General features: G+C 65.5%; 58 protein-coding genes and 2 tRNA genes. 28 read left to right on the forward strand and 32 right to left on the reverse strand.

The window, feature by feature from the left end; translation table 11 throughout:
* Positions 1-162 precede the first annotated feature (162 nt).
* Positions 163-2,040 carry a monovalent cation:proton antiporter-2 (CPA2) family protein gene (locus MK313_RS07705; protein WP_287780726.1) on the reverse strand — a complete coding sequence of 626 codons (1,878 nt, stop codon included), beginning with the start codon at positions 2,038-2,040 and terminating at the stop codon, positions 163-165.
* 139 nt (positions 2,041-2,179) lie between these two features.
* Between MK313_RS07705 and MK313_RS07710 the strand changes: the two genes are divergently transcribed.
* The 8 genes from MK313_RS07710 (at position 2,180) to MK313_RS07745 (ending at position 8,945) form a co-directional block, all read left to right on the forward strand.
* The gene (locus tag MK313_RS07710; RefSeq protein WP_183077889.1) at positions 2,180-2,947 is read left to right on the forward strand and encodes an SDR family oxidoreductase; all 768 of its coding nucleotides are present in this window, start codon (positions 2,180-2,182) and stop codon (positions 2,945-2,947) included.
* A gap of 471 nt (positions 2,948-3,418) precedes the next feature.
* A complete protein-coding gene (gene uvrC / locus MK313_RS07715) occupies positions 3,419-5,350 on the forward strand; it encodes an excinuclease ABC subunit UvrC (protein WP_287780727.1) in 1,932 nt (643 codons plus the stop codon).
* Between the two features lie 42 nt (positions 5,351-5,392).
* Positions 5,393-6,037: a CDP-diacylglycerol--glycerol-3-phosphate 3-phosphatidyltransferase gene (gene pgsA / locus MK313_RS07720; protein WP_287780728.1), complete on the forward strand. Its 645-nt coding sequence runs from the start codon at positions 5,393-5,395 to the stop codon at positions 6,035-6,037.
* 25 nt (positions 6,038-6,062) lie between these two features.
* Positions 6,063-6,566, forward strand: coding sequence for a molybdopterin-guanine dinucleotide biosynthesis protein B (gene mobB, locus MK313_RS07725; protein ID WP_287780729.1), 504 nt, complete (start codon positions 6,063-6,065; stop codon positions 6,564-6,566).
* Between the two features lie 13 nt (positions 6,567-6,579).
* Complete coding sequence (glp, locus tag MK313_RS07730) at positions 6,580-7,851, forward strand: gephyrin-like molybdotransferase Glp (protein ID WP_287780730.1); 1,272 nt, start codon at positions 6,580-6,582, stop codon at positions 7,849-7,851.
* Positions 7,848-8,099 (forward strand): molybdopterin converting factor subunit 1, encoded by a 252-nt coding sequence (moaD, locus tag MK313_RS07735; protein WP_008943473.1) that lies wholly within the window; start codon positions 7,848-7,850, stop codon positions 8,097-8,099. The genes glp and moaD overlap by 4 nt, the downstream gene beginning before the upstream one ends.
* A 4-nt stretch (positions 8,100-8,103) precedes the next feature.
* Positions 8,104-8,592, forward strand: coding sequence for a molybdenum cofactor biosynthesis protein MoaE (locus MK313_RS07740; protein ID WP_287780731.1), 489 nt, complete (start codon positions 8,104-8,106; stop codon positions 8,590-8,592).
* A 167-nt stretch (positions 8,593-8,759) separates the two neighbouring features.
* Positions 8,760-8,945: a Thivi_2564 family membrane protein gene (locus MK313_RS07745; protein ID WP_008943475.1), complete on the forward strand. Its 186-nt coding sequence runs from the start codon at positions 8,760-8,762 to the stop codon at positions 8,943-8,945.
* Between the two features lie 2 nt (positions 8,946-8,947).
* Here MK313_RS07745 and MK313_RS07750 read toward each other — a convergent pair whose 3' ends face one another.
* The 7 genes from MK313_RS07750 to MK313_RS07780 all read right to left on the reverse strand — a co-directional run bounded on the left by MK313_RS07750 (position 8,948) and on the right by MK313_RS07780 (position 15,781).
* On the reverse strand, positions 8,948-9,922 hold the full coding sequence (locus MK313_RS07750; protein ID WP_287780732.1) for an NAD(P)H-dependent flavin oxidoreductase: 975 nt from the start codon (positions 9,920-9,922) through the stop codon (positions 8,948-8,950).
* Positions 9,923-9,934: 12 nt separating this feature from the next.
* Positions 9,935-10,528 (reverse strand): PAS domain-containing protein, encoded by a 594-nt coding sequence (locus MK313_RS07755; RefSeq protein ID WP_287780733.1) that lies wholly within the window; start codon positions 10,526-10,528, stop codon positions 9,935-9,937.
* A gap of 135 nt (positions 10,529-10,663) precedes the next feature.
* Positions 10,664-11,620 carry an MBL fold metallo-hydrolase gene (locus tag MK313_RS07760; protein ID WP_287780734.1) on the reverse strand — a complete coding sequence of 319 codons (957 nt, stop codon included), beginning with the start codon at positions 11,618-11,620 and terminating at the stop codon, positions 10,664-10,666.
* 156 nt (positions 11,621-11,776) lie between these two features.
* Complete coding sequence (locus tag MK313_RS07765; protein ID WP_287780735.1) at positions 11,777-12,631, reverse strand: universal stress protein; 855 nt, start codon at positions 12,629-12,631, stop codon at positions 11,777-11,779.
* Between the two features lie 13 nt (positions 12,632-12,644).
* A complete protein-coding gene (locus MK313_RS07770) occupies positions 12,645-14,150 on the reverse strand; it encodes a SulP family inorganic anion transporter (protein ID WP_287780736.1) in 1,506 nt (501 codons plus the stop codon).
* Between the two features lie 182 nt (positions 14,151-14,332).
* Positions 14,333-15,076 carry an SDR family NAD(P)-dependent oxidoreductase gene (locus MK313_RS07775; RefSeq protein ID WP_287780737.1) on the reverse strand — a complete coding sequence of 248 codons (744 nt, stop codon included), beginning with the start codon at positions 15,074-15,076 and terminating at the stop codon, positions 14,333-14,335.
* A gap of 72 nt (positions 15,077-15,148) precedes the next feature.
* Positions 15,149-15,781, reverse strand: a complete 633-nt coding sequence (locus MK313_RS07780; RefSeq protein WP_121218677.1) for a trimeric intracellular cation channel family protein — start codon at positions 15,779-15,781, stop codon at positions 15,149-15,151.
* A gap of 163 nt (positions 15,782-15,944) precedes the next feature.
* Between MK313_RS07780 and MK313_RS07785 the strand changes: the two genes are divergently transcribed.
* Positions 15,945-16,592, forward strand: coding sequence for a hypothetical protein (locus MK313_RS07785; protein WP_287780738.1), 648 nt, complete (start codon positions 15,945-15,947; stop codon positions 16,590-16,592).
* Between the two features lie 176 nt (positions 16,593-16,768).
* Here MK313_RS07785 and MK313_RS07790 read toward each other — a convergent pair.
* The 9 genes from MK313_RS07790 to hisG all read right to left on the reverse strand — a co-directional run bounded on the left by MK313_RS07790 (position 16,769) and on the right by hisG (position 22,372).
* A tRNA-Phe gene (locus tag MK313_RS07790) sits at positions 16,769-16,844 on the reverse strand.
* Between the two features lie 114 nt (positions 16,845-16,958).
* Positions 16,959-17,180 (reverse strand): DNA gyrase inhibitor YacG, encoded by a 222-nt coding sequence (locus tag MK313_RS07795; RefSeq protein ID WP_287780739.1) that lies wholly within the window; start codon positions 17,178-17,180, stop codon positions 16,959-16,961.
* A 66-nt stretch (positions 17,181-17,246) separates the two neighbouring features.
* A complete protein-coding gene (locus MK313_RS07800; protein WP_287780740.1) occupies positions 17,247-18,455 on the reverse strand; it encodes a ribonuclease E/G in 1,209 nt (402 codons plus the stop codon).
* On the reverse strand, positions 18,437-19,057 hold the full coding sequence (locus tag MK313_RS07805) for a Maf family protein (protein WP_287780741.1): 621 nt from the start codon (positions 19,055-19,057) through the stop codon (positions 18,437-18,439). Before MK313_RS07805 ends, MK313_RS07800 begins: the two co-directional genes overlap by 19 nt.
* 47 nt (positions 19,058-19,104) lie before the next feature.
* Positions 19,105-19,323, reverse strand: a complete 219-nt coding sequence (gene infA / locus MK313_RS07810; protein ID WP_008943488.1) for a translation initiation factor IF-1 — start codon at positions 19,321-19,323, stop codon at positions 19,105-19,107.
* 125 nt (positions 19,324-19,448) lie between these two features.
* Entirely contained in the window at positions 19,449-19,892 is a 444-nt protein-coding gene (locus tag MK313_RS07815) for an arsenate reductase ArsC (RefSeq protein WP_040706562.1), read from the reverse strand.
* A gap of 5 nt (positions 19,893-19,897) precedes the next feature.
* Positions 19,898-20,383 (reverse strand): UPF0262 family protein, encoded by a 486-nt coding sequence (locus MK313_RS07820; RefSeq protein ID WP_121218683.1) that lies wholly within the window; start codon positions 20,381-20,383, stop codon positions 19,898-19,900.
* 5 nt (positions 20,384-20,388) lie between these two features.
* Positions 20,389-21,687: a histidinol dehydrogenase gene (gene hisD / locus MK313_RS07825; RefSeq protein WP_287780767.1), complete on the reverse strand. Its 1,299-nt coding sequence runs from the start codon at positions 21,685-21,687 to the stop codon at positions 20,389-20,391.
* Positions 21,688-21,691: 4 nt separating this feature from the next.
* Positions 21,692-22,372 (reverse strand): ATP phosphoribosyltransferase, encoded by a 681-nt coding sequence (gene hisG, locus MK313_RS07830; RefSeq protein WP_008943492.1) that lies wholly within the window; start codon positions 22,370-22,372, stop codon positions 21,692-21,694.
* Between the two features lie 205 nt (positions 22,373-22,577).
* Here hisG and MK313_RS07835 point away from each other — a divergent pair, with 205 nt between their 5' ends.
* On the forward strand, positions 22,578-24,194 hold the full coding sequence (locus tag MK313_RS07835) for a gamma-glutamyltransferase family protein (RefSeq protein WP_287780742.1): 1,617 nt from the start codon (positions 22,578-22,580) through the stop codon (positions 24,192-24,194).
* Positions 24,195-24,301: 107 nt separating this feature from the next.
* Positions 24,302-25,510, forward strand: coding sequence for a sensor histidine kinase (locus tag MK313_RS07840; RefSeq protein ID WP_287780743.1), 1,209 nt, complete (start codon positions 24,302-24,304; stop codon positions 25,508-25,510).
* Positions 25,511-25,512: 2 nt separating this feature from the next.
* Here MK313_RS07840 and MK313_RS07845 read toward each other — a convergent pair whose 3' ends face one another.
* From MK313_RS07845 to MK313_RS07860, 4 genes are all read right to left on the reverse strand, one after another.
* On the reverse strand, positions 25,513-26,706 hold the full coding sequence (locus MK313_RS07845; RefSeq protein ID WP_287780744.1) for an MFS transporter: 1,194 nt from the start codon (positions 26,704-26,706) through the stop codon (positions 25,513-25,515).
* Positions 26,707-26,722: 16 nt separating this feature from the next.
* Positions 26,723-27,196 carry a DUF2948 family protein gene (locus tag MK313_RS07850; protein ID WP_287780745.1) on the reverse strand — a complete coding sequence of 158 codons (474 nt, stop codon included), beginning with the start codon at positions 27,194-27,196 and terminating at the stop codon, positions 26,723-26,725.
* Between the two features lie 41 nt (positions 27,197-27,237).
* Positions 27,238-28,512, reverse strand: a complete 1,275-nt coding sequence (gene murA, locus MK313_RS07855; RefSeq protein ID WP_287780746.1) for a UDP-N-acetylglucosamine 1-carboxyvinyltransferase — start codon at positions 28,510-28,512, stop codon at positions 27,238-27,240.
* 73 nt (positions 28,513-28,585) lie between these two features.
* Entirely contained in the window at positions 28,586-28,765 is a 180-nt protein-coding gene (locus MK313_RS07860) for a hypothetical protein (RefSeq protein WP_040706506.1), read from the reverse strand.
* 130 nt (positions 28,766-28,895) lie between these two features.
* On the opposite strand from MK313_RS07860, the gene MK313_RS07865 reads away from it, so the two are divergent.
* Both MK313_RS07865 and MK313_RS07870 read left to right on the forward strand, forming a co-directional pair.
* On the forward strand, positions 28,896-29,027 hold the full coding sequence (locus tag MK313_RS07865) for a hypothetical protein (RefSeq protein WP_272943346.1): 132 nt from the start codon (positions 28,896-28,898) through the stop codon (positions 29,025-29,027).
* 179 nt (positions 29,028-29,206) lie between these two features.
* Positions 29,207-29,281: transfer RNA gene (locus MK313_RS07870), tRNA-Thr, on the forward strand.
* A gap of 253 nt (positions 29,282-29,534) precedes the next feature.
* Here the strand turns inward: MK313_RS07870 and MK313_RS07875 are convergent.
* Entirely contained in the window at positions 29,535-30,470 is a 936-nt protein-coding gene (locus MK313_RS07875) for a fumarylacetoacetate hydrolase family protein (protein ID WP_008943498.1), read from the reverse strand.
* A gap of 179 nt (positions 30,471-30,649) precedes the next feature.
* On the opposite strand from MK313_RS07875, the gene MK313_RS07880 reads away from it, so the two are divergent.
* Positions 30,650-32,695, forward strand: coding sequence for a TonB-dependent receptor (locus MK313_RS07880; protein WP_287780747.1), 2,046 nt, complete (start codon positions 30,650-30,652; stop codon positions 32,693-32,695).
* On the opposite strand, the gene MK313_RS07885 is transcribed toward MK313_RS07880, so the two are convergent.
* From MK313_RS07885 to MK313_RS07915, 7 genes are all read right to left on the reverse strand, one after another.
* Positions 32,685-33,386 (reverse strand): DUF6064 family protein, encoded by a 702-nt coding sequence (locus MK313_RS07885; RefSeq protein WP_287780748.1) that lies wholly within the window; start codon positions 33,384-33,386, stop codon positions 32,685-32,687. The two genes, MK313_RS07880 and MK313_RS07885, sit on opposite strands and share 11 nt — an antisense overlap.
* Complete coding sequence (locus tag MK313_RS07890; protein ID WP_287780749.1) at positions 33,386-34,306, reverse strand: aldo/keto reductase; 921 nt, start codon at positions 34,304-34,306, stop codon at positions 33,386-33,388. Before MK313_RS07890 ends, MK313_RS07885 begins: the two co-directional genes overlap by 1 nt.
* 301 nt (positions 34,307-34,607) lie before the next feature.
* Positions 34,608-35,501 carry a helix-turn-helix transcriptional regulator gene (locus MK313_RS07895; protein ID WP_008943503.1) on the reverse strand — a complete coding sequence of 298 codons (894 nt, stop codon included), beginning with the start codon at positions 35,499-35,501 and terminating at the stop codon, positions 34,608-34,610.
* A 40-nt stretch (positions 35,502-35,541) separates the two neighbouring features.
* The gene (locus MK313_RS07900) at positions 35,542-36,456 is read right to left on the reverse strand and encodes a pirin family protein (RefSeq protein ID WP_287780750.1); all 915 of its coding nucleotides are present in this window, start codon (positions 36,454-36,456) and stop codon (positions 35,542-35,544) included.
* Positions 36,457-36,528: 72 nt separating this feature from the next.
* Positions 36,529-37,311 (reverse strand): enoyl-ACP reductase FabI, encoded by a 783-nt coding sequence (gene fabI, locus MK313_RS07905; RefSeq protein WP_287780751.1) that lies wholly within the window; start codon positions 37,309-37,311, stop codon positions 36,529-36,531.
* Between the two features lie 73 nt (positions 37,312-37,384).
* Positions 37,385-38,443 carry an HD domain-containing phosphohydrolase gene (locus MK313_RS07910; protein WP_287780752.1) on the reverse strand — a complete coding sequence of 353 codons (1,059 nt, stop codon included), beginning with the start codon at positions 38,441-38,443 and terminating at the stop codon, positions 37,385-37,387.
* Complete coding sequence (locus tag MK313_RS07915) at positions 38,443-40,437, reverse strand: PAS domain S-box protein (RefSeq protein WP_287780753.1); 1,995 nt, start codon at positions 40,435-40,437, stop codon at positions 38,443-38,445. Before MK313_RS07915 ends, MK313_RS07910 begins: the two co-directional genes overlap by 1 nt.
* 160 nt (positions 40,438-40,597) lie before the next feature.
* Here MK313_RS07915 and MK313_RS07920 point away from each other — a divergent pair, with 160 nt between their 5' ends.
* The 14 genes from MK313_RS07920 to MK313_RS07985 all read left to right on the forward strand — a co-directional run bounded on the left by MK313_RS07920 (position 40,598) and on the right by MK313_RS07985 (position 52,909).
* Positions 40,598-41,014, forward strand: a complete 417-nt coding sequence (locus tag MK313_RS07920; RefSeq protein ID WP_287780754.1) for a DUF2946 family protein — start codon at positions 40,598-40,600, stop codon at positions 41,012-41,014.
* Positions 41,015-41,092: 78 nt separating this feature from the next.
* The gene (locus MK313_RS07925) at positions 41,093-41,641 is read left to right on the forward strand and encodes a YcnI family protein (RefSeq protein WP_287780755.1); all 549 of its coding nucleotides are present in this window, start codon (positions 41,093-41,095) and stop codon (positions 41,639-41,641) included.
* Positions 41,642-41,645: 4 nt separating this feature from the next.
* A complete protein-coding gene (locus MK313_RS07930) occupies positions 41,646-43,712 on the forward strand; it encodes a TonB-dependent receptor family protein (RefSeq protein ID WP_287780756.1) in 2,067 nt (688 codons plus the stop codon).
* 87 nt (positions 43,713-43,799) lie between these two features.
* Positions 43,800-44,558: a sulfite exporter TauE/SafE family protein gene (locus MK313_RS07935; RefSeq protein WP_287780757.1), complete on the forward strand. Its 759-nt coding sequence runs from the start codon at positions 43,800-43,802 to the stop codon at positions 44,556-44,558.
* 53 nt (positions 44,559-44,611) lie between these two features.
* Complete coding sequence (locus MK313_RS07940) at positions 44,612-45,601, forward strand: amidoligase family protein (RefSeq protein WP_287780758.1); 990 nt, start codon at positions 44,612-44,614, stop codon at positions 45,599-45,601.
* A complete protein-coding gene (locus tag MK313_RS07945; RefSeq protein ID WP_287780759.1) occupies positions 45,574-46,302 on the forward strand; it encodes a gamma-glutamyl-gamma-aminobutyrate hydrolase family protein in 729 nt (242 codons plus the stop codon). Before MK313_RS07940 ends, MK313_RS07945 begins: the two co-directional genes overlap by 28 nt.
* A gap of 61 nt (positions 46,303-46,363) precedes the next feature.
* Positions 46,364-47,071, forward strand: coding sequence for an SDR family NAD(P)-dependent oxidoreductase (locus MK313_RS07950; protein WP_287780760.1), 708 nt, complete (start codon positions 46,364-46,366; stop codon positions 47,069-47,071).
* Positions 47,072-47,084: 13 nt separating this feature from the next.
* Positions 47,085-47,234, forward strand: coding sequence for a DUF2256 domain-containing protein (locus MK313_RS07955; RefSeq protein WP_416054115.1), 150 nt, complete (start codon positions 47,085-47,087; stop codon positions 47,232-47,234).
* A complete protein-coding gene (locus MK313_RS07960; protein WP_287780762.1) occupies positions 47,231-48,766 on the forward strand; it encodes a cryptochrome/photolyase family protein in 1,536 nt (511 codons plus the stop codon). Before MK313_RS07955 ends, MK313_RS07960 begins: the two co-directional genes overlap by 4 nt.
* A 56-nt stretch (positions 48,767-48,822) precedes the next feature.
* A complete protein-coding gene (locus MK313_RS07965; protein WP_287780763.1) occupies positions 48,823-49,029 on the forward strand; it encodes a cation transporter in 207 nt (68 codons plus the stop codon).
* Positions 49,030-49,031: 2 nt separating this feature from the next.
* Positions 49,032-49,511, forward strand: a complete 480-nt coding sequence (locus MK313_RS07970; RefSeq protein ID WP_287780768.1) for a c-type cytochrome — start codon at positions 49,032-49,034, stop codon at positions 49,509-49,511.
* 399 nt (positions 49,512-49,910) lie between these two features.
* Positions 49,911-51,530 (forward strand): BCCT family transporter, encoded by a 1,620-nt coding sequence (locus MK313_RS07975; RefSeq protein ID WP_008943519.1) that lies wholly within the window; start codon positions 49,911-49,913, stop codon positions 51,528-51,530.
* A gap of 102 nt (positions 51,531-51,632) precedes the next feature.
* Positions 51,633-52,379 (forward strand): FkbM family methyltransferase, encoded by a 747-nt coding sequence (locus tag MK313_RS07980; RefSeq protein ID WP_287780764.1) that lies wholly within the window; start codon positions 51,633-51,635, stop codon positions 52,377-52,379.
* A 101-nt stretch (positions 52,380-52,480) separates the two neighbouring features.
* Entirely contained in the window at positions 52,481-52,909 is a 429-nt protein-coding gene (locus MK313_RS07985; RefSeq protein WP_008943521.1) for an FKBP-type peptidyl-prolyl cis-trans isomerase, read from the forward strand.
* Positions 52,910-53,116: 207 nt separating this feature from the next.
* Here the strand turns inward: MK313_RS07985 and MK313_RS07990 are convergent, their stop codons facing one another.
* Genes MK313_RS07990 through fsa form a run of 3 tightly spaced genes read right to left on the reverse strand, consistent with a single transcriptional unit; the run spans position 53,117 to position 55,524 of the window.
* On the reverse strand, positions 53,117-54,100 hold the full coding sequence (locus MK313_RS07990; RefSeq protein ID WP_287780765.1) for a tyrosine recombinase XerC: 984 nt from the start codon (positions 54,098-54,100) through the stop codon (positions 53,117-53,119).
* Entirely contained in the window at positions 54,076-54,828 is a 753-nt protein-coding gene (locus MK313_RS07995) for a DUF484 family protein (RefSeq protein WP_008943523.1), read from the reverse strand. The genes MK313_RS07990 and MK313_RS07995 overlap by 25 nt, the downstream gene beginning before the upstream one ends.
* A 39-nt stretch (positions 54,829-54,867) precedes the next feature.
* Entirely contained in the window at positions 54,868-55,524 is a 657-nt protein-coding gene (gene fsa / locus MK313_RS08000) for a fructose-6-phosphate aldolase (protein WP_287780766.1), read from the reverse strand.
* Positions 55,525-55,762 lie beyond the last annotated feature (238 nt).

Here is a 55,762-nt window from a genome sequence, read left to right on the forward strand (position 1 = left end):
AGCAGCAGCAGACAGGTCACCGCCCCGCGCCAGAAGGCAAGCCCCACCGGCGGCTCCATCTCATGCACCAGCCGCGCCGTCAGCATGTTGCTGGCGAACATCGCCGGGGCGATGGCCAGCAGGATATAGGCCAGCCGCTGCTCTTTCATGAAAAAGCGACCATCAGGCGACGGCGCGCTTTTCGTCCTCGGCGGGCGGTTCCGCCTGCCGCAGCTCGTCCACCCGCTCCAGTGCCTCGCAGGCCGCCACGACCGGATCGACCGGGCGTTCGGACTCTGTCTCCATCTCTGACGCGGTATCGGTCTGGCCGTCGGCCTGGGTCGTGCGCCGGCGGCCGCTATCGACATGGCGGAAGGCATCGACCAGCGATTCGATTTCGGTTTCCGGCACGCCGATCTTCGCCAGCACCTCCGCCCCCAGCTGCAGGCTGGCCTCCAGCAGCTCCGGCACCGCGACATAGGCGCCCGCCGCCTCCAGCTCGCGCGTCGTCTGCGCGTCGGGCGAGCGCGCGAAGATCGTCAGGTTGGGGAAATCCTCGCGCAGCTGGCTGACCAGCGCCGGCAGATGCTTGTGGCGGTCCAGGGTAAGCACGATCCCCAATGCCTTTTCCGCCCCGACCAGCCGCAATATATCGCGCCGTCCGGCATCGCCGTAATAGACCGGGCGGCCATTGGCGCGGTTCTCTGCCACATTGGCGGCATCCATGTCGAGCATCGCCACGGTGACGCCCTGCGCCTCCAGCAGCCGCGCGATGATCCGCCCGAACCGCCCGTAGCCGGCGATGATCACATGGTTTTCCAGCTCGCCGCACTCGTCCGGCCCCAGCTCCTCCAGATGGCTGTTGTCCATATGCCGGGTCAGCCGGTCCACCACCAGCATCACCAGCGGGGTCAGCGCCATGCTGACCGACACCACGAGGAACATCATCTGCACGGCAAGAGGCTCAAGCACATTCGCCGCGACCGCAACGCCGAAGATCACGAAGGCGAATTCCCCGCCCTGGCACAGCAGCGCGGAGATGCGCAGCGACGCCAGGAGCCCCTGCCGGAACAGCAGCGCCAGGCCGAACAGCACCAGCATCTTCACCGCGATCAGCCCGCCGATCAGCAGCAGCACCGTGCCCAGATGATCGAAGGCCAGGGACAGATTGACCGACATGCCGACGGTCATGAAGAACAGGCCCAGCAGGATGGCGCGGAACGGCTCGATATCCGCCTCGACCTGATGGCGGAATTCCGATTCGGAGATCAGCAGGCCGGCCAGGAAGGCGCCCAGCGCCATCGACAGCCCGACCATCTGCGTCGCCGAACCGATGCCCAGCACCACCAGCAGGGTGAGCGCGGTGAAAATCTCCCGCGAGCCGACAGACGCCATCAGTCGGTAGAGCGGGCGCAGCAGCAGCCGGCCGATCAGCACGATGACCACAAGGGCAATCGCGGCCTTCACGATGGCAAAGACGAGGCTGAGGGCAATCGCCCCTTCAGAGGGGGCGCTCAGCAGCGGCACGATGACCAGCAGCGGCACCACCGCCAGATCCTGGAACAGCAGCGTGGCGAAGGCGGCGCGGCCATGGTGGGTGGCGAACTCGCCGCGTTCCTGCAGCAACTGCACCACGAAGGCGGTCGAGGACAGCGCCAGCGTGCCGCCGATCACGATGGCAGCCGGCAGGTCCAGCCCCACGGCGACGGCAATTCCGGCCAGCACCGTGCCGGTCACCAGCACCTGCGCCGTGCCCAGCCCGAACACCAGCTTCCGCATGATCCGCAGGCGCTCGAAGCTCAGCTCCAGCCCGATGGCGAACAGCAGGAAGACGACACCGAATTCCGCCAGATGCCGCGTGCCCTCGACATCGCCGACGAGGCCCAGCCCGAACGGCCCTATGAGCGCGCCGGCGGCAAGATATCCCAGCACCTGGCTGAACCGCAGGCGGCGGAACAGCGGGGCGAACATCACCGCGGCAATCAGGAAGACAAGAACATCGGCGGTTCCGGCGCCATGGATCGCGTCAGGATTCCAGATCAGTTTCGCGATATCGTCCAACAGCCCCGTCCCGGCAAAGATGGTGCGCCAACAGTAAGGCCCAACAGTAAGGCCAAGCGGCACCGGCTGTCAGCATCCGTTGCAGCAGCCTGCCGTGAAGCCGCTTGACCTTGCCGGCGGTCCACGTAGCTTGCTGCGCATGGCTGACAGCGATCCCTCCCTGCCCGATACCGTACCCACCTCCCTTCCCCGGGTGGCGCTGGTGACCGGTGCCGCCCGCCGCATCGGCCGCGCCATCGCGCTGGACCTGGCCCGGCAGGGCTGGGATGTGGCCGTGCATGCCAACAATTCCCGGGACGAGGCCGATGCGCTGGTGCGCGAGATCACGGCCTTTGGGCGGCGGGCCACGGTACTCTCGGCCGACCTGATGAATGAGGACGAGGTGGAAACGCTGGTGCCGAGCGCTGCCGCGGCGCTGGGCCCTGTCGGCCTGCTGGTCAACAACGCCTCGATCTTCGAGCAGGACGATATCGAAATCATGGACCGGGCGGGCTGGGACCGCCACATGGAGGCCAATCTGCGCGCGCCGGCGCTGCTGATCCAGCGCTTCGCCACGGCCTTGCCGCCGGAAGCGGAAGGGGTGGTGGTCAACATCATCGACCAGCGCGTGCTGCATCCGGGGCCGGACTTCCTGTCCTACACGCTGAGCAAATCCGGCCTGTGGACGCTGACCCGCACGCTCGCGCTGGCGCTGGCGCCGCGCATCCGGGTGAATGCCATCGGCCCCGGCCCTGTGCTGCAAAGCATCCATCAGTCGCAAGCGGATTTCGCGGCGGAGGTGGAGAGCGTGCCGCTGCGCCGGCAGACGGAGCTGGCGGAAATCTGCCGGGCCATCGCCTTCATCGTGCAGGCGCGCTCCATGACCGGCCAGATGATTGCGCTGGATGGCGGCCAGCATCTTTCCTGACGGGCCGGCGTCCACTGCGAAGGCCAACGGGCAATATCATTGCCAAAAGATGTCTATAATATGAAGGAACGGTTAATTATGGCGTTAAAATGACGCCGTAAGCGCTTCAAAAGCGGCGCTATTCCGGATTCAAAAGACCGCATTAGATGAAAGTTGTGCACAGCAAAAAACCATGGATTGGGAACGGCCGTGACTGTCAACGGGAAAAACTCCAGCCTCCTCATTTTCTCGGATTGACATAAAAAACTATAATGAAATCAAATATATAATTCTTTGCCTATTTTTTGAGCAATAACGGTGGAGTCCTAGGAAGCCCGTAACTGGCGCAATCACACCCCCTGCTTGCCCACAAAGTTATCCACAGGAATCGTGGATAGGCGGAAGAGTTCCCATGTTAACCAAGTGCTACGCCCTACACAGGCGCCGTGCAGAAGGGTAATAAGTCCGCCATACGGGTTAACGAGCAGACAGATGGCCAAGGCAGCACGCGACACCCATCCTTTTGAGCCGACGCCCGGCCGGGTTCCCGAACCCCGGCCGGCGGACACGCCTGCGGTCTCGCTGGAGCGCGGCGTGGCGGTGCTGAAAGCGAAGCTGCGCACTCTGCCCAATGCACCCGGCGTCTATCGCATGCTGGATAAGCGCGGCGACGCGCTCTATGTCGGCAAGGCGCGCAGCCTGAAGAAACGCGTCGTCGCCTATACCCAGCCCGAACGCCTGCCCTACCGGTTGCAGCGCATGGTGGCCGAGACGGTGACGCTGGAGGTGGTGGTCACCCACACCGAGGTCGAGGCGCTGCTGCTGGAGAGCAACTACATCAAGCGCTTCATGCCGCGCTACAATGTGCTGCTGCGCGACGACAAGTCCTTCCCCTACATCCTGATCAGCGGCGACCATGATTTCCCGCAGATCCTGAAGCACCGGGGATCGCGCGGCCGCCCAGGCGACTATTTCGGCCCCTTTGCCTCGGCGGGGGCGGTGAAGCAGACGCTCACATCCCTGCAGCGCGCCTTCCTGTTGCGCAACTGCACCGACAGCATGTTCGCCAGCCGTACCCGGCCCTGCCTGCAGTACCAAATCAAGCGCTGCACCGCGCCTTGCGTCGGTTATGTGACGAAGGAGCAGTACGCCGAGCAGGTGCGCGAGGCGCGCGACTTCTTCAGCGGCAAGAGCCGGCAGATCCAGGAGATGCTGGCAAGGCGCATGCAGGCGGCCAGCGACGCCATGGATTTCGAGGCCGCCGCCCTGTTCCGCGACCGCATCCGCGGCCTGTCGCACATCCAGTCGCACCAGGATGTGAATGTCGCCGGGCTGGAGGATGCCGACGTGATCGCCGCCCATCAGGAAGGCGGGGCGACCTGCATCCAGGTCTTCTTCTTCCGGGGCGGCCGGAACTACGGCAACCGCTCCTACTTCCCGAGCCACGAAAAGAATCTGGAGCTGCCGGCAGTGCTGGCGGCCTTCATCGGCCAGTTCTACGACAATAAGGAGCCGCCGCGCGCCATCCTGCTGAGCCATGTCCCGGACGAGCAGGAGCTGCTGGCCGAGGCGCTGGCGGTCAGCGCCGGCCACAGGGTCGAGCTGGCGGTGCCGCAGCGCGGCGCCAAGCGCAAGGTGATCGACCAGGCGGTGACCAACGCGCGCGAGGCGCTGGGCCGACGGCTGGCGGAAAGCAGCTCGCAGCGCAAGCTGCTGGACGGGGTGGCCGCCGCCTTCGGGCTGGACGGACCGCTGGACCGGGTGGAGGTTTATGACAATTCCCACGTCCAGGGCACCAACGCCATCGGCGCGATGATCGTCGCCGGACCGGACGGGCTGATGAAGAACGCCTACCGCAAGTTCAACATCCGCGCCGCCGAAGTGGCAGGCGACGATTACGGCATGATGCGCGAGGTGCTGACCCGCCGCTTCGCCCGCGCGCTGAAGGAGGACCCGGACCGCGAGACCGGCGCCTGGCCCGACCTGGTGCTGATCGATGGCGGGTTGGGGCAGCTGGGTGTGGCCGTCGAGGTGCTGGCGGAGCTGGGCATCGAGGATGTGCCGCTGGTCGCCATCGCCAAGGGGCCGGAGCGCAATGCCGGGCGCGAGCGCTTCTTCATGCCGGGCCGTGAGCCGTTCAGCATGGAGCTGCGCGACCCGGTGCTGTATTTCCTGCAGCGGCTGCGCGACGAGGCGCACCGCTTCGCCATCGAGACCCACCGCGCCAAGCGGGCGAAGTCGCTGCAGCGGTCCAGCCTGGACGATGTGCCGGGTATCGGCGGCAAGCGCAAGAAGGCGCTGCTGATGCATTTCGGCTCCGCCCGCGCGGTCGAGCGTGCCGGGCTTGCCGATCTGGAGACTGTGGAGGGAATCAGCCGGGCGACGGCAAAAAAAATCTATGACCATTTCCACGACGAAGGGTAGGATCGGCTGACGCCGCCCGAAGCGAAGAGAATCGGGGCTTCTATGCTGACCAGCCTGCCAAATCTGCTCACCCTGTCGCGCATTGCCGCGATACCGGCTCTCGTGGCGCTCCTGTTCTTCGATGCGCCGCTCTACCGCTGGCTGGCCTGCGGCCTGTTCGTGCTGGCCGCCGTCACCGATTATTTCGACGGCTATTTCGCGCGGACCATGGGGCAGATATCCGCCTTCGGCCGGTTCCTCGACCCCATCGCCGACAAGCTGTTCGTCGCCGCCGCCCTGCTGATGCTGGTGCATGCCGAACGGGTCAGCGAACTGAGCGTGCTGGCGGTGCTGGTCATCCTGTGCCGCGAGATACTGGTCTCCGGCCTGCGCGAATTCCTGGCCGGCACCGCGGCCAGCCTGCCCGTCACCTGGCTGGCCAAATGGAAGACCGGCATCCAGATGGTCGCCATCGCCGTGCTGATCGTCGGCGAGGCCGGCAATGGCGTGCTGAACCCGCTGCTGCCCATCGTGCTGCCGATCCAGACGATTGGCGAGGTGCTGCTGTGGCTGGCCGCCCTGCTGACCCTGATCACCGGCTATGATTATCTGCGCGCCGGCATCCGCCACATGCAGGCGGAAGATGCGCGTGACAGCGTGGCTCGGACCGCCATGAAGCCCGCGCAATCGACCCCGCCCGCAGAGTGATGTTCCGCAGCCCCATGGACAAGCGATGAGGATTTTCGGCATTGCCGGCTGGAGTGGCAGCGGCAAGACCACCCTGCTGACCGGCCTGATCCCGCTGATCGTGCGCGCTGGAGTCACGGTTTCCACGGTGAAGCACGCGCATCATGCCTTCGATGTGGACAAGCCTGGCAAGGATTCCTACCGCCACCGCGAGGCCGGCGCCACCGAGGTGATGATCAGTTCCGCCGCGCGCTGGGCGCTGATGCACGAGCATCGCGGCGCGCCGGAGCCGACGCTCTCCGATCTGATCCGCAACATGACGCCGGTGGACCTGCTGCTGGTCGAGGGCTTCAAGCATGAGGGCCACGAAAAGCTGGAAGTCTATCGCCCGTCGGTCGGCAAGCCGCCGCTCTACCGCGAGGATTCGAAGGTGGTGGCGGTCGCCAGCGATGCTGCTCTGGCCGATGCAGCAGTGCCGGTGCTGCCGATCGACGATCTGGATGCCATCGCCCGGTTCATTTTGACCCATTGCGGTCTGGCCGCGCGCTGACCAGTATCTTGCCATGGCACAGCTTACCGACGACTGCTTCGCCTTTGGCGGCCGGCTGGTTCCGGTCGAGGAGGCGCTTGCCGATTTGCGCAGCCGGCTGACACCGCTGACGGATGTCGAGACTGTGCCGTTGCGCAAAGCGCTGGGGCGCTGCCTCGCCGCGCCGCTGACAGCGCGGCTGAATGTGCCGCCGCACGATAATTCTGCCGTCGATGGTTATGCCGTCTATTTCGACGATCTGCCGGCCGAGGGCGAGGTGCGGCTGCCGCTCGCCGGCCGCGTCGCCGCTGGTCACACGCTGGACGGCCCAGCCAGGCGCGGCACCGCCATCCGCATCTTCACCGGCGCACCGATGCCGCCCGGCAATGGCGATGCCGGCCCCGATACGGTAATGATGCAGGAGGATTGCCGGGAGGAGGATGGGCATGTCGTCATTCCCGCCGGCATCAAACGCGGTGCCAACCGCCGCAAGGCCGGCGAAGATGTGCGGCAGGGCGATGCCATCCTGCGCCAGGGGCAGAAACTGCGTCCGCAGGATATCGGCCTGGCCGCCGCGCAGGGGCTGACGGAACTGGCCGTGCATGCGCCGCTGCGCGTTGCGATTTTCTCGACCGGCGACGAGGTGCGCGATCCGCCTGCCCCGCTGCCCGCCGGCGGCATCTACGATTCCAACCGCTTCACCCTGGCGGCCCTGCTGGATGGCATGGGCTGCGCCGTCACCGACCTCGGCATCCTGCCCGACGACCGGCAGGCGATTACCGATGCGCTGGAGAAGGCTGCCGGGTCGCATGACCTGCTGATCACCTCCGGCGGCGTCTCCGGCGGCGAGGAGGATCATGTGAAGGCCGCCGTCGAGGCGCTGGGTTCGCTCCATTTCTGGCGCCTCGCCATCAAGCCGGGGCGCCCGGTGGCTCTGGGCCAGGCCCGGGGCACCGCCTTTATCGGCCTGCCCGGTAATCCGGTCGCGGTCATGGTCACCTTCCTGCGCGTCGCCCGGCCGATTATTGAACGCCTGTCGGGCGCCGAGGAGAGCGATCCGAAGCTGTTCCCGGTGCTCTCCGGTTTCGACTACAAGAAGAAGCAGGACCGGCGCGAATATGTCCGCGTGCGGCTGGAGCGGCGCAGCGATGGCCAGCTTGTCGCCCACCGATTCGAACAGGACGGGGCCGGTGTGCTATCCTCCATGGTCGCCGCCGACGGGCTGGTCGAATTGCCCGAGGAGGCGACGCGGATCGCGGCCGGTTCCGTGGTTCCCTATCTGCCGTTCAGCGAGGTCGGACTGTGAAGCTGCTCTATTTCGCCTGGGTACGCCAGAAGATCGGCACTGCTGAGGAAGAGGTGACGCCCCCCGCCGAGGTCACCGATGTGGCCGGGCTGCTGGACTGGCTGAAGGCGCGTGGCCCCGGCTATGCCGAGGCGCTGAAGGATGCCCGCGTGGTGAAGGTCGCGGTGAACCAGGAATATGTCCGCCCCGACCATCCGCTGAAGCCGGGCGACGAGGTGGCGATCTTCCCGCCGGTGACGGGAGGCTGAGGCAATGATCCGGGTGCAGCGCGAGGATTTCGACATCGGCGCGGAGATTGCGGCGCTGACCGAGGGCAACCATGCCATCGGCGGTGTGGCCAGCTTCACCGGCCTGGTGCGCGACATGGCCGGCAATGCCGGAATCGGCGCGATGACGCTGGAGCATTATCCCGGCATGACTGAGAAGGCACTGGCCCGCATCGAGGCGGAAGCACAGGAGCGCTGGCCGCTGCAGGCCAGCCTGATCATCCACCGCTATGGCAGGCTGGAACCCGGCGACCGCATCGTGCTGGTGGTGACCGCCTCGGCACACCGGCAGGCTGCCTTCGAGTCGGCCATGTTCCTGATGGACTATCTGAAGACCCAAGCCCCCTTCTGGAAGCTGGAAGAAACCGGCGAGGGCGCGCACTGGGTCGATGCCCGCGAGAGCGACGATCAGGCACTGGATCGCTGGGCGCCAAAGGCTGGACCATTGGGCGGTAAGGCCGACGCCGCGGAATAGGCCACCGCACTTTTCTTTATCCCCAAGAGAACCATTCCCGTCCTTCTGCGTTATTTCAGGACAAACCAAGAGATCGCGCCCTATCACAAGGCCATTTCCTTGGTCGTTCGGAATAATTTTAACCCTGCCTCAGATACTTCTTTAGGCGCAGGGTCAGGAGGACAGAAATGTCGGTTCTTTCGTTGATTCTTACTCTTGTGATCATTGGTGTCGTGCTGTGGGCGGTGAACCGCTACATCCCGATGGACCACAAGATCAAATCGATCCTGAACATCGTCGTGGTGATTCTGGTGGTGATCTGGCTGCTGCGCCTGTTCGGCGTGCTGGGCGGCAGCGTCCCGACGATCAACTGAGGCTAGGCAAGCAGGCCGGCGGCGCTCCTCAGCGCCGCCTCGGCCTCCCCCACCATGCGTTCCAGGAGAGTGGCGGCCGGCGCTACATCGGCAATCAAATCGGCCCCCTCTCCGGCGAACACCCCCATGATTTCCAGATCCTGTGCGGCGATGGCCTGGTTGTAGCGCTCCACCGCCGCCTTGCCCTCGGCGGCCAGTGCCGTCTCCCGCCCCTGCCATTCTGCCGTCAGCGCGTTGCGCGCGCCGCGGATGGTGAAGGGCTTCGGCCAGTCCTTTTCCCGCACGATATCGAACACGCTGGTGCGCAACGTATCGTCGCCGCCGATTTCGGTGATGCGGCGCTTTACCGCGTCCGGCGCCAGCGATTCGGTGGCGGCGTAGAAGCGCGTGCCGGCCAGGATGCCATCCGCGCCCAGCATCAGCGCCGCAGCAAGGCCGCGCCCGTCGGCGATGCCGCCCGCCGCCAGCACCAGCGTTTGCGGCGCGTCCCGGCGGACCAGATCGACCACCGCCGGCACCAGTGCGATGGTGCCGCGTGTCGCCCCGTGACCGCCAGCCTCCGTGCCCTGCGCCACCAGAATATCGGCGCCAGCAGCCAGCGCCTCGCGCGCATGGCCCAAACTCTGCACCTGGCAGATCAGCGGGATGCCCGCCGCCTTCACCTTCGGCGCGAAGGGGGCCGGATCGCCAAAGGACAGCATCACCGCCGCCGGCCGGTGCTCTAGCGCCAGATCCAGCAGCTGCGGCTGCTGCGCCAGGGACCAGGTGATGAAACCGCAGCCCACGCGCTGGTTGCCGGCCGCCGCCAGCTCGCGCCGCAGCCAGTCCGCATCGCCATAGCCGCCGCCGATCATGCCAAGGCCACCGGCCCCGGTGACGGCGGATGCCAGCGCCCCGCCGGAAACCAGCGCCATCGGCGCCAGCAATACGGGATGGCGCAGATCGAGGCGCTCGGTCAGGCGGGTGCGGATCGGCATGGAGAAGTCCCGTCAGGAAGGAGTAGCAGAAAGATTGGCAAGCGGGATCAGCAGGCGGTTCGGCTGCTCCAGGATCGCATCCTGGCCCACCGTATCGAAATGGTAGCTGGCCGCCCCCCAGATGAAGCGGGGAACGCCGTCCTCACCCAGCGCCGGAAGCAGCAGCCGCTCGCCGATGCCAAAGCGCTCCAGGCTCTGCAGATAGACCCGGCCAGTCATATAGCCGATGCCCGGCATCGACAGGATGGCCTCGTGATGCGCCATGACGTCCGGCGCGTTCTGCACCCGGATCAGCTTGGCGAGGGAGCAGCCGACAATCGGGCGGTCATACATGCTGCGCACATCGTCGCCCGCCAGACGGCAGATGAACTCGTCCTTCGCCAGCCGCTCATAGATCCAAACCTTGGGCAGGGCGCGGTGAAAGGCCAGCGGATCGATCTCCGCCTTGCGGATCACCCGTCCGCCTTCCCGGTAATGACCCAGAAAGTAATCCAGTATCTGCCGCAGCAAGGGGTCGATGTTCTCCGGCAACCGGTCGTCCAGCCGATAGGCGCCGCCTCTGGCACCCTGAACCGTTACCCGCCGATTGCGCTTGTCATAGACCATGGAACTGGCCGCGTTCTGTTAGGCAGCATCCCCTGCGGCCAGCCTAGAGACTTTCGCCCGGCCGTGAAAGCATCCGAGCACAAAAACGGGCGCTCCTGTCAGGAGCGCCCGTTTCCATTTGGCCTCAAGAGCCGATCAGCAGCCCGATACACATTTCGCAGCACCGTCGAACACCATGGTGCGGCCGGACAGCGGCAGGTGCACCGGCGCCGACACCGCCTTGGCGAAGATGTCGGTGCGGCTGCCGGCGATCAGCTTGCCGCCCTCGGTGGAGGGCTGGTTGGCATGCGACGGGATGACCGCCGCCGGCTTGATCAGCTCGTTCACCACATAGGCCGCCTCGGTCGGGCCGGTAGTGAAGGTGTCGCCGATATTCATGACGACCAGCTTCGCCTTGTACTGGTCACCCACCACCACCTGCTGCTCGGCGGTGACGCCGGTATCGCCGGACAGGTAGGTGACGAGGCCGTTGCTGAAGGTCAGCACATAACCGGTCGGCGGGCCGGCATAGGCAGTCAGTCCCGCCTTAGAGAGCATCTCGGCGAACGGGCCGCCGATCATGCCCGGCGCGATGCCGTTGGAATGCGCCGCCGGCACGGTGGTGATGGTGACACCGCCGACCTTTCGCGAGGCGCCGAAGCGCACCAGCTGCGAATTCTGCGGATCGGCACCCACCTCCTTCAGCTTGGCGGCGAAGAAGGACGGCATCTCGCTGCCGGTCACGATCTTGGCGTTCTTGGCGGCGGCGATCTTCACCGACAGCGTGTCGGGCAGCGCCACGGTGGCGATGTCCGGCCGGCCGCAGGCCCCTGCCCCGGCTGCCGGAATGTGCCGGTCGCCGACATGGTCGCCATGCATGTGGCTGACCAGCACGGCGTCGATCTTGCCGAGGCGCGGATCCTCCGCACCGGCGACCGTACGCCCGGCATCGTACAGGATGCGCGTGCCGTCCGGGTCCTCGAAGACCATCGCCCGGTCGAAGCTGCAGAACTCACCCTCATGGCTTCCCAGCGGCGTGATCTTCACCGTCGCGGCATGTGCCGCGCCCGCAACCATGACGCCCAGCACCGCGGCGGCCGCCGCGGCGGGCACGCAAAAGCCCCTCATTTTCATCTCGGTCTCTCCCTGACAGGCGTACTCATGGCCTGACGGCCATCGTCGCTATTGATCTAGGGCACTACGGAAACGCGTCCAGCCGCCCCTTCAATCTCAAGCTACCACGGTGCGGGCGGGTGGATAATGGCCATATTAGCGAAACAGCATGACCGGAACGAGACAGGAGCGGATCATCTCCGTCGTGGTGCTGCCGATGATCAGGGTGCGGATGCGGGAATGGCCGTAGGCGCCCATCACCAGCAGGCCGATACCCTCCTGCTCGATGGTGCGGGCGATCACCGCATCCGGCTGGCCGGCCTCGACACCGGCGGTCACGCCATAGCCGGCGGCCCGCAGCTTCGCCGCCGCTGCCTCCAGCTTCGCCGTCATCGCACTATCCGGCTGGCCGGCCATCAGCAGCCGGCAGGCGAGGCCGGGGAACAGATGGCCCTGCGCGATATGGTCCACTGCCTTGTCGGCGCTCGCCCCGCCATCATAGGCGATGAGGAAGCTGCCGACTGGCCTGAAGGCGCGCGAGGCGACCAGCACCGGCTTGTGCGAGGCGCGCACCACGCGCTCCAGGTTGGAGCCCAGATGCAGGCTGGCGAAATCCGCCGCCTCGCCGCGCTTGCCGATCAGGATCAGGTCGGCCTGCGGCTCGAACTCCTGCACCGTCTCCAGCAGGTCGCCATTGCGCAGTTTGGTCGTCACGTCGGCGATGCCGGCCTGCGCCAGGCGGGCCTTCGCTTCCTCCAGGATCAGCCGGCCGCGCTTCTGCGCCAGCTTCGCCTGCTGTTCGTCGAGGCTGGCGAGCTCGGCGAGCAGCGTGTCGCGCGCATCGGCATTCAGATTGCCGCTGAAATCCGCCGGCACGCTGGACACGGTGCGCCGGCCCAGCACATGCAGCAGATCGACCGAGGCTTTCGTGCGCTCCGCCACCCAGGCGGCGTGGTCGCACACGCTTTGCGTATAGATCGAGCCGTCGATCAGCACGAGCAGCTTGGTCATGGCGGTTCCTTCCTCAGTGCCCCATCAGGCGTTCGAGCGCGCCGGGCTTGTCGTGGATGCCGAGCCTGTCGACGATGGTCTCGCTGGCCTTGTTGAGGCCGATCAGTTCGACCTCTGCCCCTTCGCGGCGGAATTTAAGCACGACGGTATCCACCGCGGCGACACTGGAGATATCCCAGATATGCGCGCGACTGAGGTCGATGGTGACCTTCTCCAGCGCCTCCTTGAAGTCGAAGGCGGCGGCGAAATCCTCGACCGAGGCAAAGAACATCTGGCCCTCGACGACATAGGTGCGCGCCGCGCCATCCCCGGACAGGGTGGAGCTGACGCGGAAGATCTGCGCGATCTTCCAGGCGAAGAAGATGCCCGACAGCAGCACGCCGACCAGCACGCCGATGGCGAGGTTGTGCGTCGCCACCACCACCACCACGGTCGCCAGCATGACGATGCTGGAGCTGCGCGGATGATCCTTCAGATTGCGGATCGAGACCCAGGAGAAGGTGCCGATGGACACCATGATCATGATGGCAACCAGCGCCGCCATCGGGATCTGCTTCACCCAGTCGCCCAGCACCACGATCAGGAACAAGAGGAAGATGCCGGCGCAGAAGCAGGACAGCCGCCCGCGCCCGCCGGATTTCACATTGATGATCGACTGGCCGATCATCGCGCAGCCCGCCATGCCGCCGATGAAGCCGGTGGCGGTGTTGGCGAGGCCCTGGCCGATACATTCGCGGCGCTTGTCGCTGGGCGTATCCGTCAGCTCATCCACGATGGAGGCGGTCATCAGCGATTCCAGCAGGCCGACACCGGCGATGCCCGCCGAATAGGGCAGGATGATCCACAGCGTCTCCAGCGTCAGCGGGATGTCGGGGATCAGGAAGAAGGGCAGCGTCGAGGGCAGCTCGCCCATGTCGCCGACCGTGCGCACCTCCAGCCCCAACCCGATGGACAGGCCGGTCAGCACCAGGATGCAGACCAGCGGCGACGGCACGATGCGGGTCAGGCGCGGAAACAGGTAGATGATGGCTAGCCCGCCGGCGACCATCACATAGGTCAGCCACGGCACGCCGATCAGCTCCGGCAGCTGCGCCAGGAAGATCAGGATCGCCAGCGCGTTCACGAATCCGGTCATCACCGAGCGCGAAACGAAGCGCATGACATAGTTCAGCTTCAATATGCCGGCCAGTATCTGGATCAGCCCGGCCAGCACGGTGGCGGCCAGCAGATATTGCAGCCCGTGTTCCTTTACCAGCGTGACCATCAGCACGGCGGTCGCCGCGGTGGCCGCGGAAATCATGCCCGGCCGACCGCCAACGATGGCGATGATGACGGCGATGGAGAAGGAGGCATAGAGCCCGATCTTCGGATCGACACCGGCGATGATCGAGAAGGCGATGGCTTCGGGGATCAGCGCCAGCGCCACCACCAGACCGGCGAGCACGTCGCCGCGGATATTGCCGAGCCATTCATGGCGCAGCCGTCCGAAAAAATCATGCGGAAGGGAAAGTCGCGTCAATGGTCTCTCCGGAAGCAGGCACGGGTGATGCTGCGGCGCAGCATGGCTATGCCTACCGGCCCAGACCTGACAGGACAAGCCTTAAGGCCGTCGCCCCGCAAGGACGCAGCGATGTTTCCGCACCGGCAGGCTGCGGAACGGATTCTTGCGCTTTTCCGCCCAGAATGGCGCACCCGGCGGCGCTACACGATGCCGCCATTCACATGGATAACCTGCCCGGTGACGTAGGAGGCCGCCGGGCTGCACAGGAAGCCGATCATCGCCGCCACCTCCGCCGGCTCCCCCGGACGGCCGAGCGGGATATGCTCGATCAGCGGCTTCATCTCCGCATCATCGTAGAACTGTTCGGTGTCGGCATCCTTCAGGATCAGCCCCGGCGCCACGCAATTGGCCGTCACCTTGTAGGGCGCCAGCTCCACCGCCAGCGCGCGGATCAGCGCCTCCGACCCCGCCTTGGCCGAGGCCGAGGCCGGGCACAGCGGATAGTTCGGGCGGAACACATGGGCGTTCAGCGTGCTGATGGCGACGATCCGCCCGTCCTGCGACAGCTTCAGCGCCGGCAGCGCCCGGTTCGCCATCTGGAACAGCCCGCCCAGGATAATGTTGTAGCAGCGGTCGAGATCGGCCCGCTCCAGCGCGCCGAAGCGCTTCAGCTCCGGGAAGCCGGCATTGGCGACCAGCACGTCCAGCCCGCCCAGCGCCGAGACCGCCTCGTCGATCAGCCGGTCGGCCTCCGCCGCCTGCGTGAGGTCCGCCAGCACGATATGGGTCTCGGCCCCCTTCTCCCGCAGCTCCGCCGCGACGCGCGCGCAGCCCTCGCGGTTCTTCAGCGCGTGCAGCACGATGGAGGTACCCGGCCTGGCCAGCTGCCGCACCGTCGCAGCGCCGATGCCGCTGCCCGACCCGGTTACCAGAATGCGCCTCATCTCCGCCTCCTCCCGTTTTTGCCCTTACTTGGAAGTCAGTCTAGGGGCAGGACGGGGGCCGGAGATAGGGGTTTAGAGAATATCTTCCGGATTGCGGCCCGGCCGCGCCTTGTAGGAGGCCAGCGACCAGCCGAAGGCCAGCGCGCCGCTGCGGATGAACAGCGCCACGGCGAAGCCGGACCCGGCGGCCAGCGGCAGCGGCAGCCCGGCAAGGCTGGTACCAACATAGACAAGCCCGCCGGCCAGCACGGCGGTGATGTAGATTTCCTTGCGCATGAGGACGGAGGGTTCGCCCGCCAGCACATCGCGCAATATGCCGCCCAGCGTGCCGGTCAGCATGCCCATAACAACGGCGACCACGGGCGAGCCGGTGACCAGCAGCCCCTTATAGGCGCCGAACACGCCATAGGCGGCCAGCGCCACCGCATCCAGCCACAGCAGCAGGCGATAGCGCGATTCCAGCAGATGCGCGGTGAAGAACACGCCGATCGCCGTCGCCGCGCAGATCAGGATATGGAGCGGCTGTTCGACCCAGAACACCGGCACGCCCAGGATCAGGTCGCGCGCCGTGCCGCCGCCGATGCCCGTCACCGTCGCCAGGAACAGGAAGCCGATGATGTCCAGTTCCTTGCGCGAGGCCGACAACGCCCCCGTCGCGGCGAAAAGGGCAATGCCCAGAAGGTCCAGAAGGATCGCGCTGTTCATGGGGGTGTTTTAACGCAAGGCAGCAGCCCACGGCAGGGGGAAAGAGAGGAAGCGGTTATTCCACTTTCACGCGCGGCTGACACGCTTGGCATTTCGATTGTGCCGCCGATACCGCCACCATCGGGGCTTGCCGGAACGCAGTACCGCAGGCAGCATGGGGAGTATGAACTTCAAGAATAACTGGCCGCTGTTTCTTCTGGTAGTCACGCTCATAGTCGCCGTGACCATGATGGCTCAACCATGGCCAATAATTTGGCCAATCGAAGCACACGCACGAGTGCATTGGGAAACAATTATTGCAGGCGCAATAAGCGCTTTCGGCTCTCTGATCGGCGGTGGCTTTGTTATTGTTATTTATTTCCTCACACAAAGAAGCTTAATTGCAGAGAGAAAAAAGAACAAGGCATTAATACATTACGGCCATGTCCAACAAATTATTAATAATTACTCAAGAATTGCATATTCACTTGAATTTATCCAATTTCATAAGCAGGAAGATGAATTTAAAGATGGAGAATTAAAAGTAATATTCAAAGAATCAGAAGGAGCAATTAAAGAATACAAAACACACTCAGATATAGAATTAATATATTTACCAAAAAATATACGCCATCATGTAAAAAATAGAGATAAAGACATCGCGCGCGCAGAAAAATTAATAAAAATCACTACAAGCGATTTTCTCTCACTGAAACACAAAGACATAATTAGAAACATGAACTCTCTTGTAAATATATCAAAAATGCTTAAGTCCACGTTGATTGATTTAGATGATTTCCGATCATCCCTTCTGGAAAACATTGATGACTAGCATCATATCGGTGAGATAGCCGCTCAGTCATACCGGCACGATAATCATCACTTCACACCAAAAAGCAAGGCTCCGTCGCCGCCCATTACGCTGAACGGTCGTTCAAACTGTCAAAATCAGTGTCAAAAGGAACAAAGGGGAGCCGCGTTCGGGCTGCATAACCCTTTGAAAAGAAATGGTGCCCAGGGACGGAGTCGAACCGCCGACACTGCGATTTTCAGTCGCATGCTCTACCAACTGAGCTACCTGGGCTTGGCGCATCGTCTGCACCGTGGCGATATCGCTCGCCGGGCGGGATTGGCTTATAGGAAATTCCCGGGGGGCTGTCCAACATTTTCCGGCCAGCGCGCCTACGAAAATGTCATATCAGTTTTCGCTGTCCTCCAGCCGGCGGGCCAGTGCCTCGATATCGGCCTCGTCCGGCTCCTCCTCGGTCGGCAGGGTGTAGGTGCCGCCGAGCCAGCGCCCGAGATCGACCTGCTGGCAGCGCTTCGAGCAGAACGGCCGGAAGGTCTCGACCGCCGGCTTCCTGCAGACCGGGCAGGCGGCCTGCTTGCGGCGGCGCGGCAGGTGATGGATTTCGGCCATGTCTGTTCCCGTGGGCTGGTCCGGTGTCATGCGTCCGTCCGCAGATAGGCCAGCCGGGCCGATCCGTCAACCGGCGCGCAAGACCGCCAGCTGGTGGGCCAGCGTGTCACGGTCGCGCGGGCGGATGATCTCGACCAGCCCGCCGCGCGTGAAGCCCAGCAGCTGCGTTGTCACCCGGTCGCCGGCCAGCGCCGCGCGCAGCGCCTCCAGCAGCTTGTCGCGGTCGTCGCGGCGGTCGAGCCGGGGGAAGTCCACCAGAATGAGGCCGGAAAGCTGGCGCAGGCGCAGCTGCCGGGCGACTTCCGGAACGGCGGCGAAGGCGGCCTCGCGCGGGTCGCGCTCCGCCCCGTTCACATCGATGGCGACCAGCGCCTCGGTGGGATCGATGGCCAGCGCCCCGCCGCCCGGCAGCGGCACGATGCGCTCCAATGCTAAAGCAATCTCCTCCTCCACCCCCTCGCGGGCGAACAGCGGGTCGTGGCCGCGATAGCGCACGATGTTGGGTAGCAGCTCGGGCCGGTGCTTCTCGCACCAGCGCGTCACCCGCGTATGGCCGGCCAGATCGGCGCAGAGGATGTCCGCCTCCGCCGGCAGGTGCGGCAGCAGCAGCTCCAGCGCACCCGGCGGCCGGTCGATCAGGGCCGGCGGCTTCGCCTGCGCGGCCTTCGCCTGGATCGTGCGCCAGCGCCCGGCCAGCGCCTCCAGCTCCGACTGGATCGTGGCGGCATCAAGGCCGGCGGCGGAGGTCCGCACGACGATCCCCTCCTGCTTCGGCAGGTCCAGCGCCAGGGCGGCATCCAGCGCGGCGCGGCGCAGGCGGGAGCGCTCCGCCTTGCCGGGAATGCTGCGCGAAACGGCGACGCCGGGCAGGCGCGGCGTCAGCACCAGATGGTCGCTGTGCAGCGCGATATCGGCGGACAGCGTCGGACCCTTGCCCGCACTCTCATCCTTCACCTGCTGAACGAGGATGGCCTCGCCCTCGCTCACCAGCCGGGCAATCGGCGTGCCGGCGGGCATGTCCGGCTTCAGCAGCCGCGCCGCGCGGGCCGGCAGGAAGCCCGGCTCCGCCTCGCCGGTATCGACGAAGGCGGCGTCCAGCCCGTGCGACACCTCGATAACGCGCCCCAGCAGGGTCCAGCCGATGCGGCTCTCATGGCCGGCGGCCTCGATTATCAGTTCGATCAGGGAACCGTCGCGGCACAGCGCGATGCGGGTCAGGCCGGGGCCGACCTCCAGCAGCAGGGTATCGATGCCCTCTAGCCCTGCCCGCGACATGAGTTGGCCTCAAGACAGGGATAACCATTGCCGCTGAGCAGCCCGTAGGTCTCGTGCAGCGGCAGCCCCACCACATTGCTGTAGGAGCCGACAATCTGCCGCGCGAACACGGCGGCAAAACCCTGGATGGCATAGCCGCCGGCCTTGCCGCGCCATTCGCCGCCGGCGAGGTAGAAGGCAATCTCCTCCGCCGCCAGCCGCTTGAAGGCAACAGCAGTGGTGATGGCCCGCGCGACGGATTTGCCCTTGGGCGTAACGAGGCAGACGCCACCGATCACCCGGTGCCGGCGGCCGGACAGCAGCGCAAGGCAGGCCTTCGCCTCGGCCTCTGTCTCCGCCTTCGGCAGGATGCGCCGCCCGCAGGCGACCACCGTATCGGCGGCCAGCACGAAACAGCCCGGATGACGCGCCGCGACGGCCGCAGCCTTCGCCTCGGCCAGGCGTTTCGCGTGATCGACAGGCAGTTCGCGGGGCAGCGGCGTCTCGTCGATATCGGCAGGGTCCACCGCGGCGGGGACGATGCCAATCTGCGCCAGCAGGTCGAGGCGGCGCGGCGAGGCGGAGGCGAGTACCAGACGGGCCGGCGGTTCGGGCGCGGTCATGCCCCTTCTCCCAGTTCCGGCACGGGGTTATCCGGCAAGGATGCCGGTTACTTGAAGCGGAAGGTGATGCGGCCCTTGGTCAGGTCATAGGGCGTCATTTCGACATTCACCCGGTCACCAGCCAGCACGCGGATCCGGTTCTTGCGCATCTTGCCGGAAGTGTGCGCGAGCACTTCGTGATCATTGTCCAGCTTCACGCGGAACATCGCGTTCGGAAGCAATTCGACGACCGTACCGGAAAATTCGATGACGTCTTCCTTTGCCATAGGCATCCCTTCTTGTGGAAAAAATCGCCCTGTTGTGGTGCCGAAACTGCCGCGAGGTCAACCTTTTTCAAGCGGATTGCGCACAGGACCGCCATGAGGCCCGCGCATTTCTTGTGTGGTTCCAGTCAAACCGCCGATTTCGGTGCGGCCGGAAAGCGTTCCCTGATGCGTTTCAGCAGCGAATCCCGCACATCGCGGTAGGCGTTCAGCACTGCCTCGCGGCTGCCCTCGATGGCGGTGGCGTCCAGCGTCGGCCAGTATTCGACGTCGCAGGCCATGGTGCGGGTCATCTCCACCGCGCGGTGCTGCGCCTCCGGCGACAGCGAGATCACCAGGTCGAAGGACCCGTCCAGCAGCTCGTCGAAGGTCTTGGCGCGGTGGCGTGCGATATCGAGGCCGATCTCCCGCATCACCTCGACCGCAAAGGGGTTCACCTCGGACGCCCTGACGCCGGCTGAGTCGACGTAGATGTGCTTGCCATGCAGCGATTTCAGGATCGCCTCGGCCATGGCGGAGCGCACCGCATTCTGTGAACAGGCGAACAGGACGGAACCCGGCAGGTCACGCATCTTCATCACCCCCGGATATGCAGGACGCAGACGAGGGTGAACAGGCGGCGCGCCGTCTTGAAGTCGATCTCCACCTTGCCGGACAGCCGTTCGCGCAGCAGTTCGGAGCCTTCGTTGTGCAGGCCGCGCCGTCCCATGTCGATGGCCTCGATCTGCGAGGGCGAGGCGCGCCGGATCGCCTGGTAATAGCTTTCGCAGATCGTGAAATAATCCTTCACGATGCGTCGGAAGGAGCCGATGGCCAGCTGCACCTCCGCCACCCGCAGCTCGTCGGTGGTGCGGATATCCATCACCAGCCGGTTATCCTCGATGGACAGGCTCAGATGATAGGGGCCGCCCTCGTGCCCGGCCGGCGCGAAGCTGTTGTCCTCCAGCAGGTCGTAGATCGCGACCGCGCGCTCATGCTCGACCTCGGGGCTGCGCCGGACAACCGTACGCTCGTCAAGCGTGATCCTGACGAGCCGGCGCCGATCCTGCCCCGCGTCGCTCACACCGGTCAGCCTCCGCCACCGAGCCGGATGGCCACGGACCGGGCATGGGCGTCCAGCCCCTCGGCCACCGCCAGGGTGACGGCGGCGGGGCCGATGCGGCCCAGGCTGGCGGCATCGCAGCGGATCAGCGTGCTGCGCTTCATGAAGTCGAGCACGCCAAGGCCGGAAGAGAAGCGCGCCGTGCGCGAGGTCGGCAGCACATGGTTCGGCCCGGCAACATAATCGCCCACCGCCTCCGGCGTGTGCCGGCCAAGGAAGATGGCACCGGCATTGCGGATCTTCGCGGACAGCGCCTCGGGATCGGCGACCGCCAACTCCAGATGCTCCGGCGCGATCTGGTCCACCAGCGGCACGGCATCATCCAATGCCGGCACGGTGATGATGGCGCCGTACTTCTCCCAGCTCTGGCGGGCGATGGCGCCGCGCGGCAGCACGGCAAGCTGGCGCTCCACGGCGGCGGCGGCGGCATCGGCGAAGTCGGCATCGTCGGTAATCAGCACCGATTGCGCATCGTCGGAATGTTCGGCCTGGCTCAACAGGTCGGCGGCGATCCAGTCGGGATCATTGTCGCGGTCGGCGACCACCAGGATTTCCGACGGGCCGGCGATGGAATCGATGCCGACGGTGCCGAACACCTGACGCTTGGCCTCCGCTACATAGGCGTTGCCCGGGCCGACAATCTTGTCCACCGGGCGGATGGTCTGGGTGCCATAGGCCAGCGCGCCGACCGCCTGCGCGCCGCCCAGCCGGTAGATTTCCGTGACGCCGGCCAGCTTCGCGGCGGCCAACACCAGCGGGTTCAGCACGCCGTCCGGCGTCGGCACGGTCATCACGATGCGCGGCACGCCCGCCACCTTGGCCGGCATGGCGTTCATCAGGACAGAGCTGGGATAGGCGGCCAGCCCGCCGGGCACATAGAGGCCGACAGCTTCCACCGCGCTCCAGCGCAGGCCCAGCTCCACCCCCTCCGGATCGGTATAGGCGAAGCCGTCCGGCAATTGACGGCGATGGAAGGATTCGATGCGGGCGGCCGCCACTTCCAGCGCCGCGATTTCTTCAGCACCGCAGGCGGCAAAGGCGGCATCCACCTCGGCCGGCGTCACGCGCATGGTCTCGGCGGTCAGGCTCACCCGGTCGAACTTGCGCGTATAGTCCAGCACGGCGGCATCGCCCTCGGCACGGACGCGCGACAGCACATCGCGCACCACGCCCATGACATCGACGCCATTGTCGCGATCCTCAGCCAGAAACGCCGCGAACTCATCCGCGAAGCCGGGCGCTGTGGCATCCATCCTACGTGGCATTGGGCTACGCGGCATTGGCCATCCCCTCCGATGCCTCGCGGAACCGGTCGATCCAGTGCATCATCTGCTCGGGCCTTGTCTTCAGCGCCGCGCGGTTCACCGCCAGGCGGGAGCTGATCTCGGCGATCTGCTCCACCTCGACGAGGCCGTTCGCCTTCAGCGTCGCCCCGGTGGAAACCAGATCGACGATGCGCCGGCACAGGCCCAGGCTGGGGGCCAGCTCCATTGCGCCATTCAGTTTGATGCATTCGGCCTGCACGCCGCGCGCCGCGAAATGCCGGCGGGTGATGTCGGGATATTTCGTCGCCACGCGGACATGGCTCCAGCGGCGCGGATCGTCACGCCCGGCAAGGTCCACCGGCTCCGCCACCGACAGCCGGCACTTGCCGATGCCAAGGTCAAGCGGCGCATAGATTTCCGAATAGTTGAACTCCATCAGCACATCGCTGCCGGCCACGCCCAGATGCGCGGCGCCGAAGGCAACGAAGGTCGCCACATCGAAAGAGCGCACGCGGATGATGCTGATCTCCGGATGGTTGGTCGCGAAGGTGAGCTGCCGGCTATGCTCATCCTCGAACGCGGCCTCCGGCTCGATGCCGGCCTTGCGCACCAGGGGCATGACCTCCTTCAGGATACGGCCCTTGGGCAGTGCCAGGACCAGCGCTTCGTTCGCGTTCGCGGGCATGATCTTGTCTTCCGGTAAGGCGCCTTTCCGCGCGCCGACGATACAGGATCGCTTGACCTAGGACCAGACAGGCCCGGTGTCAACCGGCGCTTCGCCGCAAGCGGGCGCGAAGCCACTGGCGTCGCAGGAAAAAAAGACTATCGTGATGCGATAACAACAGCTTCGCGCGATTCCGCGCAGATCAGCCTGACATCGGGAGGAAGGAATGGCCGAAATCGGCAGGAGCGAACACACGCAACGGCCATCGGTGCGCACGCTGGGCGGCATGGTGACGGCGGCGCATCCGCTGGCCGCCGATGCCGGCGCCGAGATGCTGCGCAAGGGCGGCAACGCCTTCGATGCCATCGCCGCCACGGCGGCGGCGCTGAATGTGGTGGAACCCTATATGTCCGGCTTCGCCGGCCTGGGCATGGCGAATTGCTGGGTGGCCTCGGAAGGGCGCGCCCGCTCGCTGGATTTCCACACCCCCTGCCCGGCCAATTTCCCCATCGACAGCGCCGACAAGGCGCGCATGGTGAACGGCCCGCTGGCCAGCGGCACGCCGGGCAACCTTGCCGGCTGGGCGACGCTGCAAAAGACGCATGGCCGGCTGAGCCTGGCCGAGGCACTGGCCCCGGCGATCGCGCTGGCGCGCAACGGCTACCCCATCACCGGCTTCTATCTCGACATGCTGAACGCGGTCAGCGCCCGCCCGATGAGCGCGGAGTGGGCGCGGGTCTATGCCTTCGGCGGTGCCGCGAAGCGCGGCATGATCCTGAAGCAGCCCGAGCTGGCCGACACGCTGGAGGCGATTGCCGCCAACGGTATCGGTCATCTCTATGGCGGGCCGCTGGGCAAGAAGCTGGCCGATTACATGGCAGGCAATGATGGCTGCATCACTCTGGCCGACCTGGAAGCCGTGCAGCCGATCTGGGAAGAGACGATCCAGGCGGAGTATCGCGGCCTGACCCTTAACGTACCGCCGCCGCCCGCCGAATCCTTCCAGTTCCCGCTGACCCTGCGGCTGCTGGCGGGGACCGACTTCTCCCGCCTGCCGCATCTGGGCGCCGATCATCTGGATCGGGTGTTCCGCGCGGTGCGGGTCGCCGCCGAGCTGCGCATCCGCAACAACAAGCGCGCGCCAGAACAAATCCTCGACCTGCTGTCGGAGAAAAGCGTCGCCCCCTTACGCGCGCTGGTCGAGGGCAAGGATGCCGTCTGGGGCCGCACCGAGCAGTTCGCCACCGGGCCGCTGGCCGAGGGGCCGAAGCTGAACGAGCAAACCACCTCCTTCTCCGCGATGGATGCAGAGGGCAATGCGGTGTGCCTGACGCAAAGCCTGGGCTCGCCCTGGGGGTCCGGCGTCGTCATCCCCGGCACTGGCGTGTGCCTGAACAATTTCCTGAACTGGACCGATCTGGACCCGGCCTCGCCGAACCGGCTGAAGCCTGGCGCGCGCTACGCCATGTGCCTCGCCCCCACCATCGGCACGCGCGACGGCAAGCTGGCGCTGACGCTGGGCACGCCGGGCAGTTACGGCATCCTGCAGACGCAAAGCCAGGCCATGGTGCACTGGCTGGATTACGGGCTGGAACTGCAAGCCGCCATCGACGCGCCACGCGGCCGGCTGTTCGATGGCCGAAAGGTCAATCTGGAAAGCCGGGTCACGCCGGAGGTGATGGAAGAGTTGCGCGCACGCGGGCATGACGTCACGCCGCTGGGCGCCTATTCCTGGTCCTGCGGCGGCATGCACGCCATTGCCCGCGATGCCGTCACAGGCGCGCTGGAAGGGGCAGCCGACAGCCGGCGGGACGGTGCGGCGATACCGGTGCCAAAGCGCTGAAACACTTTTCAACACAGTTGCAAGGACACAAAAATCAGCTGTAATTTTAATAAAAAAACACTTTGTTAACGGTTACTCTGGAATATTGTCTGTGTGGACTAGCCAGAATGAGTGACAGCCGTATGGCCAGCGAGCGATTGCCCATCAGCAGCATGATGACCGGCGCTTCTCCGGTGGCTCCGGAATCGCTGGCGCAACGGCGGCAACGCAATGCCGATTATCAGTCGATCTTCGAGCATGCGACGGTTGGCCTCTACCGCTCCTCGCCCGATGGCACCGTGCTGCGCGCCAATCCCGCCCTCGTCGCCATGAACGGCTATGAGAGCGAGGCGCAGATGATCGAAGATCTGCGAATCAACGGAGATGCCTGGTACGTCTCGCCGACCCGACGCCGCGAATTCCAGGAGGCGATGGCGGCGAACGATTCGGTGAAGGAGTTCGTCTCCGAAGTCTATCGCATGCACACGCGCGAGCGGATCTGGGTGTCCGAGAATGCCTGGACCATCCGTGACGAGAACGGCACCGCGCTGTTCTATGAGGGCGTGGTCGAGGACATCACCAGCCGCGTAAAGGCGCAGGCGGAACTGGCCAAGGCGCGCGTCGCCGCCGAGGCGACCTCCGAGGCCAAGAGCACCTTCCTGGCCGTCATGAGCCACGAGCTGCGCTCGCCGCTGAACGCGATCATCGGGTTTTCCGAGATCATCTCCCGGCGGCTCTATGGCGACAGCGACCCGCGCTATTTCGACTATGCCGAGGATATCCGCGTCAGCGGCTCGCAGCTGCTGGCGCTGATCGAAGATATTCTCGACCTGTCGAAGATCGGCGCCGGCCACATGCATCTGCGTGAAGCCATCGTCGATATTCCCAGCATCGCCATCGGCACCGTCCGGCTGTTCGCGGCCAGCGCCCAGAAGGCCGGGCTGCATCTTTCAGCCAGCTTCCCCGAGGGCTATCCCGCACTGAACGCCGATGCCGTGCGGCTGAAGCAGGTGATGACCAATCTGGTTGCCAACGCGATCAAGTTCACGCCGGCCGGCGGCGACGTGGCCATCGGCGGCCAGGAGACCGAGGACGGGTTGTGCTTCTGGGTCTCCGATACCGGCTGCGGCATGACCAAGGAAGAAGCCGTCAGGGTGCTGGAGCCCTTTGTGCAGATCGAGGACAACATGACCCGCAGCCGCGGCGGCACCGGCCTGGGCCTGCCGATCAGCAAAGACCTGGTCGAGCTGCATGGCGGCCGGCTGACCATCGACAGCGAAAAGGGCAAGGGTACGCGCGTGCTGGTCTGGCTGCCGCGCACCCGGATCGTAGAGTAGGATTAAGAGGGCCGCGGGCTCCGCAGGTAGGGCACCAGCGCCGCCAGCAGCGCGACAGCGGCCGCCGCGAATATCCAGGCGAACACGCCTGCAGGGGCCAGACCGGCGCCAGTCGCGGTCTCGGCGATCCAGCCGAAACCCGCCGAGGCGATTGCGTATCCCAGAAACACGAAGCTGTTCAGCACGCCGAAGCCGCGCCCTCGCGCTGACGCCGGCAGCACGCCTTTGCCCTGCGTCATCAGCAGCGGGTGGATGTTGCCGATGGTGAACAGCAGCGAGATCAGCCCGACACTGAGCAGCACATCGGCCGCCGGCAGCAGCGCCAGCGCCACCGCCCCCAGGAAGGTCACCGCCAGCCAGACCGTGGCGATGGGCTTGGTGTTCCAGCGTCTTACCAGCAGCGGCACGGCGAAGGCCGACAGCAGCCCGCACAGGCTGGCGACCGTCATCGCCTCGCCGCGCGACACCGCATCCAGACCGAACACGTCGGACAGATATGGCCCGCCCCAGGCATTGCGGAAGGTGATGCCGGCGGCCAGCGCCAGGCAGGCCGGGATCAGCGTCCACAGCACCGGCAAACGCAGCACGGCAAGGCAGGCCCGCGCGGTTTCCCCAGCGGTCTCCTGCGGGCCTTCGCCGATCCGCCGGTCGCGCACGAAGTGCCATACGCCCAGCATTGCCAGCAGTGTCATCGCCGCCGCCATCGCCAGCGCCGGACGCCAGCCGAACAGGTAGGTCGCCCAGCCGAGCGGCGCCGCCGCCATGAAGGCGCCCGCCGTGCCGATGGCGCTGGTCAGCGTCACCGCCTGCACGAAGCGCGGTTCCGGCAGATGGTGGGAGCAGTAGTACATCAGCCCCATGAAGATCGGCGCGCAGGCAAGGCCCAGCGCCACCTGCGCCACCACGGCGAGTGCCGCATTCGGTGTCACCGCGAACAGCGCGGCACCTACCACGCCGACGCCCAGCAGGATCGTCGTCGGCCGCCCGACGCCATAACGGTCGAAGGCGATGCCGACGGGAATCTGTGCCGCGCCGAACGCCAGGAAGAAGACCGAGGACAGCCAGCCGAAGAGGGCCGGCGTCAGATCGAGGTCGGCCATCAGCTCCGGCGCGATGACGGCCAGGAAGCTGCGGAAGAACTGGCTGAGAATGTAGGCGAAGGTCAGCGCGACGATGGCTTTTGTACTGTCCTGCACCGCCGGGACCGCCGCGTCAGCCGGCGACCGGATGGCGCGGGCGGAAGATGGTGGGCCAGGGCTGACCGTAATCCTCCAGCGCGCAGTCCGGGCGCGCCACCTCCAGCCGGATCGCCTTGTTGCCGGCAAACACCAGATCGATGCGGGAAGCCCCCTGCTCTTCCGTCGCCACCAAAGTCAGCAGGTTCAGCAGCTCGTCGCGGTCCCGCCGGCGGTCGATGCCGGACAGGCGGACTCGGTGCACGCCGGAGAAGGTGACGCCACACAGCACGCGCTCATAGCGGTCGCCCTCGACCGGCTTCTCGTCCGGGCCCAGCATCTCCCAGCGGAAGCGCTGCGCCACCATGACGAACTCGCCCGGCGCATGCTCGGAGCCAGGCCGGAAGACGATGTCCTCGACCGGCACCACAGCATCCTGCAGACAGGCGGCAATCACCACCATGTCCTCCGCATCCTCGCCCCGCAATTTCAGCGGCCGGAAATCCGTCACGGCCTGCCCCCCTCTCGATCTTCCCCCCGACAGACTAACGCCTATTCCCCGGCGATGCGCGCGATATCGGCACCGCAGGCGGCCAGCTTCTCCTCCAGCCGCTCATAACCGCGATCCAGATGATAGACGCGGTTCACGATGGTCTCCCCGTCCGCCACCAGCCCGGCCAGCACCATCGAGACCGAGGCGCGCAGATCGGTCGCCATCACCGGCGCGCCGCGCAGCTTCTCCACGCCGCGGATCATCGCCGAGGAATGGTGGACATTGATGTTCGCCCCCATGCGGCAGAGTTCCGGCACATGCATGAAGCGATTCTCGAAGATCGTCTCGGTGATCATCGCCGCCCCCTTGGAGACCGTCATCAGCGCCATGATCTGCGCCTGCAGGTCGGTCGGGAAACCGGGATAGGGTTCGGTCATCACATCGACGCCGTCCATCGATCCATTGGCGCGGCGGATGCGAAATCCGTCCTGTATCGGCTCGATCTTCGCGCCGCCCTCGCCCAGCAGCTTCAGCAGCGATTCCAGCAGGGTCGGGCAGATGCCGGTCAGTTCCAGCTCGCCATCGGTCATCACCGCGCCGATGGCGAAGGTGCCGGCCTCGATGCGATCAGCGACCACGCGATGCTCGGCGCCATGCAGCGCCGCCACGCCCTGGATCTTCAGCGTATCGGTGCCGATGCCCTCAATCTTCGCCCCCATCGCGTTCAGGCAATGGGCGAGGTCGTTCACCTCCGGCTCGCGCGCGGCGTTCACCAGCGTCGTCTCGCCTTCAGCGAGGCAGGCCGCCATCAGCAGATTTTCCGTGGCGCCGACGGAGACCTGCGGGAACACGAAGCGGTTGCCCTTCAGCCCCTTCGGCGCGGTGGCGTGGATATAGCCTTCTTCCAGCGAAATTTCCGCCCCCAGCGCGGTCAGTCCCTTCACATGCAGATCGACCGGCCGGTTGCCGATGGCGCAGCCGCCCGGCAGCGACACCCGCGCCTCACCGCAGCGCGCCAGGATCGGCCCCAGCACCAGCACGGAGGCGCGCATCTTGCGCACCAGATCGTAAGGCGCGGTGGTATTGGTGATCCGCGCCGCCGTCAGATGGCCCTTGCGGGCAGCATTCTCGCCCTCGATCCGCAGATCGACGCCATGCTGCTCCAGCAGCTTGCCCATGGTGGCGATGTCGGCCAGCGCCGGCAGGTTGGACAGGCTCAGCGTCTTGTCGGTCAGCAGCGACGCCGCCATGAGGGGAAGGGCGGCATTCTTCGCGCCGCTGATCTGGATTCGGCCCTGGAGCGGGCGCCCTCCCCGGATACGGATTCTGTCCATCTGGCTTCTCGATATGAGAGGAAGGAGGATGATTACTCGGTGCCGCCGTGTTTAGCGCAGGCGCTGACCCGCCTCAACCCGACGCGGTATCAGATTTTTCGGACAGCGTGGCTTTTTTGCGACCGTCGGATTGCGGATCGGTGTTTTCCTTTGTCATATCAGCATCGCCTTTCGCCCGGGCGCGCGCCTGCTGCTTGCGGCGCATCAGATTGTCGCGCAGTGCCTGGGCCAGCTTCTGCTTCTTGTCGTCCATCCGCATCCCTCGATTGTCGCCCAACCGCACATGACACAAACAGGAAAAGGTCATATCCGCGTCACGGGGCCGTCACGCCAGCGTCACAGGCCGTCAGTATAGTCCGCGCATTCTTACCGGAGAATGACCCATGGCCGCCATTGCCGTCATCATGATCGGTGTCACCGTCGCCCTGATCGTCCCGCCGGCGGTCAAGCTGTTCTGCCGCGCCGTCGACCGCCACCTGGACGAGGCTTTCGACGCCGATCTGCGCTGGTTCTAGGCCCTTCGCAAAGGGTTGGGCAACCGTATCCTGGCCCCATCCGTGCCCTGTACGGACCGTCGTAAATTTCCCTCACATCCCTGCTTGCATGCCCCGCCCTGCTGTGGCATGTTCCGCCCGCTTTCGGGGGGATGCCTCCCCTTCAGGGCCAGCCGGCACAGCGCCGCCGCCCTCCGGATGCTGCGGTAGCTCAGTGGTAGAGCACTCCATTGGTAATGGAGAGGTCGACAGTTCAATCCTGTCTCGCAGCACCATTCTTCCTTAGAAAATCCTTGGCTTGTGGCAAATCTGCTAATTTGGCGGATTGTGCAAATGGATGCAGAACACTGCGCATTTATGCGGGGGTTCTGGGGGAAAGCTGGGGAAAAACCCAGCCATCACCCAAAATTTCCGTCACCCCCGGGCTTGACCCGGGGGTCCAGAGGTGGTGCTCAGCTTCTAGCGTTACAGAACGCGGCCCCTGGATTGCCGGGTCAAGCCCGGCAATGACAGTTTAGTGGTTACGCCTCACCCCGCCTTGGAATATTTGCCGGTGAGCTGCGGCGTGTAGGGGCCGTCCAGACCCTTCTCCTTGTGTTCCAGGCGGGTATCGCGGCCCCAGGTCCGCTTCAGGTCGTCCTGCACCTTGAAGGCCAGCCGGCCCATGCCTTCGACTTCCAGCTCCACCTTGTCGCCATCCTGCAGTGAGGACAGGCCGCGATGGTTGGTGCCGGTGGCCAGGATGTCGCCCGGCTCCAGCGTCTGCACGGAGCTCATCCATTCGATGCAGGTCGGAATGTCATGCGCCATGTCGCTGGTGTTGAAATCCTGCTTCACCGTGCCGTTCACCCACAGCCGCACGCGCAGATTCTGCGGGTCGGGCACCTCGTCCGCCGTCACCAGGAACGGGCCGATGGGCGCGAAGGTGGCGCGTGACTTCACCTGGAAGAAGCTGTTGTTGGGCGCCGGCAGCCCGCGCGCCGAGCCATCGATGAAGTTCATGTAGCCGAAGATATAGTCCTTCGCCTTTTGCGCCGGCACGTTGCTGGCGCGCTTGCCGATGACCAGCGCCAGCTCCGCCTCGCCCTCGAACACATGGGCCGGCACGTCCGGCAGCACCATCGTGTCGCCCTGGCCGATGACGGCGCTGGGCGTCTTCTGGAAGGCGTTGATGACCGGCTTCTCGGTCAGCGTGCCATCCTCCATGTAGTTCACTGCCATGCAGACGATGGCGCCGGGACGCGGCAGCGGCGGGCGGATACGCACGCTGGCCAGCGGAATGCCCTTGCCCTCGGCGGCAGCCTTTTCCAGCTTGCCGCGATAGCTGTCGAACCGCTCGATCAGCCCGCGCATCACATCATTGGGGCCGGTGCGCGGAATATCCGCCAGCAACTCGGTCACATCGACCACCTCGTCTCCGCGCAGCACGCCCACGCGGAAATCGTCGAAATGCAGCAGTTTCATCCCATGCCTCGTCTGGTTTTTATCGGAAGGCCGCGCGGCCAGGACTGGCCTGCGGCGTCAGGAGTAAGGTTTCCGAAGGGGATAGTACGCCTCCGCCCGATGCCCGCAATGGCTGTTGCATCCCGCCGCGTGATTCTTTTATGTTACGTTATAACATATTATTTCAGGGGCATTTTCTAATGAACTTCCACAGTTTGCGCTCGGGCGTCAGCCTGCTGGCGCTGATGGCCATGCCGTTTTCCGCCGCTCCCCTCGCCGCCCAGCAGGCAGAGCCCGTCACCCTGCAGCCTGTGGTGATCGAGATCGCCCCGCTGAAGAGCACGCAGGAGGAGCTGGTAGAGGGCAGCGCCGTGCTGGCCGGCGACGATCTGGAACGCCGCCGCGCCCCGACACTGGGCGAGACGCTGGCGCGCACGCCGGGTGTCGCCAACAGCGATTTTGGCCCCGGTGCCGGGCGTCCTGTGATCCGTGGCCAGGGTGCGGCGCGCGTGCGCGTCCTGCAGAACGGGCTGGACAGCTTCGACGCTTCCACCGCCAGCCCGGACCATGCCGTCGTCACCCCGATGGACTCGGCGGAGCGGGTGGAAGTGCTGCGCGGCCCGGCCGCCCTGCTCTATGGCAGTTCGGCGGTTGGTGGCGTGGTCAGCGTCACCGACGGGCGCATCCCGATGCACCGGCCGAAGGATCTGGTCGAGGGCATGGCGCGCCTCGGCTTCTCCACCGGATCGAGCGCGCTGGAAGGCTTCGGTTCGGCCAGCCTGGCGGCGGGCAACAATGTCGTGCTGCATCTGGAAGGCTTCAGCAGCGATGCCAGCGACTACCGGGTGAACGGCTTCGCCAGCGAGGAAGCGCGCGAGGAGGGGCTGAAGGGCAAGGTCGAGAACAGCGCGGTCGAGCGCTCGGGCGGCTCGGTCGGCGCCAGCTATCTGGGCGAGCACGGCTATGCCGGCTTCGCGGTCAGCGGCTATTCCAGCCTGTATGGCATTCCGGGCGGCCATGAACATGAACATGAAGAAGGCGAAGAGGAGGAGGAAGATCACGATCACGAGCATGGCGGCGTGCGCATCGACATGCAGCAGACCCGCTATGATACGCGTTTCGGCCTGTACGAGCCGCTGCCTTTCCTGGAAGAGGCCAGCCTGCGCCTGGGCCATGCCGATTACCGCCATCTGGAACTGGAGGGCGACGAGGTTGGCACGATCTTCGAGAATCGCGGCTGGGAGGGGCGGCTCGACCTGACGCACAAGCCGATCTTCGGCCTGCAGGGCGTGTTCGGCGTGCAGGCCAGCCGCCGTGACTTCCAGGCGGTCGGCGAGGAAGCCTTCGTCCCGCCGACGATCACCGACAATGCAGCACTCTTTCTGGTCGAACGCTACGAGACCGGCCCCTGGCAATTCACCGGCGGCGGCCGGCTGGAGACCCAGACGGTGGAGGCCGACGGGCTGGGGCTGGAGCGCGACTTCACCGCGGTCAGCGTTTCCGCTGGCGCCAGCTACCGGCTGTCCACGGACTATACCGTCGGTGTCTCGCTGTCGCGTACCGAGCGCGCGCCGAACGCCGAGGAGCTGTTCTCCGACGGGCCGCATCTGGCGACCGATTCCTACGAGATCGGCAATACCGAACTCGGCAAGGAGGAGGCGCTACACGCCGAGCTGTCGCTGCGCAAAGTGCGTGGCCCTGTGACCGGCGCGGTCAATCTGTTCGCCACGCGCTACCGCGATTACATCTTCCGCGACTTCACCGGCGGCGAGCGTGACGGGCTGCAGGAACTGCGCTACCGCCAGACCGACGCCGACTTCCACGGCTTCGAGGTGGAAGCCGCCTGGACCTTCCTGGACCGGCCCGGCCTCGCGCTGAGCCTGGATGGATCGCTCGATTATGTGCGGGCGGAGAACCGGGAGACCGGCGAGGACCTGCCGCTGATACCGCCGCTGGGCTACACCATCGGCATCAATGCCTACACCAACCATGTCGATTACCGGCTGGAGCTGGCGGGCGCTGCCGAGCAGGACCGCACCGGCGCCAACGAAACCGAGACGGACGGCTATGCCTTCCTGAACGCCTCGCTGGCTTTCCGGCCGATCGCCGGCAACGACGATTTCGTGCTGCATGTGCAGGGCCGCAACCTCACCGATTCGGAAGGGCGCAACCATATCTCCCTGCTGAAGGACGAAGCGCCCCTGCGCGGCCGGGAATTGCGGGTGGTCGGAACCGTCAGGTTCTGATCGGTCCAGTGTCAGCCTTGCCGTCACCCCTTGGCGGCAAGGCCCAGACCGCGGCACCGACCAGCGCTGCCGCCAGCGGCGCCAGCGCCTGCTCCTCATCCATCGCATGCAGGGTGGCCGCACTCACAAGGCACCACAGGACCGGAACGGCCAAGGCAAGGCCGGACAGCAGGCCACGCGGCATCAGGCAGAGCAGGCCCAGCGTGGCGATGGCGGTTGGGTCAGGCGCGAGGCCGGCAAGCTCCGCCTGCGCCAGCGGTCGCCCGAAGACCAGCGGCAGCAGCGGATGCAGGAAAAACCCGTAGGCGTATAGCCCGGTACCAGCCCATTCCCGGAGGCGCCAGTGCGAAACGCCGGGAAAAACAGTTCCTCGCGCCGCCAGCAGAAGCAGTATCAGAGTCTCAGCGACGAACACCGGCATCACATAGGGGGCCGCCCAGTTGATGCTGGCATAGCGCTGCCAGAAGAACAGCAGCCCTACCGCGATCCAGCCCGCCGCCAGCAAGGCGAGGCCAAGCCGGCCGGCCCGGGGCGATCCGCGCAGGGCCAGCAGCGTAATACCAAACCCCAGCAGAAGGATCAGCGGCTGGACAGGCCACAGCGCCGCATTATGCAGTTCGAACAGCCGCCAATAGGCGCGCGGCGCGAACAGGATGAAATCCTCCAGCCGATAGCTCGACCAGTCGGCCATCAGATATCCCGGATATGGGCGGCGATGCGTTCGCGGAACTTCTTATCCGGCAGGGGGTCGGAGGCCGCCTGCATATTCTCGCGCGCATGGTGCGGCTTGGTGGTCGCCGGGATCGCCACGGTAACGGCGGGATGCGCCAGGATGAATTTCAGGATCAGCTGCGCCCAGGTTTCCGCCCCGACCTCTGCCGCCCAGCCCGGCAGCTTCTCGCGCTCCAGCCGCCGGGTCAGCGCGCCCTGCCGGAACGGCCGGTTCACGATAACGCCGATGCCGCGTTCCCGCGCCAGCGGCAGGATGCGCTGCTCGACCTCACGGTCCAGCGGGTTGTAGCTGATCTGCACGAAATCCAGCGGCTCGCTCGCCATCACCCGCTCGAACAGATCGTGCCGGCGGCCCTCCGAGGTGGTGATGCCGACATAGCGGATTTCCCTCGCCGCCTTCATCGCCTGCAGCGTCTCCAGATGCGCCTCCCAGCTCAGCAGATTATGCACCTGCATCAGCTCGAAGCGCGGCACGTTCCACAGCCGGCGCGAGCGGTTCACCTGCGCCCGGCCTTCCGCGCCATCGGATATCCAGACCTTGTCGGCGGAGAACAGCGTCTTCGGCCTTCCCAGCTTTTCCAGACCATAGCCGATCACCGACTGGGCGGAGCCATACATCGGCGAGGAATCGATGACCCGCCCGCCGGCTTTGAAGAAGGCCTCCATCACCGCCGCGCATTCGTCGCGCAGCACGGGGTCCTCGCCGACATTGAAGGTGATCCAGGTGCCAAGCCCGACAGCGGGGATCAGCTCCCCGCTCGACGGCACCGGCCGCATCAAGGGGCCCGACTGCTGCGCCATGAGGCCGTGCACGGGAAGCCCGGCCAGCGCAGCCGTGGCGGCGGCGCCCTTCAGAATGCTGCGTCTGGAGGATGTCATGGACACTCCTTTCATCATCGCTTCTCCCTCCTATTCCCTAGATGGGGCAAGGAGAGGGCAGGCAAAGGGCCTATCCGGAAGGACATCACAGCCATTCATCGATTTACGGTTGATAGGCGGCAAAAAATCCCATAATGTCCGCTTGTCATTAAGCAATGCAGTTTTTCGACACAAAACACACATCCATTTTGTGCCGATATATTGCTTGGTGTCGTTTTGCTGAACCAATTCCAACTCGACTCGACCGCGATGCACCCATCCGGTCGAGTTTTTTTATGTGCATTTTCAAGAAGATAGAGCCTTACGGGCCGTTGTAGTGCACGCGCCCGAAGCCGCTGACGTCATAGCCGCCAAGCTGTGCTGCCCGGTCCGCGAAGTCCGGCGTACGGCAGAAGCTGAAGAAGGCCTGCACCGGCTCCGAAAACCAGCTCCGCCGCCAGACCGCGAGATCGAAGCGTTCACGCACCAGCGGCACAAAGCCCAGCCGGTACTGCGCCGCCACCGATGCCAGGCCGAGGCCGGCATCGGCCTGCCCTTCCAGCACCGCCAGCGCCACATCCTGTTCGCTGCGCGCCGGGCGCAGCCGTTCATAGGCATCGGGTGCCAGCCCCGCCTCCGCCGCCAGCCGCTCGAACAGCAGCTGCGTGCCTGCTTCCGGCTGGCGTGGCACGGTGCGGCAGCCTGCCAGGTCCGCGATGCCGGCGATTTTCCCTGGATTGCCGGCGGGCACGATCAGCCCGCGTTCACGCCAGGCCCATTCCATCAGAACCACCGGCATGGCGGGCATCCGCGCCTCGATCAGGTGGCGGTTCCAGCCCTCCGCTTCCGGTGTCGGCACATGCATGCCGCACAGCACGCCCTCGCGCCGGGCAAAGCGATCGAACCCGTCCAGGCTGCCATCGAAGAAGGAGGCCATGCCGGAGCCCGATTCGCGCAAGGCCCAGTCCAGCAGCGGGTCGTGGCTGCCCAGCGCCACCACCGGCGGGTCCGGCAGCGCCAGCCCATCATCGCCCAACTCCGTCCGGCGCGACAGCCAGGCGATCACCAGCGCCTTGGGAAACAGCAGCTTGCCGGTGACCCGGGTGAAGGGCACCTCGTTGGCGGCCGCCATCTCGTAAATCTTGCGCTCCTTCACGCGCAGGATATCGGCCAGCTCCTTGGTGGTCAGGAAATCGAGCGGTTCGACGATCTTCATGCGGCTCCGGCGGTTGCGGGCAAGGAAGTCTATTTATGCGCTATCCGGGCAGCGGGATAAACTCCGTCTCGCCCGGCACCGGCTTGAAGCGGCCGGACTTCCAGTCCTCCTTGGCCTGCTCGATACGCTCCTTGCTGGAGGAAACGAAGTTCCACCAGATATGGCGCGGCCCCTCCATGGTGGCGCCGCCCAGGAACATCAGCCGGCTGGCCTGCACGGCGCGCACCGATATCCGGTCGCCCGGCCGGAACAGCAGCAGTGCGGGCGCGGCGAACCGGTCTCCGGCGATCTCCACCTCGCCCTCGGCCAGATAGATGGCACGTTCCTCATAATCGGCATCCAGCGGCACGGTGGCGCCGGCGGCCAGCTGCACCTCGGCATAGAACCAGTCGGACAGCATGCCGACCGGCGATTCCGCACCGAAGGCCTTGCCCGCGATCACCCGCGCCTCGATGCCGCCATCGCTGACGAGGGGCAGGCTGTCGGCGGCAAAATGCTGGAAGGAGGGCGCGACCTCCTCGCTGTCCCTCGGCAGGGCGATCCAGCTCTGGATGCCGAACAGGCCGCTGCCGCTGGCGCGCACCGCATCGGATGTGCGCTCGGAATGGGCGATGCCACTGCCTGCCGTCATCAGGTTCATGGCACCGGGGCGGATTTCCAGCGTATTGCCCTCGCTGTCGCGATGCATGATTGCGCCATCGAACAGGTAGGTGACGGTGGCGAGGCCAATATGCGGATGCGGGCGGACATCGATGCCGGTACCCGCCTTGAACAAGGCCGGGCCCATCTGGTCGAAGAAGATGAAGGGCCCGACCATCTGGCGCTTGCCATGCGGCAGCGCGCGCCGCACCTCGAAGCCGCCCAGATCGCGGGCGCGCGGCACGATCACCAGCTCCAGCGCGTCGCAGGATTGCTTGTCGCCCAGCACCGGGTCCTGTGCGTTCTGCCAGCTCATCCGCCTATCCTTCCTTATCCGGTCCGGTATCGATGATCTTCGCTGACCGGCGGAACGGCAAGCGAGAAGACCTCACCCCACGATATTGAAGCCGCCATCGACATAGTGAATACCGCCGGTCATCGCCTTCGCACCGTCGCCGACCAGGAAGGCAGCCAGCGCGCCAACATCCTCGATGGTCACCAGTGCATGCTGCGGTGCCTTTGCAGCCGCGCGGTCCAGCAGCTCGTCGAACCGGTCGAGGCCGGAGGCCGCGCGCGTGCGCAGCGGGCCGGGCGACAGCGCATGCACGCGGATGCCCGACCGGCCCAGCTCCGCCGCCATGTAGCGCGCGGAGGATTCCAGCGCCGCCTTCACCGGCCCCATCATGTTGTAATGCTCGACCACCTTCTCGGCGCCGAAGAAGCTGACGGTCAGCAGCGTGCCGCCGTCACGCATCAGCGGTTCGGCGAGGCGGGCGCAGCGGATGAAGGAATGGCAGGAGACATCCATTGCCATGGCGAAACCGTCGCGTGAGCTGTCGGTGACGCGGCCATGCAGATCCTCGCGCGGCGCATAGGCGATGGAATGCAGCACGAAATCGAGGCTGCCCCAGCGCCGGCCGATCTCCGCGAACACCGCTTCCAGCTGGCCCTCCTCGCGCACGTCACAGGGCAGGTAAATATCCGCCCCCAGCGCCTCGGCCAGCGGGGCGGTGAAGTCGCGCGTGCGGTCGTTCAGATAGGTCAGGGCGATGTCTGCGCCGGCCGCCCGGAAGGCGGCGGCGCAGCCATAGGCGATGGAACTGTCGTTCGCCACCCCCAGCACCAGGCCGCGCTTGCCAGCCAGACTTCCCTTGCCATTCGGTTCCGTCATCAGATCGCCCCTCCTGTTCCGTCAGAGAAGGGTAGCAGACTCATCCGACCGAATGATGACGCAAGGCCGAGAATCAGGATTCCGGATGTTCAGCGCGTATCCGCATGATCTCCGGCAGGGCATCCACGAAGACCGGCACCAGCGACGGATCGAACTGCCTGCCGGACTGGTCCTTCACATAGGCCACCGCATCCTCGACCGGCCAGGCCTTCTTGTAGGGCCGCACAGAGGTCAGCGCGTCGAACACATCCGCCATCGCCGCGATCCGGCCTTCCATCGGAATAGCCTCGCCGGCAAGGCCGTTCGGATAGCCGGTGCCGTCCCATTTCTCGTGATGGCTGAGCGCGATCGAGCGGCCCAGCACCAGCAGGTCGGTATCGCTGTCCGCCAGGATCTCGGCGCCGATATCGACATGGGTCTTCATAATCTCCCATTCCTCGGGCGTCAGCTTGCCGGGCTTCAGCAGGATATGATCGGGAACGCCGATCTTGCCGATATCGTGCATCGGGCTGGCATGCAGCATCAGCTCGCAATCCTCCTCCGACCAGCCGACGCGTTGGGCCAGCAGGGCCGATATCTTGCTCATCCGCAGGATATGGTTGCCGGTCTCGTTATCCCTGTATTCCGCGGCACGGCCCAGCCGGCGGACCACCTGCAGGCGGGTGCGGTGCAGCTTGGCGGTGCGTTCGCGCACCATCTCCTGCAGCATCTTGCGATGCTCGAAGGCCATCCGCTGCGCCATGCACGCTTCCAGCAGGTTGCGCACGCGCGCCATCAGTTCCGCCCGCTCGAACGGCTTGGTGACATAGTCCCTGGCACCAGCCTTGAAGGCACGCAGCATGAATTCCTGCGAGGATTGCGCCGTCAGCACGATGATCGGCGGCAGCATCGGGTCTTCAAGCGCGTTCAGCGCCGCCATGACCTTATAGCCGTCCATCTGCGGCATATTGATGTCCAGCAGGATCAGGCCGGGACGGTGCTGCCGATAGGCCTCCACCACCTCAGACGGTTTATCCAGCAGCACCAGATTGGTGTAACCCTCCATGCCGAGCATCTTCTGCAGAAGCTTCAGGTTGGTCGGCTCGTCATCGACGGCCAGGATCGGCATCGACATCAGATCCGGTATCATCATCACACGCTCCTGTTCCGGCCAAGCCGGCCATTCAACGCTTCCAGCAACAGCCGGATATCGATGGGTTTCGTCAGATACTCTTCAAAGCCGGCCCCCTTGCCCCGCTCGACATCCTTTTCCATCGCCGCCGCAGACAGGGCGAGGACGGGAATTTCCCTGGTTGCCGGGTCGGCCTTCAGCCGCGCCAGTACTTCCAGCCCGTTCATGCCGGGCATGTTGATGTCGAGCAGGATCACATCGGGCAGATGCACCTGCGCCAGATCGAGCCCGAGCGCGCCATGATAAGCCTCCAGCAGCGTTACCTGAGGATGTTTCGCCAGCGCCTGCCGTACCAGCTTCAGATTGGCGGGGTTATCCTCGATATAGAGCACCGTGCCGGCAGACAAAGCCCTGTTATGGCGCTGCTTTTCCCCGGCCGCCGGCACAGGCTTCTGCAACGGCTTCTCCGCCATCGGCAATTCGACCCAGAAGGTCGTGCCGGCCCCGACCCGGCTATCGACGCCGATGTGCCCGCCCATGCCCTCGATCAGTCGCTTGGCAATCACCAGGCCGATGCCGGTGCCTTCGATCTCGCTGTTCTCCGCCCCCAGCCGGTTGAAGGGGGTAAACAGCTGATCCAGCTTTTCCGACGGAATGCCGTTGCCGGTATCCGCCACGGAAATCCGGACCATGCCATCGCCGCGCGGCAGCGCCGTCACCACGATGCTGCCTGACTGACGGTTATATTTCACGGCGTTGCTCAACAGATTGACCAGCACCTGGTTAAGACGGGTGCGGTCGCCGCGCACGGCGATGGCGGAAGGCTTGCGTGCGAACTGCACGGCGATGTCGCGATTTGCCGCCAGCGGCGTCACCAGCCCTCCGCTCTCCGCGAACAGCTCGGCAAGGCCGACATCCTCAATGGAGAGCTCGATCCGCCCGGATTCGATCCGTGCCAGATCGAGAATTTCGTTGATGAGCTGCAGGAGGTGCTGGCCGGAACGCCGGATCGTCCGCACGCTGTCCAGCTGGTCCTCGCTCAGCCCCTCGTCGATCTCAAGAACCTGGGCGAACCCCATAATCGCATTCAGCGGGGTACGCAGCTCGTGGCTCATGCTGGACAGGAAGTCGGACTTCGCACGGCTGGCGGCCTCGGCCTGCTCCTTCGCCTGGACCATGTCCGTGACATCCTGGACGATACCGACCGCGAACCTCGAGGCTCCGTCGGGACCTGGCTCGAAGCGCGCCCGTTCGTGCACATGGCGCACCGCGCCATCGGGCCGTACGATGCGATGTACCATGTCGTAGGTGCCGGTTTCCCTGGCCGTGGCGATGTGACGCTTCAGGGCATCAAGATCGTCGGGATGCACCATGTCGTAGAAATTCGCGATGGTGGGCCGGAAGACAGCAGGGTCCTGGCCGAAAATCTCGTACACCATCGGCGACCAATGGATCGAGCCGTCCGTGCCGGCGATCTCCCAATTGCCGAGACGGGCGATCTCCTGTGCCTGACGTAACAGGCCGCGCTCTTTCTGCAGCGTCCTTTCAACCTCTTTCCGTTCGGTTATATCGCGCAGCACACCGACGAAGTGCGGATCATCGCCAATCCTGATCTCGGTCACCGTGATTTCCAGCGGCAGCACGGTGCCATCCTTGCGCTTTCCGGATAATTCCAGCGACCGGCCGATGATTCTGTTCTTCCCGGTTTCGGCATAGCGACGCAGGTAATTGTCATGGTTCCGGCCATGGGTTTCCGGCATCAGGATGCTGATATTCGCGCCGAGCAGTTCCTCCTGTGCATAGCCGAAAATCCGCTGCATCGCCGGGTTCAGCTCGACAATTTCCCCCTGCCTGTCGATGACCACGACCCCAGAGACCACCGAATCGACGATGTTCTTGTAGAAGCGGAGCGTGTGCTCAAAGCCCGTGCCTTGGCCCCCTTGCTGCAATGCCCCTGAGGGATGTGAGGGATGCCGCTGCGCATGCGGGTGAACATGGTCGCCTGGAAATGACATCGGGGTTGTGCCTGCCTATCTTTGATAAAATGCAAATTAAAAGTCAGGCATTAAAAATCGATTAAGCCCGCAGCCGATTACCGCTGACCTGTCGGAAATTCGTTTGGCAAAGCACACCGCCCTCACTAAGGTGCGCGGGCGTTTGCGGGGAAAAACGGTCTTGACCAAGGGCTTGCAGAACAGAACGGCACGGGCCGAGCAGTCGTGGCGGTTGCTGACCGCCGCGTTGCTGGTCGTGACGCTGTTCGCCCAGTCGCTGCTGCCGTTCTTCTATGCCGCCGAGGCCAGAGCCAGCCAGATCGAGGGTAAGGCGCAGACCTTCATGGTCTGTACCGCCGAGGGCTACAAGCTCATCCGGGCCGGCGATGCGACTGACCCCGGCGACAGCGGGCAGGTTCTGCATTGCCCGCTCTGCCTCGGCGCGCAGCAGCTCACGATCCTGCCCCCGCCAGCCCCGAACACCCTTCCCGCCCTCAGCGAAACCGCGCTGCGGCTGCGCCCGGCCCCGGATGCCGGCCGCCCTGCCGGAATTGTGCTGCGCTGGCCGGAAGCCCGCGCCCCACCCGCCATCGTCTGATCGACCTGAAAACCACAACAAGGCGCCGGCTTCGATAAAGCCGCGCGCTGTCGATCCCATACGATGGAGTTAATCCTCATGCGTAACGCATTCCGCGTCGCGGCCCTGTGTGCCGCGACCGCTGCCGGCATTTCGGCGGCTTCCGCCCCCGCCGGCGCTCATGCCGTGGTGGAGCCGAAGCAGGCCCCCGCCGGCAGCTACCAGAAGGTCACCGTCCGCATCACCCATGGCTGTGACGGTGCGGCGACCAACAAGGTCATCGTCGTGCTGCCCGAGGGCATCCTGACCGCCCGCCCGCAGGCCAAGCCGGGCTGGCAGGTCGAGTTCCTGAAGGAGAAGCTGGCCGAGCCGGTGCCTGCCGGCCACGGCAAGATGCTGTCCGAGCGGATCGTCCAGGTGATCTGGAGCGGCAACAGCCTGCCGGACTGGCAGTTCGACGAATTCGCCCTGTCGCTGAAGCTGCCGGCGGGTGCAGCCGGCACCGTCCTGCCCTTCGTGACCGTGCAGGAATGCGATGGCGGCAAGTCCTGGCCCTGGAGCGCCGAACCGGGCACCCACACCCATTCGCATGGCCCGGGCATGGATATGGGCCCCGCCCCCGTGCTGCGCCTGACGGAAGGAAAGTAAGACCATGAACCGCACTTACCACAGCCTCCTCCTGGCCGGCGTGATGACGCTCGCTGGGACGGAAACCTTCGCCCAGACCCAGGGCCAGACCCAGACCCTCTCGCCGATCCGCATCGAGGTTCCCGCACCGGCCCAGAGCCTGACGCAGCCGACGGCGGAACAGGCGAAGCAGAAGATCGAGCAGGTGCCCGGCGGCGTCGATCTGGTGCCCGCCGAGGAATTCCGCGACGGCCGCGCCGCCACGCTGAAGGACGCGCTGGACTATGTGCCCGGCGTGTTCATCCAGCCCAAGTTCGGCGAGGATTCCCGCCTGTCGATCCGGGGCTCCGGCCTGGCCCGCAACTTCCACCTGCGCGGTGTGAAGCTGCTGCAGGACGGCGTGCCGGTCAGCCTGGCCGATGGCAGCGGCGACTTCCAGGAGATCGACCCGCTGAACATCGACTATATCGAGGTGTTCAAGGGGGCCAACGCGCTGCGCTATGGCTCGACGGCGCTGGGCGGGGCAATCAATGTCCACACCCCCACCGGCCGCGACCTTGACGGTGTGCTGACCCGTGCCGAGATCGGCAGCGACGGCTATCGCCGCGGCCAGATTGCCGGCGGCCAGCATGGCGCGGACTGGGATGCCTATGCCACTGTCACCACCATCCAGCAGGACGGCTACCGCGACCATACGGAGCAGAACAACCTGCGCTTCAACAGCAATATCGGCCTGCGCCTGTCGGACCGGGCCGAGACCCGCTTCTTCATCGCCTATAACGATATCGACCAGCAGATCGCCGGTTCGGTCTCGCGAGACCAGGCGCTGAACGATCCCCGGCGTGCCGCCGCCGGCAATCTGGCGCTGGACTACAAGCGGGACATCGAATCGATCCGCCTGGGCAACCGCACCTCCATCGCGCTGGCCGACGGCACGGCCAGCTTCGGCGGTTATTTCGTCAGCCGCGAGCTGATCCACCCGATCTTCCAGGTGCTGGACAATACGGTGCTGGATTACGGCGTGTTCGGCGAGTATGAGACCGAAGGCCAGGCCTTCGGCATGAAGCAGGATTATGTGCTGGGCCTGCAGCTGGGCCGGGGCACCACCGACAATCTGCGTTATACGAACGTCTCCGGACAGAAGGGCGCGCTGCGCTACCAGTCTGAGGACACCTCGCAGAATGCCGACCTGTATGGCGAGGCCCGCACCTGGGTACGCTCCGACCTTGCCGTCATCCTGGCGGCACAGGCCGGCTACGGCACCCGCGAGGTGGAGGACAAGTTCCTCTCCGACGGCGATGCCAGCTTCGACAAGAGCTTCACCAGCTTCAACCCGCGCCTCGGCCTGCTGTGGCAGGCGGCGCCGAACTGGCAGCTCTTCGGCAATCTGTCGCGCAGCACGGAACTGCCGACGCTGAGCGACCTGAGCCCGACCGCGACCGCCCCCATCGGCAATGTCGATCCGCAGACCGCCGTGACACTGGAGATCGGCACGCGCGGCAGCCAGGGCCGCTTCACCTGGGATGTCGCGGTCTATCGCGCCTGGATGAAGGATGAAATCCAGTATTTCACCGCCGCCAACGGGCAGAGCTACGCCCAGAACGCCGACAGCACTATCCATCAGGGGCTGGAGCTGGGGCTGGATGTGCGGCTGCTGGACGATCTGTTCACCGCCACCGGCGGCGACAGCCTGACCCTGCGGCAGGCCTATACCTTCAGCGACTTCCGCTTCGACGGCGATGCGGTCTATGGCGACAACAAGCTGCCGGGCGCGCCGCGTCACTTCTACCGGGCGGAGCTGCGCTACGACCATCCGGCGGGTTTCTATGCCGGTCCGAACGTCGAATGGGTGCCGGAAGCCTATTACGTCGATAACGCCAACACGACCGAGACCGCATCCTACGCGCTGCTCGGCCTGAAGGCGGGCTACAACGACCCGGCCGGCTGGTCGCTGTTCATTGACGGCCGCAACCTGACCGACGAGCGCTATATCGCCTCGGCCAGCGTTTCGACCACAGCCACCCCGGCCTCGGCGGTGTTCGAACCTGGCTTCGGCCGGGCCGTCTATGCCGGCGTGCAGGTGCGCTGGTAACTCTGCCATGCTTCGGCCGTCCCCGAATTACCGGGGGCGGCCAAGCCTCTATGGTGAGACGGATTTTCCCGCTACAGTCCGCCTCCCATGCTTTCCGATCTTTCGTCTCACGCGCCCGAAATCCTGATTGTCGCCGCCGTCTTCCTGCTGGCCGGCGCGGTGAAGGGCGTCATTGGCATGGGGCTGCCGACCATCGCGCTGGGTCTGCTGACCGCGACGGTCGGCCTTGAGACCGCGATGGCGCTGATCCTGGCGCCGGCCATCATCACCAATATCTGGCAGGGCTTTGTCGGCGCCCATGTGCGCGAAGTGTTCAGCCGGCTCTGGCCCTTCTTCTTGCCGGCGACGCTGACCATCTGGCTGGGCGTAGCGCTGGCGCAGATCTGGCCGGCGGCGCTGCCAGTCGCCCTGCTGGGCGGCGTGCTGATCGCCTATGGCGTGCTGGGCCTCGCGAAGCCTGCCCTGCACCTGCCGCAGCGCCATGACCGCTGGGTGGCGCCGCTGGCCGGCGCGCTGAACGGCATCTTCTCCGGCCTGACCGCCACTTTCGTGATTCCAGGACTGCTGTATCTTCAGGCGCAGAATCTGAACCGTGACCAGATGGTCCGCGCGCTCGGCCAGCTGTTCGTGCTGTCCACCGCGATGCTGGCCCTGGCACTCGCCTTCTTCGGCAGGTTGCCGCCGGAGGCCAGCCTTGCCTCGCTGCTGTCCGTCCTCCCCGCGATTGCCGGCATGGTGGCGGGCAGCTGGCTGCGCCGCCGCCTGTCTGAGGCCGCCTTCCGCCGGGTGTTCTTCACAGCGCTGATTGCCCTTGGCGCCTACCTGCTGCTGCCGGTCCTGTTCTAGCTCCTCTGGCCCGAGGTCTGGACCCGGCAGGCTGGGATGCGTAGAACAGGGGCATGACATCCAAGACTGACCTGTTCCCGATGCCGCCCGCGCAACACACCGCCGAGGGCGACATCCGCCATGTCGGCGTCGAGCTGGAGATGGGCGATATCGACATCGACAGCCTGTCCCGGCTGGTGGCCGACCATGTCGGCGGCACGGTCGAGAAGCGCAGCCGCTATGTCCATACCGTCACTGGCGACCCTGCCGGCGACTGGGAGGTGGAGCTGGATTTCGCCTATCTGAAGAACAAGACCGAGGCCCCCGCCGACGATCTGGGCGAGCTGGCCGAGGATATATTGCGCTTCGGGGCGGAACAGATCGTGCCGCTGGAGATCGTCAGCCCGCCGCTGCCGATCGACCGTTTGCCGGAAGTGAACGAGCTGATCGACCGGCTGCGTGAGGCTGGCGCCAGCGGCACCGGCGGCGGCCTGTCCTATGCCTTCGGCCTGCATCTGAACCCGGAGACTCCGGCAACCGATGCGGCGACGATCACGCACCACCTGCAGGCCTTCCTGTGCCTATTCGACTGGCTGAAGAAGCGCGCCAAGGTGGATATGACGCGCCGGCTGACGGCCTATATCGCCGCCTATCCGGCGGATTATGTGCGCCTCGTCGTCGATCCCGCCTATACGCCGGGCGAGGCCGACCTGATCGACGATTACCTGGCATTCAACCCGTCACGGAACCGCGCGCTCGACATGCTGCCGCTGTTTGCGCATCTGGACGAGAAGCGGGTGCGCGCCAAGGTGGCGGACAAGCGCGTGAGGAGCAGGCCGACCTATCACTACCGCCTGCCCAATTGCGAGATCGACCGGCCCGGCTGGGGCATTCACGAGGCCTGGGCCGACTGGGTCATGCTGGAGCGGGTGGCCGCCGAGCCGGAGAAACTTGCCGCCCTGTGCAGCCTCTTCCAAACCTATCTCGACGAACCCTTCGCCCTGTTCAACGAGGGCTGGGCGGAACGTGTGGACCGGTGGCTGGGCGAACACTTTCCCCGCTGATCGCCGTCACCGGCCCACGGCGTGGCGGCAAGGCGCCGCGCCTGCTGGTGCATCTGGCGATCCTGCTGGCCGGCGGCCGGCCCGTTCACCTGCGCCCGGGCGGCCCGCACAGCCATGACATGACCGGCTATGACGGCGTGGTCATCACCGGCGGCCACGATATCGACCCGGTGCTCTATGCCAGCCAGTCCGAGGTCGTGCCGAAATACGACAGCGAGCGGGACAAGCTGGAATCCGACGTGATCGACGATGCGCTGGCGCGCGGCCTGCCGCTGCTGGGCATCTGCCGGGGGGCGCAGCTGCTGAATGTCCGGCTGGGCGGCACACTGTTCCAGGAGCTGCGCTCGCGCCGCAAGCAGACCTCCAACCGCTGGACCATCCTGCCGCTGAAGACCCTGCTGATCGAGGCCGACAGCTGCCTGCGCGAATTGCTGCGCAGCCAGCGCGTGAAGATCAACAGCCTGCACAATCAGGGCATCGATGTGCTGGGCGACGGGCTGATCGTCTCCGGCCGCGACCTTGACGGTATCGTGCAGGGCATTGAGGCGCCCGGCCAGCGCTTCCTGATCGGCGTGCAATGGCACCCGGAGTTCCTGATCTTCCAGACCCGCCAGCGCCGGCTGTTCAAGGCGCTGGTGGAGGCGGCGAAAACCCACAGGCAAAACGCTGGCTCGCCGGCGCCTTGCGAGGGCATCGGCTGAACCGCCGGCGCGGGCGCTGCGTATAGAGAGCTGTGTCCCGCCCGAAGCAGACAGGCTGATCATGTCCGAGGAGCTTTCCGAAACCGCTGTCGCCGTGGTGATCGGCGCTGGCGGCGGCATCGGTGCCGCCCTGCTGGACAATCTCCGCCAGCGCGGCGATTTTGCCCGGCTGATCGGCCTTGGTCGGGGAAGCGATCCTGCGCTCGACCTGCTTGATGAGGCCAGCATTGAGAAGGCCGCACAGCATGTTGCGGCCCTTCCCGGCGAACTGCGGTTGCTGTTCGATGCCAGCGGCTTCCTGCATGGGCATGGCTTCCAGCCGGAAAAGAGCTGGCGTGACCTCGACCCCGCGCATCTCGCCCATAATTTTGCGGTAAACGCCATCGGCCCGGCGCTGCTGATGAAGCATTTCCTGCCGCTGCTGCCGCGCAAGGGCAAGGCGGTCTTCGCCACGCTCTCGGCCAAGGTCGGCAGTATTGGCGATAATAATCTCGGCGGCTGGTACGGCTATCGCGCCTCCAAGGCGGCACTGAACCAACTGGTCCATACCGCCGCCATCGAGCTGAAGCGCAGCCGCCCGCAGGCAATCTGCGTGGCGCTGCATCCGGGCACGGTGGATACGCAACTCTCCGCCCCCTTCTCCAAGGCCGGCCTTGCCGTTCGGCCGCCGGAGGAGGCCGCAGCCGACCTGCTGGCGGTGATCGACGGACTGATGCCGGAGCAAACCGGCGGCTTCTTCGATTATCGCGGCGATCCGCTTCCCTGGTAGCACCATGCCGCGCATGCGCAAGAAAGCCGACCTGCCCTCGAAGATTTGTCAGGCCTGCGGCCGTCCCTTCGCCTGGCGCAAGAAATGGCGCACGGTCTGGGAGGAGGTGAAGACCTGCTCCGACCGCTGCAAGGCCGATCTTCGCCAGAAAGCCAGACCATGAGCGGCAGCCTGCGCATCGTGCTGGGCGACCAGCTGAGCCGCGACCTTTCCGCACTCGACGGTCTCGACCCCGCCCGCGACGTGGTGCTGATGGCCGAGGTGGCGGATGAGGCGACCTATGTCCCGCATCACAAGCAGAAGATCGCCTTCATCCTGTCGGCCATGCGGCACTTCGCAGCGGAACTGCGGGCCGAAGGCATCACCGTCGATTATGTGAAACTCGACGATCCGCAGAATACCGGTAGCTTCACCGGCGAGGTAAAGCGCACGGCGGCACGGCACAAGCCGGCGCGGATCGTGGCGACCGAACCAGGCGAATGGCGCGTGCGGCAGGCCATGCGCGGCTGGGCGGATGAGACGGGCCTAACGGTCGATATCCGCGAGGATACACGCTTCTTTGCCAGCCGGCGGCGCTTCGCGCGCTGGGCCGAGGACCGGCGCAGCTATCGCATGGAGTTCTTCTACCGCGAAATGCGGCGCGAGACCGGCATCCTGCTAACACCGGATGGTGAGCCGGAAGGCGGGCAATGGAACTATGATGCGGAGAACCGCAAGCCGCTGCCGAAAGGCTATACCCTGCCGAAACGGCAGCGTTTCGCGCCGGATGCGACGACGCGGGAGGTGCTGGATCTCGTCGCCCGGCGGTTCCCCGACAATTTCGGCGATCTCGAGCCGTTCAGCTGGGCTGTGACACGGGCGGATGCGCTGGTGGCGCTGGAGGAATTCATCAGCCACTCCCTGCCCCGCTTCGGCGATTATCAGGACGCGATGAAGCAGCAAGCCCCTTTCCTGCATCACGGGCTGATCGCGCCCTATCTGAATATCGGCCTGCTGGGCCCGCGCGAAGTGTGCGCCGCTGCCGAGGCGGAATATCGCGAAGGCCGCGCGCCGCTGAACGCGGTGGAGGGCTTCATCAGGCAGATTCTCGGCTGGCGGGAATATGTGCGCGGCCTCTACTGGCACCGCATGCCGGACTATGCGGAGAGCAACGCGCTGGACGCGCGCCGCCCGCTGCCCTGGTTCTACTGGAGCGGCGAGACCAGGATGAACTGCCTCAGCGAGGTCATCGGCCAGACCCGGCAGCATGCCTATTCGCACCATATCCAGCGGCTGATGGTGACCGGCAATTTCGCGCTGCTGGCCGGCATCGACCCGAAACAGGTGGAGGAGTGGTATCTGGCCGTCTATGCCGATGCCTTCGAGTGGGTGGAACTGCCCAACACCCACGGCATGGCGCTGTTCGCCGATGGCGGCATCATGGCCAGCAAGCCCTATGCGGCGTCGGGTGCCTATATCGACCGCATGTCGGATTTCTGCGGACACTGCGCCTACAAGGTGAAGCAGAAGAGCGGCCATGAGGCCTGCCCCTTCAACTATCTCTACTGGGCCTTCCTGATCCGCAACGAGAAGGCGCTGAAGGGCAATCCGCGCCTGGCCATGCCCTACCGCACGCTGGCGAAATGGCCGGTGGAACGGCTCAGCGCCATCACCCGCGAGGCGGAAAGCTTCCTCAATAGCCTCGACGCCTCTTGACCTTCCCGTTGCGGGAAGCCCTATCTCGGAACGATCCGACAGGAAAGGAGAGAGGAATGGCGTTGTTCAAGGTTACCGGCATGAGCTGCGGCCATTGTGTGAAGGCGGTCGAAAACGCCGTGCATGAGGCCGCCCCGCAGGCGACGGTCAGCGTCGATCTGGCCGCCGGGACGGTGCGCACGGACGGCATCGCCCCTGACGCCGCGAAGGCCGCCATCGAAGAGGCCGGCTATGAGGTGACGGACACGCTGGAATCAGCGTGACGATGAATCGGAACCGCTGGCTCGCCCTCGGCGCCCTGTTGCTTCTTGTGGCCGCCGGCGGTGCCGCCTGGCAGTTCGCCGCCCCTTCTCCAGCGTCTGGCGCCATACCGCCCATCGATCCCGGCAATACGGAACAGGTCGCGCTGGGGCGCGATGTCTATGCCGCGCAATGCGCCGCCTGCCATGGGGCGCAACTGGAAGGCCAGCATGACTGGCAGACAAGGTTGCCGAATGGCAGGCTGCCGGCCCCGCCGCACGATGCCAGCGGCCATACCTGGCACCATCCCGACAGCCAGCTTTTCGCCATCACGAAATACGGCATCGGCCCCTTCGCGCCGCAAGGCTATCAGAGTGACATGCCAGCCTTCGAGGGGGTGCTGAGCGACGCCGAAATCGCCGCCGTGCTGGCCTTCATCAAGAGCACATGGCCGCGGGAAATCCGTCAGCGCCATGACAGCCTTAACCGAAACGCAACGAAGTAAATACAGCGCCAGTTTTCTTGATGAAAACGAGTCGCCCCAAGAAATATGTCATGATTTATTTATAGTATAAATAAAAACAATCATTACACACTATCGGAATAAGTAACTATACAAATTCAAATATTCAACGCCATGTTGTTGACATTATTCAAGGTGCGTGCATAATTACCCTTGGGTATATATGGAAATATCCCTTTGGAAGATTGAATTCTGAAAAATCCGCCATGCTCTGGCGGATTTATTTTTTAACCGATTGTCAGGACCCTGCTGTCAGTAGCGCGCGTGGCTCCGGGCCGCGCCAGCCAGCCGAAACCGAGGGAGTGATTTGGCGCCTTGTGCCGCCCCCGACGCACCCCGCCATTGGCCTGATCAGGGTCCCGACCAAAAAAGGAGGGGACATTGAGCTCCGAAACCTACGAGACGCCACCCGATGGCGACGTCCAGCAGATTGAGACCGACTACGAGGTTGGCCAGGACAATATCCAGCCCAGCATCGGTCCGTTCGGGCTGGACATCCATAATCCGGTCTTCCTGATCTCGGGCCTGACCATTGTCGCCTTCGTCTTCCTGGCGCTGGCGCTGCCGGGCCTGGCGGCTGACTTCTTCGGCTGGCTGCGGCCGGCCATCACCTCGACCTTCGACTGGTTCTTCCTGCTGTCGGCCAACATCTTCGTGCTGGTGTGTCTGGTTATCGTCGTTTCCCCGCTCGGGCGGGTACGCATCGGCGGCACCGAGGCGACGCCGGATTATTCCTATGCCACCTGGTTCGCGATGCTGTTCGCTGCCGGCATGGGCATCGGCCTGATGTTCTTCGGTGTGTCCGAGCCGATCTCGCACTTCTCCGCCTCAGTCGCGGAAGGGGCGGGCGGTCCTGACAGCTGGGCACCGCTGGCCGGTGCTGCCGGTGATCCGGTCGAGGCACAGCGCCTTGGCCTTGCCGCCACCATCTTCCACTGGGGCCTTCACCCCTGGGCGATCTATGCCGTGGTCGCGCTTGCGCTGGCGTTGTTCAGCTTCAACAAGGGGCTGCCGCTTAGCATGCGCTCGATCTTCTACCCGGTCTTCGGCGAGCGTGTCTGGGGCTGGACCGGCCATGTGATCGACATCCTGGCGGTGTTCGCCACCCTGTTCGGCCTTGCCACCTCGCTGGGTATCGGCGCCGAGCAGGCCAATGCTGGCCTCGAATTCCTGTTCGGCGTGCCGGAGGGCGAAACCTCCAAGGTGCTGCTGATCATCGGCATCACCGGCATCGCCACCATCTCCGTGCTGGCTGGCCTCGACAAGGGTGTCAGGCGGCTGTCGGAGGTCAACATGGTGCTGGCCGCCCTGCTGTTGCTGTTCGTCATCTTCGTCGGCCCGACGACGGTGATCCTGTCGGACTTCTTCGGCAATCTTGGCGCCTATGCCGAGTATCTGCCGGCGCTGTCCAACCCGTTCGGCCGTGAGGATGCCAATTTCAGCCAGGGCTGGACGGCCTTCTACTGGGCCTGGTGGATTTCCTGGTCGCCCTTTGTCGGCATGTTCATCGCCCGTGTGAGCCGTGGCCGCACGGTGCGGGAGTTCATCATCTGCGTGCTGATCATCCCGTCCATCGTTTCGGTGCTGTGGATGACCGCCTTCGGTGGCACTGCCGTGCACCTGATCGTGGACCAGGGCTATCAGGCGGTGGCCGACGCGGCGCTGGAGCTGAAGCTGTTCGTCATGCTGGAGGCGCTGCCGCTGACGGCAATCGCCTCCTTCATCGGCATCGTGCTGGTGATCGTGTTCTTCGTCACCTCGTCGGATTCCGGCTCGCTGGTGATCGACACCATCACCGCTGGCGGCAAGACCCATGCACCGAAGCCGCAGCGTGTGTTCTGGTGCGCCTTCGAGGGGCTGGTGGCGATTGCCCTGCTGCTGGGTGGCGGATTGACAGCGCTACAGGCGGCAGCGGTCTCGACCGGCCTGCCCTTCACGCTGGTGCTGCTGCTCGGCTGCTACGCCCTGTTCAAGGGGCTGGCAAGCGAGCCACGCGGCTGACGATCCAGACCTAAGCGTCTGAAGAACCCCCGTCAGGTTATGTCTGGCGGGGGTTTTTCGTTCCCGATGGGATATCGCGCGCAATGCCCTATCTTGTGCGCCATGGAAGTCGCCAGCGCAATCGGGCTTGCCCGGTCCCTCGTCCAGTACCGGCTGAACCTGCCGAAGCAGCGTCGGCTGCGCCGTCTGTACGGCCAGTTCGTGAGGCCGGGCGATCTGGCCTTCGATGTCGGCGCGCATCTGGGCGACCGGACATGGGCCCTGCGTGCGCTGGGCTGCCGGGTGGTGGCGGTGGAGCCGCAGCCGCTGCCCGCGCGGTTCCTTGACTGGCTCTATGGCGCAGCAGCGGATGTGGCGCTGGAGAGCTGCGCGCTGGGGGCCGAGCCCGGCACGGCGGAGCTGCTGATCAGCCGCCGCCATCCGACCGTCTCCAGCCTGTCCGACGGCTGGGTCGAACAGGCCAGGGCGAGCGACGGGTTCAGGCGCGTCAGCTGGGACCGGCGGGTGACGGTCGCGGTCGAGACGCTGGACGGGCTGATTGCGCGGCACGGCCTGCCCGCCTTCTGCAAGATCGACGTCGAGGGGTTCGAGTGCGCGGTGCTGCGCGGCCTTTCCCGGCCAATCCCGGCGCTGTCCTTCGAATTCCTGTCCGCCCGGCCCGACCTCACCGAGGACTGCCTGAAGGAGGCGGCCCGCATCGCCCCTTACCGCTGCAACATTGCCTATGGGGAGAGCCTGCGGCTGGCCCTGCCGGACTGGCCAGAGATCGCCGATTTCCGGGCCGTTCTCCGCACACTGCCGCCGGAAATCGCCTCCGGCGATATCTATCTTCGCCTGCCCCGGCCCTAAAAAATCCGGCCCGGCATGGCCATATCGGGTCAAATCCGATAGGTTTGACATACGCATGCTGCGTATTGCGCAGATCGACAGACAAGACCAGGAGTAAGAATATGAGTGCAGCCAAAGCCGGCGATACGGTTCGCGTCCACTATACCGGAACCATTGCCGACGGCTCGACCTTCGACAGCTCGGTCGGCAATGAGCCGATCCAGTTCGTCATCGGCGAGGGCCGGGTGATTCCCGGTTTCGAACAGGCTGCCGTTGGCCTGACCCCGGGCGAAAGCCGGACCGTGACCATTCCGGCCGGCGAAGCCTATGGCGAGCACCGGGCCGACCTGGTGCAGGAGGTGGAGCGCGCCTCCCTGCCGGCCGAGATCGAGTATGCCGAGGGGCTGCAGCTGCAGGCGCAAGGGCCGAACCAGCAGCCGCTGATGCTGACCGTCACCTCGGTAACCGACGAGACCATCACGCTGGATGCCAACCACCCGCTGGCTGGCAAGGACCTGACCTTCGACATCGAGCTGGTCGAGATCGTTTGATCCCACCTTCCAGCGTAAATACAGAAGCCCCGGCCCCGCGCCGGGGCTTTTTGCTGCCGAAAGCACTCTTTACTGTCACCCCCGGGCTTGACCCGGGGGTCCAGGGGCGGTGCTCAGCCTGGATCATCTTAGAACGGGGCTCCTGGATTGCCGGGTCAAGCCCGGCAATGACAATAGCAAGGCGGGTTGCACCTCCCAATCAGCCCCTTACCGCCCCGCCCTTGGATGCGCCATGCGGTGGACCGATTGCAGCCGCGCGCCATCGACCTCGGTATAGCGCTGGGTGGTGGAGAGCGAGGCATGCCCCAGCAGTTCCTGGATGGCGCGCAGATCGCCGCCGCCGGCCAGCAGGTGCGTTGCGAAACTATGGCGCAGCGCATGCGGCGTCGCCGTCTCCGGCAGCCCCAGCGCCAGCCGCAGCTTCTGCATCAGCCCCTGCGCAATACGCGGGTTCAGCGGCCCGCCACGGGTACCGAGGAACAGCGGTGTCGCCACGTCGCCGGCATGCGGGCACAGCGCCAGATAGGCCGATATCGCCTCGGTGACCGCCGGCAGCACCGGCACGACGCGTTGCTTGTTGCCCTTGCCGGTAACCCGCATGACGCCATCCGTGGGCACCGATCCGCGCGTCAGCGACAGCGCCTCCCCCAGGCGCAGCCCGCAGCCATAGAGCAGCGTCACCAGTGCGGTGTCACGGGCGATCACCCATGCCTCCGCCTCGGGCGCGGCGACAATGTCCACCGCGCCGACCAGCACATCGGCCTCCGCCTCGCTCAGCGCCTTGGGCACCGCATGCGGCAGCTTGGGCGTGCGGACATTATGGATCGCGGCGTTGGCCAGTCGCCCATGGCGCTCCAGAAACCGGAAGAATCCGCGCACCACGGAAAAGGCGCGCGCGGTTGAGGTGCGGGCATAATCCTCATTGGCGCGGGCGGCGAGATAGGCACGGAAATCGGCGGCGCGCAGCGCCTCAAGGTCGGTCAGGCCGACAGCATTGCCAAGATGGCCCGACAGGAAGCCGATGAAGGCCGCCAGGTCGCGTCCATAGGCCTCCACCGTATGCGGGGAGGCGCGCTTTTCGTCAGATAGCCATTGCTGCCAGTCGGCGATGGCGGCGGCAAGGTCGGGTGCGGCGCTGAAGCCGGTCGCCGCCGCAGCCTCCCGGCCTATTCCGCCGGCAGGTCGAGCCATAGCCGCACGCAGCCCGCCATGGCCCGGGACAGGAACAGCAGCAATTCCGTCCCCAGCCCGGGATGGAAGGCATCGGGGTCGCGCGCGCCCAGCACCAGCAGGCCGTTCGGCGCCTTGCTGGAGAAATGCAGCCGCACCATCGCGTCGGACCGAATCAGGCTGGCAAGCCCGCCGAAGACCTCGGGGTCACCATCAATGTCATTGCGCAGCCGCACCGGCTGGCCGCTGCCCATCAGCTCGTCGATGGAGCCTTCGGCCAGGATGCGCACGCCGGCCATGCGGTCGCCCGCCAGCAGGAAGCCGTTGGTCTCCACGCACAACGCCACCGCATCGACATTCAGCATGATGGCGAGGTCGCTAGTGACGATCTCGATCAGATGTTCGAAGCTGGTGGCGTTCATCATCGCCAGCACCGCCTCATGCGCGCGGGCCTGGTTGGCGGCGTTGGCACGCACCGTGGTGATCAGGTGCTGGTGCTGCTCGGCCAGCCGGGCGAGTTCGCCGCGCTGGCGCTGCACCAGAAAATATTGCAGGTCCACCACCCCGTCCCCATTGTCCCGCGTCGGCGGCGTCAGCACGTTGGCAAGGTGCGGATGCTGGACCAGGAAATCGGGATGCTTGCGCAGATAGCCATCGACCTCGGCGGCCGACAGCGGACGCGGGCCGGGCTGCACCGCTTCGGGGGAAGCGGTGCCGGCGCTGCGGGCGGTGCGGCTTTCCTCGGTCATATGGCCTCAGTCATCGGGGTGATGTCCCTGTCATCGTCCTTAAAGGATCGACTGGCCGGTCTTCTGCCAGTCGGCAAGGAAGGCCGCGAGGCCCTTGTCGGTCAGCGGATGGTTGAACAGCTGGCGCAGCGTCGAGGGCGGCACGGTGCAGACATCGGCCCCCAGCTTGGCGGCATCGACCACATGCACCGGGTTGCGGATCGAGGCGACCAGCACCTCGGTCGTGAAGGCCGGGTAATTGGCGTAGATCTGCACGATATCGGCGATCAGTTCCATGCCGTCCTGGCCGATATCGTCGAGCCGGCCGACGAAGGGCGAGACGTAGGTTGCGCCCGCCTTGGCGGCGAGGATCGCCTGCGCGGCGGAGAAGCACAGCGTGACGTTGGTCCTGATGCCTTCGTCGCTGAAGGTCTTGCAGGCCTTCAGGCCGGCCTGCGTCAGCGGCACCTTCACCACCACATTGTCGGCGATGCCGGCGAGGTAGCGGCCCTCGGCGACCATGCCGTCAGCCTCGGTGGCGGTGACCTCGGCGCTGACCGGGCCGGGCACGATGGCGCAGATCTCGGCGATGACATCGGCCATCTTGCGGCCGCTCTTGGCGATCAGCGACGGGTTGGTGGTGACGCCGTCCAGCAGGCCGCTGGCGGCCAGCTCGCCAATCTCGGCGGTATCGGCGGTATCGACGAAGAATTTCATCGAGTAAGACTATCCTCAACATCGGAAATGACTTTATGGGTCGGGCAACGCTCGCATCCGGCCCTGCTCAGCGCTAAACCTACCGCATGACGAACGAAACGGCTAGGCCCGCCGCCGCACCGCAGCACGAGCTTTTACCGCGCCCCGGGCAACCGGCAGGCCGCGCGACCGTGCTGCTACCGCTTCCGGTGGGAGACGGCTAGGGCGACGGGGTGCCGGGCGGCGGGGCACTGGAAGC

Origin of the sequence: Oceanibaculum sp. (assembly GCF_022449305.1) — a bacterium.
Lineage (GTDB): Bacteria > Pseudomonadota > Alphaproteobacteria > Oceanibaculales > Oceanibaculaceae > Oceanibaculum > Oceanibaculum indicum.

Excerpts from the sequence above, each read along its gene's own strand:
- MK313_RS07710 (WP_183077889.1), top strand. The coding sequence starts at position 2,180 with ATGGCTGACAGCGATCCCTCCCTGCCCGATACCGTACCCACCTCCCTT.
- uvrC (WP_287780727.1), top strand. The coding sequence starts at position 3,419 with ATGGCCAAGGCAGCACGCGACACCCATCCTTTTGAGCCGACGCCCGGC.
- pgsA (WP_287780728.1), top strand. The coding sequence starts at position 5,393 with ATGCTGACCAGCCTGCCAAATCTGCTCACCCTGTCGCGCATTGCCGCG.
- mobB (WP_287780729.1), top strand. The coding sequence starts at position 6,063 with ATGAGGATTTTCGGCATTGCCGGCTGGAGTGGCAGCGGCAAGACCACC.
- glp (WP_287780730.1), top strand. The coding sequence starts at position 6,580 with ATGGCACAGCTTACCGACGACTGCTTCGCCTTTGGCGGCCGGCTGGTT.
- MK313_RS07740 (WP_287780731.1), top strand. The coding sequence starts at position 8,104 with ATGATCCGGGTGCAGCGCGAGGATTTCGACATCGGCGCGGAGATTGCG.
- MK313_RS07745 (WP_008943475.1), top strand. The coding sequence starts at position 8,760 with ATGTCGGTTCTTTCGTTGATTCTTACTCTTGTGATCATTGGTGTCGTG.
- MK313_RS07750 (WP_287780732.1), bottom strand. The coding sequence starts at position 9,922 with ATGCCGATCCGCACCCGCCTGACCGAGCGCCTCGATCTGCGCCATCCC.
- MK313_RS07755 (WP_287780733.1), bottom strand. The coding sequence starts at position 10,528 with ATGGTCTATGACAAGCGCAATCGGCGGGTAACGGTTCAGGGTGCCAGA.
- MK313_RS07765 (WP_287780735.1), bottom strand. The coding sequence starts at position 12,631 with ATGACCAAGCTGCTCGTGCTGATCGACGGCTCGATCTATACGCAAAGC.
- MK313_RS07775 (WP_287780737.1), bottom strand. The coding sequence starts at position 15,076 with ATGAGGCGCATTCTGGTAACCGGGTCGGGCAGCGGCATCGGCGCTGCG.
- MK313_RS07780 (WP_121218677.1), bottom strand. The coding sequence starts at position 15,781 with ATGAACAGCGCGATCCTTCTGGACCTTCTGGGCATTGCCCTTTTCGCC.
- MK313_RS07785 (WP_287780738.1), top strand. The coding sequence starts at position 15,945 with ATGAACTTCAAGAATAACTGGCCGCTGTTTCTTCTGGTAGTCACGCTC.
- MK313_RS07795 (WP_287780739.1), bottom strand. The coding sequence starts at position 17,180 with ATGGCCGAAATCCATCACCTGCCGCGCCGCCGCAAGCAGGCCGCCTGC.
- MK313_RS07800 (WP_287780740.1), bottom strand. The coding sequence starts at position 18,455 with ATGTCGCGGGCAGGGCTAGAGGGCATCGATACCCTGCTGCTGGAGGTC.
- MK313_RS07805 (WP_287780741.1), bottom strand. The coding sequence starts at position 19,057 with ATGACCGCGCCCGAACCGCCGGCCCGTCTGGTACTCGCCTCCGCCTCG.
- infA (WP_008943488.1), bottom strand. The coding sequence starts at position 19,323 with ATGGCAAAGGAAGACGTCATCGAATTTTCCGGTACGGTCGTCGAATTG.
- MK313_RS07815 (WP_040706562.1), bottom strand. The coding sequence starts at position 19,892 with ATGCGTGACCTGCCGGGTTCCGTCCTGTTCGCCTGTTCACAGAATGCG.
- hisD (WP_287780767.1), bottom strand. The coding sequence starts at position 21,687 with ATGCCACGTAGGATGGATGCCACAGCGCCCGGCTTCGCGGATGAGTTC.
- hisG (WP_008943492.1), bottom strand. The coding sequence starts at position 22,372 with ATGCCCGCGAACGCGAACGAAGCGCTGGTCCTGGCACTGCCCAAGGGC.
- MK313_RS07835 (WP_287780742.1), top strand. The coding sequence starts at position 22,578 with ATGGCCGAAATCGGCAGGAGCGAACACACGCAACGGCCATCGGTGCGC.
- MK313_RS07840 (WP_287780743.1), top strand. The coding sequence starts at position 24,302 with ATGAGTGACAGCCGTATGGCCAGCGAGCGATTGCCCATCAGCAGCATG.
- murA (WP_287780746.1), bottom strand. The coding sequence starts at position 28,512 with ATGGACAGAATCCGTATCCGGGGAGGGCGCCCGCTCCAGGGCCGAATC.
- MK313_RS07860 (WP_040706506.1), bottom strand. The coding sequence starts at position 28,765 with ATGGACGACAAGAAGCAGAAGCTGGCCCAGGCACTGCGCGACAATCTG.
- MK313_RS07865 (WP_272943346.1), top strand. The coding sequence starts at position 28,896 with ATGGCCGCCATTGCCGTCATCATGATCGGTGTCACCGTCGCCCTGATC.
- MK313_RS07875 (WP_008943498.1), bottom strand. The coding sequence starts at position 30,470 with ATGAAACTGCTGCATTTCGACGATTTCCGCGTGGGCGTGCTGCGCGGA.
- MK313_RS07880 (WP_287780747.1), top strand. The coding sequence starts at position 30,650 with ATGAACTTCCACAGTTTGCGCTCGGGCGTCAGCCTGCTGGCGCTGATG.
- MK313_RS07885 (WP_287780748.1), bottom strand. The coding sequence starts at position 33,386 with ATGGCCGACTGGTCGAGCTATCGGCTGGAGGATTTCATCCTGTTCGCG.
- MK313_RS07890 (WP_287780749.1), bottom strand. The coding sequence starts at position 34,306 with ATGACATCCTCCAGACGCAGCATTCTGAAGGGCGCCGCCGCCACGGCT.
- MK313_RS07895 (WP_008943503.1), bottom strand. The coding sequence starts at position 35,501 with ATGAAGATCGTCGAACCGCTCGATTTCCTGACCACCAAGGAGCTGGCC.
- MK313_RS07900 (WP_287780750.1), bottom strand. The coding sequence starts at position 36,456 with ATGAGCTGGCAGAACGCACAGGACCCGGTGCTGGGCGACAAGCAATCC.
- fabI (WP_287780751.1), bottom strand. The coding sequence starts at position 37,311 with ATGACGGAACCGAATGGCAAGGGAAGTCTGGCTGGCAAGCGCGGCCTG.
- MK313_RS07910 (WP_287780752.1), bottom strand. The coding sequence starts at position 38,443 with ATGATGATACCGGATCTGATGTCGATGCCGATCCTGGCCGTCGATGAC.
- MK313_RS07915 (WP_287780753.1), bottom strand. The coding sequence starts at position 40,437 with ATGTCATTTCCAGGCGACCATGTTCACCCGCATGCGCAGCGGCATCCC.
- MK313_RS07925 (WP_287780755.1), top strand. The coding sequence starts at position 41,093 with ATGCGTAACGCATTCCGCGTCGCGGCCCTGTGTGCCGCGACCGCTGCC.
- MK313_RS07930 (WP_287780756.1), top strand. The coding sequence starts at position 41,646 with ATGAACCGCACTTACCACAGCCTCCTCCTGGCCGGCGTGATGACGCTC.
- MK313_RS07935 (WP_287780757.1), top strand. The coding sequence starts at position 43,800 with ATGCTTTCCGATCTTTCGTCTCACGCGCCCGAAATCCTGATTGTCGCC.
- MK313_RS07940 (WP_287780758.1), top strand. The coding sequence starts at position 44,612 with ATGACATCCAAGACTGACCTGTTCCCGATGCCGCCCGCGCAACACACC.
- MK313_RS07950 (WP_287780760.1), top strand. The coding sequence starts at position 46,364 with ATGTCCGAGGAGCTTTCCGAAACCGCTGTCGCCGTGGTGATCGGCGCT.
- MK313_RS07955 (WP_416054115.1), top strand. The coding sequence starts at position 47,085 with ATGCGCAAGAAAGCCGACCTGCCCTCGAAGATTTGTCAGGCCTGCGGC.
- MK313_RS07960 (WP_287780762.1), top strand. The coding sequence starts at position 47,231 with ATGAGCGGCAGCCTGCGCATCGTGCTGGGCGACCAGCTGAGCCGCGAC.
- MK313_RS07965 (WP_287780763.1), top strand. The coding sequence starts at position 48,823 with ATGGCGTTGTTCAAGGTTACCGGCATGAGCTGCGGCCATTGTGTGAAG.
- MK313_RS07970 (WP_287780768.1), top strand. The coding sequence starts at position 49,032 with ATGAATCGGAACCGCTGGCTCGCCCTCGGCGCCCTGTTGCTTCTTGTG.
- MK313_RS07980 (WP_287780764.1), top strand. The coding sequence starts at position 51,633 with ATGGAAGTCGCCAGCGCAATCGGGCTTGCCCGGTCCCTCGTCCAGTAC.
- MK313_RS07985 (WP_008943521.1), top strand. The coding sequence starts at position 52,481 with ATGAGTGCAGCCAAAGCCGGCGATACGGTTCGCGTCCACTATACCGGA.
- MK313_RS07990 (WP_287780765.1), bottom strand. The coding sequence starts at position 54,100 with ATGGCTCGACCTGCCGGCGGAATAGGCCGGGAGGCTGCGGCGGCGACC.
- MK313_RS07995 (WP_008943523.1), bottom strand. The coding sequence starts at position 54,828 with ATGACCGAGGAAAGCCGCACCGCCCGCAGCGCCGGCACCGCTTCCCCC.
- fsa (WP_287780766.1), bottom strand. The coding sequence starts at position 55,524 with ATGAAATTCTTCGTCGATACCGCCGATACCGCCGAGATTGGCGAGCTG.